Here is a 55580-nt window from a genome sequence, read left to right as displayed (position 1 = left end):
TCCGCGGCGAGCCAGACCGCATCGCGGCCGCTGTTCACGTCGCAGCAATTCTATCTCGGCGGAGCAGCCTTCGGCCGCGGCTATGGTGCGGCCGAGATCAGCGGCGACAACGGTCTTGCCGGTTCGCTCGAGCTGCGCTTCGACCAGAAGCTCAATTTCCGCTACTGGAGCGGCTACCAGCTTTACGCCTTTGGCGACGCTGGCGCCGTCTGGAACGACGGTTACCGGCTGAGCGACGGCCTGGCGCTGACGTCGGCCGGTGCCGGCGTGCGGTTCTTCCTGCCGCATGACCTCCAGGCGGACTTTGGCGTGGCCGTGCCCTTGAGCTACCGGGCGCCGGACAATGAGCGCCGCAGCCCGCGCTTCCTGTTCACCCTGTCGAGCGCTTTCAGGCTCTGCCCCGAGCGCGGCAGAGGCGGTTGTCTCTAACCCTGCTGGCCTGGCCGGGATGGGGCCCTTTGGGGCCAGCCTCACAGACTTGCCTAAATTTAATCCCGTAACCTGCTCACGATCGCTCGATCTGGGCGTTTCCCGTAGCCATGTTCAGTCAAAAGTGATTGAGACGGAACCATGAAGAGGGTTTTAGCAGTTTTGGCCTTCCTCTGCGTCCTCGCGGCAGGCCAGTATATTATCGTCGCCAAATTCGCGATCCGCCACGAGATGCTGTCCTTGTTTGACGCCTCGCGTCAGCGGCCGATCTCGGTCGACATCGCGGTCCGGCGCGACTACGAGACCAAGGCCAATCTCGGTCTCTGGAAGCTTCCGGTCGCCATCATCAGCAACGGCAACACGGTCAAGGCCACCGAGTATTCCTTCCTCGCCAACGTGCTTGCGGCGCGCGGCTATCTCGTCGCCAGCATCCAGCAGGACCTGCCGAGCGATCCACCCCTGATGACTCATGTCGGCCAGCCCTATGTCGGCCGGCGCGAGGTCTATATGCGATGCGAGGCCAACATTCTCTTCGTGCTGAACACCTTGAAGGACCGGGAACAGAATGCCGACTACGACCACATCACCCTGGTCGGTCATTCCAACGGCGGCGATGTCTCCATGTATGTTGCCCGGCAGCATCCCGAACTCGTGTCGAAGGTCATCACGCTCGACAATCTCAGGGTGCCCTTCGTCCTGAGCGACCGCATGAAGATTCTGTCGTTTCGCTCGAAAGATCCGCATTTCCAGACCGACCCCGGCGTGCTGCCGACGCCGGAAGAGGCCAAGGCGCGCGGCATCGACATCGTCAACACCGGTGCGCAGCACACCGAGATGAGCGATCGTGGGCCCGATGCGGTCAAGGAGAAGATCCAGGCGACGCTGGACCGCTTCCTGCGCGAAAGCACCAGCAGCGCGCTCGCGCCGGCCGATACGACGAGCCCGATGATCATGAACCCGGGCGACTACTAGCCGGAAGGCTTTGCGGCAGATCAACGCAGCTCCATGCCGGCCGCGGTACAAGGGCCGTGCAGCATCGGAGAGGCGCGTGTTCCACCTTAGCCATAGCCTTGATACCAGCAGGCTTGATGCGGAGGGCTTAGGCTTGCCCCCGGCCAGGATTTCCAGGCTCTTACGTTATGTCTACCGTTCGGCCCGGAGGTTGCTCCGGTCGATCATCACGCGCGTCGACCTCTCACAATTTCCGGGATCATGCTGCGGCTGAAGATCAGGTCCGCAGGCAAACGAAACGAACAGAGGTGACCAGATGCGCGCACATGTCGGGCAAATTTCGCTTTTGCTTGCGGCGCTCTCGAGTTCGGCTGCGCTCGCCGCTGACGCCGATCACGGCGCCGATCTTGCGCGGCGCTGGTGCGCGAGTTGCCATCTCGTCACGAGCGGCCAGACCCAGGCCAGCGCCGACGTACCGTCCTTCGCATCGATTGCGCGCAGGCCTGATTTCAGCCCGGAGAGGCTCGCCTTCTTCCTCCTCGACCCGCACCCGAAGATGCCGAACTTTCCCTTAAGCCGGATCGAAGCCGCCGATCTGGCCGCCTATATCGGGTCGCTGCGCCAGTAGCGGGCCGGTCGATAGCAAGGCCCTGGAAATGCAAATCCCTGCCGGGTGAACCGACAGGGATCAGCAGAAAGGACGATGGACGGCGGATGAAGTTCATCCGGTGGGCCATCATGGACCTGCAGCAGAATTGAAATGCGCATCTCGCCGCGACGCAAGATCAATTTGTAAGCAGACGGAGCGGCGTCCGATCAGGATTTGCCTTTGCCGGGCTGCATGAAGTTCCCGGTCATCTGGCGCATGTGATCGCCGGCGTTGGTGAATTGACTGCGCAGGAACTCGGACTGGATGCGCATCGCCTCCTGCAGGTCGGTTGCGTGAACCAGCTTACGGGCATGCTCGAATGCCGCCTTCATGTTCTGCTCAGTGAAGGCGAGTGCCTGCTTGGACACGTCCGCGCCCGCTCCTGGAACCGACGACATCGATTTGGTGGCGGCATCGAAAAACATGCCGAATGCCTTCTCGGCCTGGTCGATGGTTTTCTCGGCCAGGTCACGCAGTTCAGCCGGAACTTCGAGCTTCGGTTCGATCATGGTCGCGCTCCTCCCTCTTTTTCTTGCTTGATTATCACATTTGCAGCACCGCTCGCCAGCGGCCAGGCTCCGGAAACCGCCGCTGCCACGCGGTCTGCCTCCAGCCGGGAGGTGGGACCAAGCGCAATATCGGCGCGGGCAGGCTCAGGACAGGGGGTATTCGGGGAGGGCTTCGTCGGTGACGAGGTCTTCGACCAGCTTGATGACCTCGAAGCGTTGACGGGGCGCGAGCTTGAGAAAGGCGCGCAGCAGGCGGAGACTCTCGACGGTGCCGGTTGCTGGCGCACCGAGCTTGAGGTGCAGTTCAGTCGCGAAATTGAGGTTTTTCATCTCGCACCTATGGCAGGATCGGCCCTTCGGGTCGGACATCAGACGTCCGATGGAGGACCGGGTGACGTCACCGAACGCCATGGCGACGACGAACTCTGGGACGGGGCACCCCAGCAGACTGGCGCGCTGAGTTGCAGATCTGAACAGACTCGGCCCGACCCGAGAGGTTGCAATTATTTCAAGAAACAACCCGCTGGGCAAGCCAAACCGTAAGACTTAGCGATGCTTCGTCGGCATCGTGCCACGGCAATTCCGGATAACAGGAATACGCGCCGCCGTCACCCGCCTGCGTCAAGAAGCAGCATCAATCACCACAAGCCCCAGATCGCTGTCAATTCGACCAACGTTTCGCATTGTTTCCGGCATGCTCGGAAACTGGCAAGTCGCGGACTAGCGCTTCTTCAGCGTATACACGCGATCGTTGAGTCCGATTTCAGCGGTTGTATCGTCCACGAAATGAACGTCGATCTCGCAGCCGGTCTCCAGCGTCCTGATACGGGACCCGCTGAAGCCGAGCGATGCGGCAAGCGCCTTGGGATCGACCTTCTTGTCGGCTCGCCGCATCTCGTCGAAGGCGCCCTGAAAGAGCATATCGGGACCATAGTCCGTCACCTTGTATTGCGGCTTGGCGCAAGCGAATGGATTTGGACCGGAGATCTCCCTGGGCTTGAGAACAACTGTCTTGCCCATCAGCCGCACGCGCTCGGCATCGTCAGGCTTGCGATGCGGATCCACCCATGGCGCCACCACGGCCGACGTCAATGTCCAGCTTCCGAGATAGAAAGGATCGGCCGCTGCGGCGGAACCAATAATGCCGAGCGATACGGCTATGCCAGCGATGTTGGCGAATTTCATCCGACGAGCCCCTGATCTTTCGAATTGGACTCGCCGCGCCGCATTGCGGTTCATCATTGCCCGATATTTCCGGCTCCGTGAACCCTCGTTCAAGATCGTGCGACCAAGCGGTTGCGAAACGGCCACGCGGATCACGGGCGCCATGGCTGATCGACTGTTTGATTCGGGCGCGCGTCAGCACCAAAGGACGACGGCATGCTTTCACGCTGCGATCTCATCAAGGGCGCCGCGGTTGCGCTTCTTACACTCTCGACTCAGGGCGCATGGGCGCAGGAGACCAAAATGAACCTGTTCAAGATCGTCACCATCAAGGACGAGATCATCATCGGGCTATCGCCCGACGAGCTCCAGGCGCTCGGCGGCGACGCGAGCGCGGTCGCGCACGCCCTGGCGCAGAAGGGCGACCTCACGGTCTGGCAATACAACGTGCATCGCGGACAGAACGGTGAAATGCAGCAGGCGCCGACGGCCAAGATCGGGCTGCTGGCCAACGCCTCGCTCCGCGTCGAGCCCTACACCACGCCTTATCAGATCATGCCGCATCCCTGACAAGCGACCGGAGGAGGTGCCGGCGGCGAAAGCCGCCGGCACCCTCATTCAGCGCCGCCGCGCCGATGCATCCGTGGCAAAGCCGTAGATCAGCGCCAGCCGGTCCAGGCATTCGCGAAAGCGCCGGCCGAAATAGTCGTTCCAGCGCTGGGTGCGGACGGCGCGTCGCTGTCCAATCTGGTCCATGGTCAGGCCAAGCACCAGCACGTCGTGCACCAGCGCGGTGCCGTCGGTGCCAAGCTCGCGTTCGACCCGGTTCAGCCGCAACACGGCCTGGCGCTGGCTTTCGGTGACGGGCTCTCGCGAGCGGGCGCCGTCCACATATTCGCGAGTCGGATCCATGGCCTGAGGGCCCCGCTCCGCCTTCTCCCAGTCGTTCTGATAGGCGCGGCCACCGCGGTATTGCGCCTCATCGATCTGGTGATGTGCGTGCAGCCGGCCGAGCGGATCATTGCGGATCGACCGCATGGCCGCAATTTTCTCATCCGGATCAAGCGCGAGGGGATTGTCGACCCCCACCTCCACCACTTCGGCATTGAACGGCAGATCGCGCGATCGCCGGTCGTGAAGCTCGGTCAATTTGTAGGACATATTGCGTCTGGCACGTGCCACCCGGACACTCCTTGCGAGTTGACATGAAAAGAGATACTGGTTGTGCCGGTCAGCCGGCTGAAACCAACCTCAGCACGACGGCACCGGCGGTGCGGCCCGACGCTGCTCCCGGCCCTGCGGTCAGGTGCGCATGCGGCGCGCAATAGCTCGAGCCGGACTGGCGCGGGTGACCGCAGAAGGCGACCTTCTCCCCATCCTTTTCACCGCCATATGGATAGCGGCAGTCCCAATGTTCGAGCTCGAGCAGCGTGAGCAGCCGCGGCTGTACGCCGACACAGCGCAATTTGACCGGCTTGGCGGGTTGCAGCGCCGATGGCGGCGGCAGGTTCAGGCCGGGTATGGCGACACGAGGCTTCGCGAGCAGTCGGGGCTCGCCCGGCAAGGACGGCACGATTGACGGACTGGCGACTCGTCCGGATATGGCCAGCCCCAGCCGCTTGGCGCGTCCGACCACCGCATTGCGCGTGTAAGCCGTTCCAAACCTTGCGTTTATCTGCCTTCCGATCTCCGCATACGACATCCCCTTGAAAAAATACTCGCAAAGCGCGTCCGATTGCTCCGATGACCACTGGCCCGGTTCCATGCTGCTGTCCTGTGATGCGCTCCGATCGCACACGATCCGGAGACGGCACACATTCCGTTATTCCGAAGACTAAGTCAAGCAAGAATTCTGATATTCATAATTGCATCAATTCCGAATTTCGGATTATAAGAGGCAGGGAGCCATGGGCAATCGAGGGAATCACCATGTTGGACGTTGCGATGATCGAGCGGGGCCTTGAAAAGACAGGCAAAAGCAAAGGGGGGCTGGCCGCGGCGATGGGCGTCCGCCCGGGCGCGGTGTCCGAAATTCTCGGCGGCGAGCGCCTGGTGAAGGCCTCGGAAATCATTCCGATCATGGAATATCTCGAGCTGAATCTCGCGCCGATCATGGGGCGCGTCGGCGCCGGCGCCGTGATCGAGCCAGACTTCGAGCAGGTTCCGCCGGAGGGGCTCGGCGACATCGCGCTCCCCTTCCCGATCATGGAAGAAACCGTCGCTTTCGAGATCGTCGGCGATTCGATGCTGCCCAAATATGAAAGCGGCGATGTGATCGTGGTCTACAAGGATCAGCGCCATCCGCTGTCCAGCTTCTACGGCGAAGAGGCCGTAGTCCGGCTCAAGACCGGCGAACGCTATCTGAAGACCATCGAGCGTGGCAAATCCCCTTCCGTCGTCAACCTCACCAGCTTCAACGCCAAGCCGATCGTCGGCGTCAAGCTCGACTGGGTCGGAGAAATCTGCCTGTCGATGCCTAAAGGCCAGCTCGAGCGCCTGCGCGCCAAGTCGGCCCGCCCCCGCAAAAAGGGCCGGTAGGACCAGATTTCCGATTTTCGGAAACCAAGCTTGACATAATTCTGTTTTTCATAAATACTCTGCCGCGCGCCCGACCACCGGGGCGCGGCAGGATCGTTTGATGCAATATTTCGTCGTGATGATCGATTACGGACGACGTGGCCGCGAGGCGGTTGTCGATCCTGAAATCACCCGGCGCGAGGTCATCTCCCGCATCAGCTCCGGCGAATACCAGAACATCTCGTTTATTCATGAAATTGCGGAAGATTCGGTCGAGGACGTGACCAAAGCCATTCTGGCTGAGGCCGCGCTCCCCGAAATCCCACCTGAAGACGTTGACCTCCAGGCGCTTCGCAACGATCACGCCCGCGAGATGCGCAAGCACGAGAAGGCGTGATGCAGGCCCAAGCGGCCTGCATCACGGCCTGGCCCGAGGTCACACCGTGAGGACGGTCGATCCCGTGGTCTTGCGCGCGGCGAGATCGGCGTGCGCCTTCGCGGCGTCCTTCAAAGCGTAGGTCTGGTGCACCTCGATCTTGACCGCGCCGGACTTCACGACGTCGAACAGCTCGTTCGCCATGGCAACCAGGGCCTCGCGCTTGGCCGCGTAGGTGAACAGCGTCGGGCGGGTGACGTAGAGCGAGCCCTTCTGCGCGAGCAGGCCGAGATTGAGCGGCTCGACCGCGCCGGAGGACGCGCCGAACAGGGCGGCGACGCCAAGCGGCGCGAGACAGTCCAGCGACTTCAGGAACGTGTCCTTGCCGACGGAATCATAGACCACCGGAACCTTCTTGCCGCCGGTGATCTCGTCCACGCGCTTCACGAAATCCTCGCGCGTGTAGATGATGACATGGTCGCAGCCATGCGCCTTGGCGAGTTTTGCCTTCTCGTCGCTGCTGACGGTGCCGATCACGGTTGCGCCGAGATGCTTCGCCCACTGGCTCAGGATCAGGCCAACACCGCCGGCCGCGGCATGGAGCAGAATGGTGTCGCCAGCCTTCACGCGATAAGTCTGCCGGATCAGATATTGCGTGGTCAGTCCCTTCAGCATCATCGCAGCTGCGGTCTTGTCGTCGACACCGTCGGGCAGCTTCAGCAGCCGGTCGGCGGGGATCAGCCGCGCTTCGGAATAGGCGCCGAGCGGCGACGCGCCATAAGCGACTCGGTCGCCGGCCTTCAGATCGGTCACGCCAGGCCCGACCTCCTCGACAATGCCCGCGGCCTCGCTGCCGAGCCCGCTCGGCAATTGTACCGGATACACGCCTGATCGGTTGTAGATGTCGACGAAGTTGAGACCGACGGCAGTATGGCGGATTCGCGCCTCACCTGGGCCCGGCTTGCCGACATTGATCTCCTCCCAAACCAGGACTTCCGGACCGCCGGTCTTGTGAAAACGAATGGCATAGGTCATGGGCGTTGCTCCCTTGTCGTTGCGTTGATGGTCCGAGAAAAAGCGGATCAGCGATCGTCCAGGCACCGGAAATAGGCATTTGGTCCGCCCGTTACAGTACAGAGACGTAACAAGAATGTCACAGCGACCGACAAACGCCCGCCGTTCCACCTCCGTTCGAAAGAGTTGATGACGGCCTCTCGACGAGCGGCGGTAACTTTCACGCGGGGTTTGGTGGTCGCTTGCGAAGGAGAGCCGAGATGCCAGCTTATGTACAGCATCATCAGGATATCGAAATCGCGCCCGTGATTTGCCCGACATGCATGGGGTTCCTGCCGATGTATGTGCGCGAGGTCGAGCCGCACTGGAGCCTTGCCAAGATCGATTTCGTCTATGAGTGCGCCGATTGCGGTGCCGAGGTCAGGCAGACTATCCGCAAGCCGGAACTGCTGCGGCACTGATCGCATCATCAGCTACCTCTCAAGTATTTGCGCTGAACGGAAAAAGCAGGTCGGCGCGGATCAGGCCGTCCCAAACGAGGCTTGTTCTTTGCCGGGAACGCAGGCAGAACAAGCCTCAATCAAGACCTTTGGGAGCGCCCTTTCGTGGCTGAACAGAAGGCCTCGACCTCGATCGAGGCAGTGGAGAGCGGCCTCGCCGCGCAGGGCTATATCGCGAGCCGGCAGATCGCGACCGCAGTTTATCTGTCGCAACAGATCGAAAAGCCGATCCTGGTCGAGGGACCCGCGGGCGTCGGCAAGACCGAACTGGCCAAGGCGATTGCCGCCTGGAGCGGCAAGAAGATGATCCGCCTGCAATGCTATGAAGGCCTCGACGAGGCCAAGGCGCTCTACGAGTGGAAATACGCCAAGCAGCTGCTCTACACCCAGATCCTCAAGGACAAGCTCGGCGAAGTGCTCGGCGGCGCACAGACGTTGCATGCCGCGCTCGCCCAGCTTCATGATTTCGGCGACGTGTTCTTCTCCAAGGAGTTCGTCGAGCCGCGTCCGCTGCTCCAGGCGCTGGAGCACCCCGGCGGCTGCGTGCTGCTGATCGACGAGATCGACAAGTCCGACGCCGAATTCGAATCGCTGCTGCTGGAAATCCTCTCGGATTTCCAGGTCACCATCCCCGAACTCGGCACCGTCTCGGCGATCACGCCGCCGACGGTGATCCTCACCTCCAACAGCGAGCGCGACCTCGGCGACGCACTGAAGCGGCGCTGCCTGCATCTGCATATCGGCTTCCCGGAACAGCGGCTTGAAGAGCGCATCGTCGAGAGCCGCGTGCCCAATATCTCGCAGACGCTGCGCCGGCAGATGGTCGGCTTCATCCACGAAATCCGCTCGCTGGATCTGAAGAAGCTGCCCTCTGTCAGTGAGACCATCGACTGGGCGCGCGTGCTGGTGCTGCTTCAGGCTTCCGAGCTCGACACCGAGATCGTCAAGGACACCCTTAACGTGCTCCTGAAATACGAGGCCGATATCGAGGCTGCTCACCCGCAGATCACGACCTTTATTGCCAAGGCGACCCGGTCCAACGTCTTCGGTTGACGCCCGATGCGCGAGAACCTTCATCGTTTCTTTCGGGCGGCGCGGGGCGCCGGCGTCCACGTTTCGCCTGCCGAAAGCATCGATGCGATGCGTGCAGTGGCGCAGGTTGGCATCGACGACCGCGCCATCCTGCGTGACGCGCTGCTCCTGACGCTCGCCAAGTCGCAAGACGAGAAGCTCGCACTTGGCGACTGCTTTGACCTGTTCTTCAGCCAGCCGGAGCCGCGGCAAGACCAACCTGACGCCGACAGCGACGACGAGGCCTCGCAGGACACGGATCAGTCGCCCTCGCCAGCTTCGGAGGGCGAAGCGGGCGGAGGTCAGCCTCGGCAAGAATTGGGTCCGCTCGCGCAGATGCTGCTGTCGCAGGACCGCAACGCGATCCAGGCCGCCATGGCCAACGCCGCCGGCGCGGCTTCGCTCTCCGACATCCGCTACTCGACCCAGCGCGGCATCTTCTCCAGCCGCATCCTCGACGCCATGGGCCTTCAGCGCCTGCGCGACGATCTCGACGGACTGACCGCGACCAATCCGGCGCTGGCCGAGCGCCTGCGCGCTGCGCTCGATGCCTTGCGTGAAGCGGTGCGCGATACGGTCTCGCAGGGGCTTGCGCTCTATGCACGCGAGGAGGCCGAAAACCTCCGCAACGAAATCCTGCGCAACGCGCCGCTGGCCCGCATCGAGCGGCGTCAGGTGGCGGAAATGCGGGCGCTTATCCGCCAGATCGCGCGGCGGCTGCGCGAGCGCTATTCGAAGCCACGCAAGCGCCAGCGCCGCGGTCATCTCGACGTCCGACGCACGCTGCGTCGCAACGCCGCCTGGGGCGGCGTGCCCTTCCTCACCGCTTGGAAGCGCAAGCATCGTGACCGACCGAAGATCGTTGCGCTGTGCGACGTCTCAGGCTCGGTCGCGCAGGTCTCCGACTTCTTCCTGCTCCTGATCCACTCGCTGCATGAAGTGGTGGACGACGTCCGCTCCTTCGCATTCTCGTCACATCTGATCGAGGTCAGCGAGACCCTGGAGAAGAAGTCGCCGGAAGAGGCGATGGCCGAGATCATGTCCAAGGTCGGCTTCGGCTCATCCGACTATGGCTCTTCTCTGGTCGATTTCGAAAAAGACTTCATGAGCACGCTGACACCGCAGACCACGGTGATCGTGCTCGGCGATGCCCGGAGCAACAATCTCGATCCGCGCGCCGACATTTTGCGCCGGATCTCCGAACGCTCGAAGCGGCTGGTCTGGCTCAATCCCGAAGGACGGCTTGCCTGGGGCTTCGGCGATTCCGAGATGCCGCGTTACGCCACATTTTGCAGCGTGGTGCGGCCATGCGCCACCGCGCAGCAGCTCGAGCGCGCAGTCTCCGATATCGTTGCGACGTATCAGTAGGCCTGGTTGCAGCCGTTAGTTTCGCGCAAGCTCCGTGTGAGCGACGTTGCACTCGCGAAAGTGATAGGCGATTTCGTCGAGCGCGCGCTCTTCCCATTCCTGCGCTTGCGCCAGCCAGAACACGCGGCGCTCGAAATCGAGCGCAGCGCGCTCGCGACACAGGGATTCCTGACTGCGGATTTCTACCAGCCTGTTCATGCACTCACACTCCTGCCGTGTGAAGCTATTCCCCGCGAATCAGCGTAGCAGAATTCCGAACATGGCGCCTCACCCTTTCTGTGCACATCGCGTCGCAGAATGGGACAGCAACGCTTCCCGTGCACTGCGGCCATCGCGGCGCAACATCAAATCCGAATCATCAATTAGTGATCGGCGATTCAGGACGATATTCGCCTTGGCTTGATCTTAACTATTGTGGCGCAATGGACTGCGGCAATTCGTGAACAGTAGTTCTAAACAACTCACCGAATTCCCGACTCATTGTCGTCGCATGGTCTTCATGCAGCGCCGCTAACAGGGGCGCGCGAACACGACTATCGCTTGAGGCAGCATGAGCAACGACGTCGACTTTGATCTTTCAGCCGACCAGTGGGAAGCGCTGCGCGCGCTTCGCAACCCGGCGTCGAGCGGTCGCCTCTCGAAAGCTTACCTCATCGAGAGTCTCGTCAAGCTCGGCCTCGTGGTTGTGAACGACGGTACGCCTGCGATGACGCCGATTGGACGCAAGGTGTTGGTGCGCGGATCATGCCGGTTGCTGGACCTGGTTGCGTAGCGCGCGCATTAAAAAATCTGGGCCGTCACGACCGCGTAAGCGATGAACACAACGCCAAGCCCCCACACCATCGCTGGAATCTGTGACCGCCGTCCGACCGTCACTTCCAGCGCGATGTAGCTCAGAGTGCCAAGGGCCATGCCGTTGATGAGGTTGTTGGTCAGAACGGTGACCAACAGCGTCAGAACGATCGGAACCGCATTGCCAAGATCGGTCATGTCGATGCGGGCGAGCCCCTGCATCATCAACACGCCGACGAGCACCAGAGCAGGTGCGGTCGCTTGCGACGGGATGATCACAAAGATCGGCCAGAAGAACAGCGCGAGGAAGAAGAATCCCGCAACGGTCAGCGACGTCAAGCCGGTGCGTCCGCCGGCCTGCACGCCGGTGATCGATTCGATGTAGGCCGTCACCACCGACGTGCCGAACAGCGGGCCGACGATCGACGCCGTCGCATCGGTCGCAAACGCAGCGGTGGCATTCGGGATCGAGCCGTCGGGCTTGCGCAAATTGGCAGCGCCCGTCACGCCGATCAGCGTGCCCAACGTGGAGAAGAATTCGGCACACAGGAAATAGAACAAAAGTGGCAGCGCCACGACGAAATGACTGAAGAGATAGCCGACGTCGAGCGCCATGAAGGTGCTGGTCGGCCAGCGCGGCCAAGACAGGATGGCCGATGGCATCGACGTGACCATCTTGCCGTTGGCGCCGGGAACGAAGAAGCCGATCACGGTCAGCAACACGATCGACAGGATCAGCGCCGCAGGCACCCGGCGCACCACCAGCACTGGCGTGAGCATGAGCCCGAACAGCGTCAGCAGCACGGGCGGGCTGCGCAACGATCCCATGGCGATGTAAGTCGATGGATTTTGCACCACGAATCCAGCTCCCCGCAGCGCGATGAAGACGATGAGGGTGCCGACCGCGGACTGAATACCGATCTTCAGCGCTTCCGGCACGTCCTTTGCGACTTTCTCGCGCAGCTTCGACAGGCTTAGGATCAGGAACAGCACGCCGGTGAAGGCGACCATGGCCAGCGCCCCTTGCCACGGCATGCCCATCTGCTTGACGATGACATAAGTGAAGATGACGTTCGAACCCATTGCGGGCGCGACCGCGAGCGGCAGATTGGCCCACAGCCCCATCATCACCGAGCCGAAGATCGCGGCCAGCGCCGTAGCGCTGACGAGATCGGCGCGATCCATTCCTGCATTGGACATGATCGCCGGGTTCACCGCGATGATATAGGCCATCGCCGCGAACGTGGTCGCTCCGGCCATCATCTCGCGGCCGACGCTCGTGCCACGCTCTGTGAGGCGAAAGGCCCGATCGAGCAGCCCGGGAGCTGCGTGCGGGGTCCGTTCTTCGGAGGCGGCTTGTGGCTTGGTCATCTCGTTCATCGCAGTCGTCCCCCTACCAGACCACCGGGTGCGCTTCGCCGGTTTGCACGTTGATGAAACCAAGCGGCGCCTGCTCGCACGGCGCCACCAGCACCCAGCTCCAGGGCGCGCAGGTCAGCGTTGCAAACATGAGCCGTTCGGGGAATCCCGGATACCAGCGCGGCCGGAACGTCGGCTCGTACATCCAGTCGACATTGCGGCCTTCTGCGTAAAGCGCCTGCATCTCGGCATCGAGCGCCTGCGCAGAACGGCAGCTCATGAGCCCGCCGACTTCGAAGCGTACGGTGGCAACGAGCTCGCCTTCACGCACCAGCGCCCAGCCGCCCTGAAGCTCGATCAGCGCATTCACCGCCTTCGCCATCGCCGCGTCGGACGAGCCGACCACCCAGATATTGTGCTTATCATGCGCCACCGAGCAGGCGAGCGCCGTCTCCGGCGTGCGCGGTCCACAGCCGCGCCAAAACATCTTTGCGACACGCCCGTCGCCGGAAAAGCGATCGACGATGGCAAATTTGGTGATGGCCTCGCTCTCGTCGCGCTGAACGGCACCATCACGCACCGGCAGTTCGAGCGTGTAGAATTCGGGATGCCAATGGAAGGGGCGGATCACCGCTGCTTTCATCGTGGCCCGACCGGGCTCCGCCCGCAGCTCGAAATCCCCAGGCTTGATCGTGCGCTTGATATTGACAGTCTTGGTCGCCCATTCCGGCCATTCGATCTTCGGCACCTCGCCAAGATAGCGCTTGCCCTCGGAGACCTGCGCACCATCGGCCCACACTTCGGCGATCGTGAGCTTGGTGACGTCCGAGAGCAACACGACATCGCCGAAGCGCCCGGGAGCCAGACTCCCGACGAACGGCGTGATGCGCATGTGCCGCGCCGGATTGATGGTGAGACACTGGATCGCAACCTCTGGCGCCAGACCGGCTTCGATCGCGACCCGGGCATTGTGGTCGCTGGCGCCGAGCTCGAGCGTGTGGCTGGCGCTGCGGTCGTCCGTGGTGAACGCGATCTGCGACCAGTCCTGCAAACCCTTCGCAAGCAGCCATTTGACGATCTCGTCCATGGCGTAGACACGCAGCTCGACAAAGAGACCGCGTGTGAGCTTGTCCCAGGTCTCCTCCGGTGTCTGCACCTCGTGGTCAGAGGCGAGCCCGGCCGCGGCAAAGGCGTTGATGGAGGGCAGATCCCGCAGGCCCGAGGCGTGGCCTTCGACGACGCCACGTGCCGCGAACGTCGCCTCGATCATGCCCCAGAGCCGCTTGTAGGAGGGATTGTCGGGATTCCATACCGCGGGCCAGTCCATGACTTCGTCGAGCCCCGTCACCATCAGGCTCTCGGCCATGAAGCGCGCCTGCTCGTCGCGGCCATACCAACCGCCACCCCATTCGTAAGCCGTCGGCGGCACCGCCGAGCCCGGCTGCGGGAAAATTTTGAGTGGCGAGCCGCGTCGGCGTGCCTCGAACCAAAATTCGAGATTGCGCGCACCATTGACGTTGGAGAACTCGTGGCTTGCCTCGCAGGTCCAGGTATTGCCATGCGGCAGCACCAGCGCCGCCTCCCATTCGGGCGTCAGGTGCGAGCTCTCGATATGCTTGTGCACTTCGCCGAAGCCGGGCACGGCCGCAAGATCCGGCCGATGCACGCGCTCGCGGACCTCGCCGGGGTAGCTTCCGGCCGGCCCCACCCACGCGATACGCCGGCCCTTGAAGATGATCTCCTGATCCTCGCTCCAGGTGCGGCTATGGACGTCGAGCAATTTGCCGACCCGCAAGGCGCGATCAGCGGGTCGGCGCCCGAGCGCCGTCAGCACCAGGTCCTGACGAATGCGAACCTCGTCGGGCGCATTGATCAGGAGATCGTCTGACATCACGTTCATGGCCTGCCTCACTCTATGCCGGTACTTTCGCAGCCGCGATCCGCTTCCGCGGCGGTTTACCCGCCTTGTTGTCGCTCTTGCCGGCGCGCGCTGCAGCGGCATCGCGCTGACGAACATCTTTCAAAAGGGTCGTGAGCGCCCACTCGATGGCATCGGCGATCTCGCTGCTCGTCATGCCGAAATCCTCGCGCATCGCGTTCCAGGCCAGCACGTTGTTGAGGTAGGACGCGAGCGCCTCCGCCTGGCGGACCTCCCTGGCGGGAAGGTGCCTCGCCAGCGGCGCCACCGCCTTGCGATGCTGGTCGATCAGATGCCGCCTGAAGCCGGCGCGCACCCGGCGGCCCGCTCTGGTCATTGCGATGGCACGCGCCAGATGCGGATGACGGTCGAACCGCTTGCACAGCTTGCGGAAGATCTCGGGGAGTTCGTCCGGCGAGGTGAAGGGAATGTAGCTGAAGACGTTGTTCTCGATCCATTCGCCGGCCGCTGCGAACAATTCCGCGCGGGTCTTGAAGTGCCGATAGATGGTTCGCTCCGCCACCTTCGCACGCTTGGCCACCGCGGCCATGGAAACGTCGTCGGCCTCTTCATCCTCCAGCGTCGCGACGAAGGCGGCAACGATGCGCTGCCGCGTCATCTCGGCATATTCGCCGCGCAGGCTTGCACCATCTCGCTCTGCTGTATGTCGCTCTGCTGTACTCATGTCATAAGTCTGACATCAGCCGATTTGGAGGGTCAAGCCGAGACTTGAGGCACGCGGCGCTTCAACAATGGGCGTTGGCGCGCTCCGGCGGCCGGGGCGCACGACGCTCGCCTGCCGCCCGAAAAATGGACTTTTGCGCATCGCCAAAATCGGATTTGCTCTTCCGAGAACTGCGCGCAACGGCGCCGCGCAGGCGGCAAGGGAGCTGGTCATGAACGGGCTTGGTGGACTGAACAAATCGCCCAACGGCGTGGTCATTGGGCTCGTGCAATTGCAACTGCCGAATGTCGTGACCCGTGCCGATCTCGCGAGGCAAACCGAGCGCATCGTCTGGATGGTCGGCAAGGCCCGTCGCAACCTCTCCACCATGGATCTGGTGGTATTCCCCGAATACTCGCTGCACGGCCTCTCGATGGACACCAATCCCGAGATCATGTGCCGGCTCGACGGGCCGGAGGTCGCCGCGTTCAAGCAGGCCTGCATCGACAACCGGATCTGGGGCTGCTTCTCCATCATGGAGTTCAACCCGCACGGCAATCCCTATAACTCCGGCCTGATCATCGACGACCACGGCGAGATCAAGCTCTATTATCGCAAGCTTCATCCCTGGATTCCGGTCGAACCGTGGGAGCCCGGCGATATCGGCATTCCCGTGATCGAGGGGCCGAACGGCGCCAAGATCGCGCTGATCATCTGCCACGACGGCATGTTCCCGGAGATGGCGCGCGAATGCGCCTACAAGGGTGCGGAGATCATGATCCGCACGGCCGGCTACACCGCGCCGATCCGCGATGCCTGGCGCTTCACCAACCAGGCCAATTCGTTCCAGAACCTGATGGTCACTGCGAATGTCTGCATGTGCGGCTCGGACGGCTCGTTCGATTCCATGGGCGAAGGCATGATCGTCAATTTCGACGGCAGCGTGCTGGCCCACGGCACCACCGGCCGCGCCGACGAGATCATCACCGCCGAGGTGCGCCCCGATCTCGTGCGCGAGGCCCGCATCAACTGGGGCGTCGAGAACAACATTTACCAGCTCTGGCACCGCGGCTATGTCGCAGTGAAGGGTGGCGCGATGGACTGCCCCTACACCTTCATGCAGGACATGGTCGCCGGCACATACCGGCTACCTTGGGAGGATCAGGTCAAGGTCACCGACGGCACGTCCTGCGGCTTCCCGGCACCGACGCGGATGTTCGGCAGGACGGCGAAAGCGGCTGAATAGGCCGCTTTAGCCCGAAACTGCGACATTCTGGCACGGTTGTTGCTCCTCCCTGATGTTCTGGACGTCGTCAAAACGGGGGAGTCATCATGTCGACCATTGCCGCGGCCCCGGCCGCCGAGCGCAAGCCGCTCTATTCTTCGTTGTTCGTCCAGGTCCTGGGCGCGTTGATCCTGGGTATCATTCTCGGAGTGGCCACGCCGGATTTTGCCATCAGCCTCAAGATCCTCAGCGACGCCTTCCTGAAGCTGATCTCGATGATCGTGGCGCCGATCGTGTTCTGCGTCGTCGTGCACGGCATTGCCGGCGCCGGCGATCTGAAGAAAGTCGGCCGGGTCGGCGTCAAGGCGTTGCTCTATTTCGAGGTGATGACGACCGTGGCGCTCGTGGTCGGCCTGCTGCTCGCCTACATCTTCGGTCCCGGCCACGGCATGAACATCGATCCCTCGACACTCGACGCCAAGGCGCTCAACACCTACGCTGACAACGCCCACAAGCTGGCCGGCGGCGGCATCGGCGCCTTCCTGATGAACGTGATCCCGACCACCTCATTCGACGCGCTCTCGCGCAACGACGTGCTTCAGGTGCTGTTCTTCGCGGTGCTGTTCGGCGTCGGTCTCGCACTGGTCGGCGGCGAGAAGGGCGCACTCGTCACCTCGATGATCGACGCGGCCTCCACCGTCCTGTTCCGCGTCATGGGGCTGATCGTTCGGGTTGCGCCACTTGGCGTGCTCGGCGCCGTCGCCTATACGGTCGGCAAATATGGCGTCGGCTCGCTGAAGCAGCTCGTCTCGCTGGTGATGCTGTTCTACGTCTCCGTCGGAATCTTCGTGCTCGGCGTGCTCGGCAGCGTGATGGCACTCGCCGGAATCAACATCCTCAAATTCCTGTCCTACCTGCGCGAAGAGCTGATGATCGTGCTTGCGACCGCCTCGTCCGATGCGGTGCTGCCGCAGATCATGAAGAAGCTGGAGCGCATGGGCGTGAAGGATTCGGTGGTCGGCCTCGTCATCCCGACCGGCTACTCCTTCAATCTCGACGCCTTCTCGATCTACCTTACGCTGGCTGTCGTCTTCATCGCACAGGCCACCAACACGCCGCTGTCCTTCGGCGATCTCCTGCTGGTGCTGGGCGTCTCCCTGATCACGTCGAAGGGCGCGCATGGCGTGCCGGGCTCGGCGATCGTGATCCTGGCGGCGACGCTGAATGCGGTGCCGAGCATTCCAGCGATCGGCCTCGTGCTCGTGTTGTCGGTCGACTGGTTCATCGGCATGGCCCGCGCAGTCGGCAACCTCATCGGCAATTGCGTCGCGACCGTGGTCGTCGCCGCCTGGGAGGGCGACCTCGACCGCGCCAAGGCGGCCAAAGTTCTCGAGGGCGGCGAGTTGGTGGACGTGACGGCGGGGTAGCCCGCGGATCAGTCGTTCCACTGAAGGAGTGGCGTTCCATACGCCCTCCTCCACACCGAGAGGAAGCGCGGGAACCACGAGTGCGCCACCGCGCCTTTGTAGGCCCAGGTGCGATACTTCAACCCTTGCTCCGAAATCAGCTCCTGATAGCCGCCGTGGACCTCTGTCGCGGTGCGGATGTCTTTCAATATCCCTTGCGCGCAGGCGCGGTAGGAATTGCTCGCCGAGGCTTCGTCAAAGTCCAGCATGCGATCCGCGAACTCGACATTGAATGTCGGCCACGATGAGCGCCCCTGATAGGCCGGCGCCGCAATCTTGTGGATCATCTTGTTGCGCGGATTATCCGCCGACACCAGAAAGTGGAACGTGCTGGGGATGCGGAAGCGGGGCTCGGCGATGATCAGATCCGTTGTGGCCGCGAACAGCGCGCGCTCATTTGCATCGTTCATGTCCCAGAAGCCGCGATGCACACTGACGAAATCCAGCGCGACCAGCGACACCGGCGTGCCCGCCGGGCCATCCAGCGAATGCCTGACGTAGCCGTCCTTGCCGAACAGGCGGAGCAGGCCCTTCTTGTATTCCGCAAGGTCACGCCCGAGCAGCCGCTTCAGAGCAACCTCGTCGACGACGCCAAGCTGCACACCCCACATAAACGTCGTGTAAACGCAGGCATTGGTGACGAAACGCCGGCGCTCGGCGCGGGTGTCGGTTGCCGCAGAGCGAGGCCCGCTGGCGTCGCAGAGCAAATATCCGACGCCATCAACGTCGAACGTCTCGAGCTCGCTTGCGAGCTTCAGAATCGCGCGCTTCAGATCGGCGCCATATTCGGCCAGCAACAGGCGTCCGGCATGCGCACATTGCGACATTGCAACATGAGACGACGCCCGCTCCTCGGCCGAGAGCATCTGTTGGAGCCCCGCCAGTATTCCGAGCAGCGTGTCGGAGGGACGCGAGAAATAATTCACGCCGAGATATCGGCCGCGCCCCGCCGGAACGATGGTCGTCGTGACGACATCGGCGCGAACTGCCTCCAGCAACAGGCGAACGCTCTTTTCGAGCAGGCGCGCCCGGCGCACCGCGTCCTGCGCATCCATGATGGTCTCGGGATCGAGCACGTCAGGATAGAACCATGCAAAGTCGCGCGGGTAATAGGCCGAGGCGTGCGGAGCGCCCGTGACGAGGAACGCCTCGGTCACCGAAAAGGCGCTGTCCATCGAGTGCCGGTAGAGGTCTTCGATGGCCGACAGCGAGTGACGCGGCTTTCTCAGAAACCGGTCACCGAGAAAATTCACCGCCTGAAGGGCGTTGGCGACAAAGGTCGCAGCCGCGCCCTGGTAAAATCGGTTCTCTGGATGCGCTGGAAAGGAAATATAGCTATTCATAGTGCTTAAGTCGGCCAAAGTCTCTGATGGTTCGGTGCTGGCTTATTCTAAATGCGGCTGATTCGCCTCTCTACCCGGGAACTTGCGGGGCTCGCGGCATCGTTAACTCGGCGTGACTACCCCTGACGCGGCCGGAAGTTCTCGATCACCCGCAGCAAGACCCGCGCGCCGGCATCGGCGTCCGCCAGCTCGACATGCTCGTCCGGATGATGGCTGATGCCGCCGCGGCAGCGGACGAAGATCATCCCGACATCTGCGACGTCGATCATCGCCATGCCATCATGCCCTGCCCCACTCGGCAGTTCGAAGGTGGGAAACCCTTCGGCGGCGATCGCCTGCGCGATCTGACTCTTCAGCCAGGGTGCGCAAGGCGCGGTGCGGTTCTCGTGGGTGACGTCGAGCTGGAGCGCCAATTGCCGGCGCTTGGCGATCGCCTCGATCCGGCGGACGACGTCGGCGACCGCGCGCTTGCGATGCATGTCAGTCGGCGCGCGCATGTCGATGGTGAAGGATACTTCGCCCGGAATGACGTTGGTCGCACCGGGCCTCGCCTGGATGTAGCCGACGGTGCCGACCAGGCCGCCCTCGTCGGTACGACAGAACTGCTCGATGGCGCCGATGCATTCGGCCGCGCCAGTCAGCGCGTCGCGGCGTAGCGCCATCGGCACCGTGCCGGCGTGACCGGCCATGCCGGTGAGCCGTGCGGCCAGCCGCGTCGCGCCCGCGATCGCCGTGACGACGCCGACAGGGAGATTCCGGTCTTCCAGCACCGGCCCCTGCTCGATGTGCAATTCGAGATAGGCCAGCAACTCGCGCCGGGCCCTTGCGGCCGCGCCGATATGATCGGGCTCGAGGCCGAATTTGACGAGCGCATCGCGCATCGAGATGCCGTCGCGGTCGCGTGTGTTCAAGACGCTCTCGTCGAACGTCCCGGCCACGGCGCGGCTGCCGAGCAGGGTGGAGGCGAAGCGTACGCCTTCTTCGTCGGCAAAGCCAACGACCTCGATCGCAAACGGAAGGCGCTTGCCGCGGCGATTGAGATCGGCGACGCAAGCGATCGCCGTAATCACGCCCAGCGGCCCGTCCCATTTGCCGGCATCCCGCACCGTGTCGTAGTGCGAGCCGAGCATCAGGCACGGCGCTCCTGGCCGCTCGCCTTCGTAGCGGCCGCAGACATTGCCAATCGCATCGAGATGCGCGCTCATGCCGGCCTCCCGCATCCAGCCGAGGATGAGGTCCGAGGCGACGCGCAGCTCCTTCGTGAGATAGATGCGGGTGAGCTTGCCGTCTTCTTCCGAGATTGCCGCGAGCTCGTTGATCCGGCGTACGATCTCTTCGCCGAGCCATGCATTCTGAACGGCGGTACCAGCACCCATCTCGGTCAAGCTTTCCATCCTCAAGACCGCGCGGGCGGTCGCAACGTCAATCGATACAAGTTCGGTGCCAGCGAATTCAGCGCAGCACCCGTTCCGGGTCAGCGCGTGGTTAGCATGAATGTGAGTCGTCAGCCGAACGCCCGCGGCAATCCATACCCACGAGAGATCAGGTTAAGACTGCTTAACTACATTGCATACAATCTAGAGATACCGCCTATAATTTAATCTGCTGATTTCCTGATCAAGATTCGACAATTATAAATAGTCAATATTTTTCAAAGAACTACATGCAAGTGCACATCCCTTAGCCTCTGGCACGAAGCTTGCGACATCTTATCCGGGCTCCGCCAGACCGGCGCAGCCGCGAGATTGAGGCGGTCCGGCCGCCAAGGGGAGCAAGCAATGGATTTTGGCAGGATTTCACGACGTCACTTGTTGCAGGGCGGTGCAGCCCTCACCCTCGGCGCGGCGGCCGGCGCCCGCCCGGCCTTCGCGGCCGACACCACCATCGGCTTTATCTATGTCGGCTCGCGCGACGACTATGGTTACAACCAGGCCCACGCGCAGGGTGCCGCGGCGCTGAAGAAGATCCCCGGCCTCAAGGTGGTTGAAGAAGAGAAGGTGCCGGAGACCGACGCGGTCGAGAAGACGATCGAGTCCATGATCAACCTCGACGGCGCCACCCTGCTCTTCCCGACCTCGTTCGGCTACTACAATCCGCACATGATCAAGATGGCCAACAAGTACCCGAAGCTGCGCTTCGAGCACTGCGGCGGCCTCTGGACCGACAAGGATCCGAAGAACGCCGGCAGCTATTTCGGCTATATCGACGAGGCCCAGTACATCTCGGGCATCGTCGCCGGCCTGACGTCGAAGAGCGGCAAGCTCGGCTTCGTGGCAGCCAAGCCGATTCCCCAGGTGCTGCGCAACATCAACGCCTTTGCGCTCGGCGCCAGGTCCGTCAATCCGAAGGCGACCACGCAAGTGATCTTCACCGGCGACTGGTCGATGCCGGTCAAGGAGGCCGAAGCCACCAACAGCCTGATCGACCAGGGCGTGGACGTTCTCACCTGTCACGTCGACGGCCCCAAGACCATGGTCGAGAATGCCGCGCGGCGTGGTGCCTTCGTCTGCGGCTATCACACCAACCAGTCGGCGCTGGCGCCCAAGGCCTATCTCACCGGCGCAGAGTGGAACTGGGAAGCGCTCTATCCGAAGTTCGTGAAGATGATCGCTGCCGGCGAAGGCATCCCGAATTTCTACCGCGGCGGCCTGAAGGAAGAGATCGTCAAGACCTCGCCCTATGGCGAGGCCGTCTCGGCCGAGGCACGCAAGGCCGCGGACGAGGCCAAGGCCAAATTCCTGTCGGCGGACGGGTTTGCCATCTTCAAGGGCGGCCTGGTCGACAACAAGGGCAAGACGGTGATCCCGGCCGGTACCGACCGCGGTCAGAAGGACCCCGAGCTCGAGAAGATGGACTATCTCGTCGAGGGCGTGCTCGGAGCGACTTCGTGACATCGGAAGCAGCGGATTCCGCCGAGGCGGTCGGGGCCGTTGCCCCGGCCGCCGACCCGGGCTTTCTGCAACGCTACGGCGGCACGATCGAGTATGTCCTGATCCCGGGCGCGGCGCTCGCCGGCGCGCTCGTGGTCTTCGGCATCTTCGTCATGCTGTTCGGCAAGAACCCGCTGGACCTTTATTTCTACATGTACCAGGGCGCCTTCGGCACCTGGTTCTCATGGCAGAACACGCTGACCCGTGCCGCCCCCCTCATCCTCACGGCACTCTGCACTGCGCTGCCCGCACAGCTCGGCATGGTGATCATCGGCGGCGAAGGCGCGTTGCTGATCGGCGCGTTATCGGCGACCAGCGCCGCGCTGTTGCTTCAGGGCATGCCGCCGCTCGTCGTGCAGGTCGCCATGGTCGTCGCCGGCGTGATCGGCGGCGGCTTGTGGATCATGCTCGCCGGCGGCTTGCGGCAATATCGCGGCGTCAACGAGACGATCTCGAGCCTGCTGCTCGTCTACATCGCGCTCGCAATCCTCAATCACCTCGTCGAAGGCATGATGCGGGACCCTGCCAGCCTCAACAAGCCGTCGACCCGCGAGATCGGCGCTGCCAACATGATCGGCTCGATCCCCGGCACCGACGTGCATTGGGGCCTCGTGTTCGGCCTGATCGCCGCGATCGCCGCCTACATCCTGATCTATCACACCGTGTTCGGTTTCGCCGCGCGCGTTGCCGGCGGCAACATTCGAGCTGCAAAGATCGTCGGCCTTGGCGTCAGCAAGCTGATCCTGACCATCTGCTTCCTCGCGGGAGGCGCCGCAGGCCTTGCCGGCATGGTCGAGGTCGCCGCCGTGCAGGGCCGTACCAACGCCAATCTCGCGGCTGGCTACGGCTTCACCGGCATCCTTGTCGCCTTCCTGGCGCGGCAGAACCCGCTTGCGATCATCCCTGTCGCGATCCTGCTCGGCGGCATCAGCGCCAGCGGTGGCCTGCTGCAGCGTCGGCTGGGACTGCCTGATGCGTCCGTGCTCGTGCTGCAAGGCATCATCTTCGTCTTCGTGCTTGCCAGCGATGCGCTTTACGGCCGCATCGGGTTTCTGAAGGGAAAATCCTGAGATGGCAGACGGATCGATCGGACTCTGGACCGTCCCGCTCGCCGTCCTCGGCGGCGCCATTCGTGTCTCCACGCCATTCCTGTTCGTGAGCTTGGGGGAATGCATCACCGAGCGCTCGGGCCGCATCAATCTCGGCCTCGAGGGCACGCTGGTGATGGGCGCAATGAGCGCCTACGGCATCTCCTACCTGACTGGATCACCCTGGCTTGGCGTGCTCGCCGCCGGCATTACCGGCGCGCTTCTCGGTGCGCTGCATGCCGGCATCTGCTCGCTGCCGCGCGTCAACGACGTGGCGGTCGGCATCGCGTTGATGCTGTTCGGCACCGGCCTCGCCTTCTATCTCGGCAAGCCGCTGATCGAGCCCACCGCGCCGCGGCTGCCCGCGATCGATTTCGGCTGGTGGAGCGATATCCCGCAGCTGCGGGCCGCACTGCGCGTCAACGTCCTTTTCCTGATCGGCGTCGTGCTCGCGCCAATCCTCTATTGGGCCTTCCGCACCACACGCTGGGGCCTGCTGATCCGCACCGCCGGCGAAAGCTCCGACGCCGCCCGCGCGATGGGCCATTCCGTACTGCTGATCCGCTTGCGCGCCACCATGGTCGGCGGCTTCCTCGCTGGCATCGGCGGCTCGTTTCTGTCGCTGTTCTATCCCGGCAGCTGGAACGAAGGCCTGTCCTCGGGTCAGGGCATCACCGCGGTCGCGCTCGTCATCTTCGCGCGCTGGGATCCCCTGCTCTGCCTGTGGGCCTCGCTCGCCTTCGGTGGCGCCGCGGCCTTGGGACCGGCGCTGCAATCGGTCGGCGTCACCTCCGGCTATCATCTATTCAACGCTGCGCCCTACATCCTGACGCTGGCGATCATGATCGTCACCTGCTCGCCGAAACGCACGCTGACCGGAGCCCCGGCCGAATTGTCGATCACCCGCTAGAGAGCACAGCCATGCCCGAGCGCTATCTCAAGTCCGAGCCTTATGCCTGGCCCTACAACGGCGATCTGCGTCCTCAAAACACCGCGCTCATCATCATCGACATGCAGACCGACTTCTGCGGCGTCGGCGGCTATGTCGACAAGATGGGCTACGACCTCTCGCTGACGCGGGCGCCGATCGAACCGATCAAGAAGCTGCTCAGCGTCATGCGCGCGCAGGGCTTTCACATCATCCATACCCGCGAGGGCCATCGCCCGGACCTCTCGGATCTGCCTGCCAACAAGCGCTGGCGCTCGCGCCAGATCGGCGCCGGCATCGGCGACCCCGGCCCCTGCGGCCGCATCCTGGTACGCGGCGAGCCTGGCTGGGACATCATCGAGGAGCTTAGGCCCCTGCCGGGCGAGCCTGTTATCGACAAGCCCGGCAAGGGCTCGTTCTGCGCCACTGATCTCGAATTGATCCTGCGCGTGCGCGGCATCGAGAACATCGTGCTGACCGGCATCACCACCGACGTCTGCGTCCACACCACCATGCGCGAGGCCAACGATCGCGGCTTCGAATGCGTCCTGCTGCACGATTGCTGTGGCGCGACCGACAAGAGCAACCACGAGCACGCGCTCAAGATGATCAAGATGCAGGGCGGCGTGTTCGGCGCGGTCTCGACCTCGGACGCCTTCATCGGAGCGATTTCGTGATCATCGGCGAGCCGCCTCCGCTTGTCGGCGCCTTCGGTGTCGACGCCATCGCCATGACCATGCGCTTCGGCGATTTCCTGGCGTTGGACAATGTCGAGCTGAAGGTGCGGCCGGGCTCTTTCCACGCGCTGCTCGGCGAGAACGGCGCCGGCAAGTCGACGCTCGTCAAATGCATCATGGGCTATTACCACGCGACCGAAGGCGACATTCTCGTCGGCGGGCGCGAGCAGGCCATCGCCAATCCGAAGGATGCCCACGCGCTCGGCCTCGGCATGGTCTACCAGCACTTTACGTTGGTGCCGGCCATGACGGTGGCCGAAAATCTGGTGCTGGCGCGCGACGACGTGCCGGCGGTGGTGAACTGGCCGAAGGAGATGAGGGAGCTCGAGGCCTTCCTGGCCCGAATGCCGTTCAAGGTGCCGCTCTCCGCAAAGGTCTCCGACATCTCGGCCGGCGAGCGGCAGAAATGCGAGATCCTGAAACAGCTCTATCTGAAGCGCCGTTTCCTGATTCTGGACGAGCCGACCTCGGTCCTGACACCGGCCGAAGCGGACGAGGTGCTCGGCATGCTCCGCGACATGGTCGTCAAGGGCGAACTGACCATCCTGATGATCACGCACAAGTTCCGCGAGGTCATGGCTTTCGCCGACGAGGTCACCATCCTGCGCCGTGGCAAGCTCGCCGGTGCGGGCAAGGTTTCCGAGCTGACGCCGGATGCGATGGCCCGGACCATGATTGGCGCCGAGGAGTTGACCGTGCAGCCGCCGCGCACCGGCGAAGCCGGCGAGGCGCGGCTGGAATTGGCGAAGGTCCGCGCGCTCGACGATGCCGGCGCCATCGCCGTGCATGACGTCTCCCTTACCGTGCGGGCAGGCGAGATCGTCGGCATCGCCGGCGTCTCCGGCAACGGCCAGCGCCAGCTCGTGGAGGTCCTGGCCGGCCAGCGCGAGGCGGAGGGCGGCGAAATCCGCGTCGCCGGTGATCCCTATCACGCCAGCCGCGAGGAGATGCGGCGCCACAGGATGTCGCTCCTGCCCGAGGAGCCGCTGAAGAACGCCTGTGTCGGCGGCATGAGCGTCGCCGACAACATCGCCTTCCGCGAGTTCGACCGCGCGCCGTTCGCAAGTGGCGGGTGGTGGCTCAACCGCAGCGCCTTCCGTGACGACGCGACGAAGAAGATCGGCCAGTACAAGATCAAGACCCGCACGCCCGACACGCCGATTTCGGCCCTGTCAGGCGGCAATGTCCAGCGCGCCGTGCTCGCCCGCGAGCTTGCCGGCGACGTCGAGGTGCTGATCGCCGCCAATCCCTGTTTCGGCCTCGACTTCGCGGCGGTGGCGCAGATCCATGCCGAGATCATGGCCGCGCGCAACCGCGGGGCGGCCGTGCTTCTGGTCAGCGAAGACCTCGACGAATTGCTCGAACTGTCCGACCGGCTGGTGGTGATGTTCCACGGCGAATTCGTGTATGAAGCGCGGACCAGCGAGGCCGACCTCACCGAGGTCGGCCGGCACATGGCGGGGCACTAGAGGCGGAGTATCGATGGACGGCGTCACCGAGCGCGACGAGCATTTTTTGCGCCTGTCCTTCGCGGTTGCCCGCCGTTCTCTCACCCATGGCAACCATCCGTTCGGCTGCATCGTCGTCGCTGCCGACGGCCGGGTGCTGATCGAGGCCGAGAACGGGTACATGCCCGACCATGACGGCACCGCGCATGCCGAGCGCCTCGCGGCGACGCAGGCGTGCCGCACGATCGGCCGCGACGTGCTGGCCTCAGCAACGCTCTACTCCTCCGCCGAGCCCTGCGCGATGTGTTCAGGCGCGATCTACTGGGCCGGCATCGGCCGCGTCGTCTACGGCCTCAGCGAGCACCGCCTGCGCGACATCACCGGCAACCACCCGGAGAACCCGACGCTCGACCTGCCCTGCCGCGAGGTCTTTGCGAGCGGCCAGCGGCCGACCGAGGTCGTGGGACCGCTGCTGGAAGACGAGGCCGCAGCGCTGCACGACGGCGTGTGGACGAAATAGATTCTCCAGGAGCCGCCCTTCCCTCCTTGCCGGCTCGCGCTCCGGCAAAAAACGAAAAAAACAACCCCATGCACAGTAGAACCGCGGGCGCTCGCCGGCGCGAGGTCAATTCGGTCAGGTCGTTGCAGCATCGTGCAAATCGGCGACTGACGCGCAAGGATCGCCGCATGTGCGGCGCGGGCGCGCTTTCGAAACCAGCTGTGCGGCCAGGCGACTCGCGATTCAGATTGGCGCTGTTTCGTATTTTTCGAATTTCGCTTGATGCGTCGGGCAAAACAGTGGTAGTATGCCATCATTGTAGATTTGAAAACGCCGCTAGCCAGTCGCCGGTGGCATTGCGCACAATCCCTACTCGATAGAGCCGACCTTGCAGACGGGCACCGCGATATGCACCTGAGCGCAGTCACTGGATTTATCGTGTCTCACTTCTTCAGGGGTGCAGTCCAGCACTGTCACCGTAATTCGATCGGCGCCTGGTGATCCAGGATGACGTCTCTATCCTTGTAGCTCACCGAATTCACGATACGAGCTGCAGGGGTCACACGCTGACCGCCGATTGGGTGGTGATCGGTTAATCTGGAATGACGACACGAGCGAGACGAGCCATGCTCCAGCACGCCAACAAGCTCGCATGGACTCAATTAAGAGCACTTGACCGTAATTCGCACTCTCATCGGCCTGTTCGGCCTGCACTTTCAATTTCGGATTTCGAAGACTTTAGTGCACCTATACAACACGCTTCGCTTAATTGCGCCTCGGCCGCTGTTTCGTCAAAATCTTTCCTATCTGGTAACGGATCTGCACATCCCCGACATGCGCGGCCTCTGTGTATATTTCCTCGACATCGGACAATTGTACTACCAGAACGTTATCGCCGATCCATTCCAGCTTAGGATCAGAAGTCCCTCGTCCATAGGAAAGGAAAGTCGTCTTTTGGTTGCTTTGTTCAGAACGAATAGCCAGAAAAACAGTGCTTGAGAACGCAATCCCGCCGCAGACCGTTTGAGTCATCTCGATGCTAAACTTACCAGTTGATCCAGTTTGCGATATTGGCTCATCTTGAGAAGCACACTGATATGCATCGGGAGGAAGTCGAGAATAAATATACAGAGCTCCGACCACGACCACCGCCAATATGATGAAGAGAAATCTCCCTAAGATTCGACGCATGTCCTGCCTGCTCAGGGCGTAATCGGTGGCCGCGGAAGCTGACCCGTGATAGCAGCCCTGTACCGTTAAGCCACCACTTGGTTAGCTGGGGTGTCATTCCCTGTGCCGAGTTTAGCCAAGCATACGAGCCGCCAATCGAAAGGGTATCTACCCACGAAAAGCCAGCGCCGTTCATCAGCACTCCAACTCTGTAATTCGCAGCCCGTAGGGCGGATTAGCGTCAGCGTAATCCGCCATGATAAACTAACAACATCGCCGGCTCCTGCGCTATCGTACCCAACATGCCCATTGATCGTCGCGCCTTCGTTCCCGGCGGCTGCTGGGTGCTCTACAGTGGCGACCTGGCCGCCGGCAAAGAAGGAAGCGGTGGCCTGCCATCACGCAGGCGATGCTCGTGGAGTGGATGGCGGATTACGCTGACGCTAATCCGCCCTACGCGCTCGCTGTTAATCCAAGACCATCCTGCGGCGCCTGTACTGAATCCCTGATGAGGCAATTTGGTTGGGGTAAGTCGGGACCGATCATAAACTACTGACTTGAAGAGCACGCCAAATGGAATGGAAGTACTCTGAATATCAGTCATGTCTTGAACTGAAGCTTGCGCAACTGCCGAGCGCGCCGCATAGAAGTGCCTTTATTTTGTCGTGCTGCGAGCGACAGTTGCCCAACTATGCGGCTTTTCAACGCCGGACTGGGATTGGCGATTCGGAAGAACTTGCTGTAGCTCTGGAACAGCTTTGGGACAATCTGAGCAGTGATATTCTTTCGAAGAAGGAATTAACGCATCTTCGCGAGAAAGCCTTCGATCTGGCCCCTCGAGATGATCTTCCGACGGCGTGGACAGCCCTGCCGACTGTTGGCGCAGCCATTTATGCTTGCAGCGGTATAATGGACGCCGCCAATTTCGCACTTAAGAAAGGCAACCAAAGCGCAATACGTTGTGGCTTGAACGCTTACGAAACTGTCAAGGAGCATGCATACTGGGAGAGTGTACTGCGCGATCAAACCATTGAAGGCTATGAGCACTGGCTTAGTAGAAGAAACACTGCTGAATTCACGGAACGAACGAAGGAATTGGCCAACTCGGCAGCTGATGATCCCAGAACGCAAAGAGAAATCAATAAGCAGTTTGAAATACTGCGACAGCTTCAAGATATCCCTCAGGATGACCTGCTGGCCCTGACCAAGATTCGAGAGGTCTCGACATTCGGAGGGATGAGCAACTTAGGGTACGCAAGATAAGAGAATTAATTACAGTGACAGTGCACTAAATACCATCATTCATCCTCCACGGACGGCTTGGGTCCGCGCTTGGCCGGCTTGAGGATGCGCCCCGTCTGGCGCTCGACACGGGCGAGGAAACGATCGTCTCCGAGCGGGCGGCCGATGCTCTCCGCCGAACGCAATGCCGCGAACAGATCGGCTTCAGGCTCGGTTGCCAGCAGGTCGGCGAACCGGGGAAACCGGTCGCTGATCGGCGCGAGCGCGGTCAGGCCGTCGTCCTTGCCGCGCAAATGGGCGCGCGTGCTCGACCAGCGCCAATCCTGCGCACGCCGCACCAGCCGCGCCCGCACCGGGTTGAGCGACACGTAGCGCAGCGCCGCGGCGAGATATCGTTCGTCCATGGCAACGGCGCCGAACCGGCCTTGCCAGAAATGCCCGGTGCGCTTGCGTCGCGCCTGAATGGTCCCGGCATAGCTGCGATGCACGCGCGCCAGCGCACGGCGCAGCCCGTCGGGGTCGGATGGCACCAGGATGAGGTGCACGTGGTTGGGCATCAGACACCAGGCCCATACCTCGACCCCTGCGTCCCTGCAATTCGCCGCGAGCAGATCGCGGTACAGTGCATAGTCGCCGTCCCCGAAAAACGTTCGCGCGCGACCGTTGCCACGCTGGGTCACGTGGTGGGGATGGCCGGGGATCACGACACGAGCAAGACGAGCCATGCCGCATCATGGCAGTGAAACCGGGCGGCGTCAATTTAGTGCACTGTCACCGTAATTCGCGCCAGCGCACGGCGCAGCCCGTCGGGGTCGGATGGCACCAGGATGAGGTGCACGTGGTTGGGCATCAGACACCAGGCCCACACCTCGACCCCGGCGTCCCTGCAATTCGCCGCGAGCAGATCGCGGTACAGCGCATAGTCGCCGTCCTCGAAGAACGTTCGGGCGCGACCGTTGCCACGCTGCGTCACGTGGTGGGGGTGGCCGGGGATCACGACACGGGCAAGACGAGCCATGCCGCATCATGGCAGTGAAACCGCCACTTAAGGGGTGCAATTCTTGCACCGTCACCGCAATACTAGCCGCTCCGCCCAGCTTCCATCGCTTTGATTTTACGATGAATTGCCTGATAATCATTATGGTGATTTGAAGCTACAAGGCCCTGCCAATCCCCTTTCGTGATGGCCATCACTGCAATGTTCTTAAGATAGGCCTGACCAACTCCGAGGTAGTGAGAGCGCTCCTTAGCCGCAGAAACAGTCGAAACCAGCGTCGATACCCCAGCGTGGGGATCAGAGGCAAATACGAGCACACTGTTTCGTGGCCGAGGGGATGTCTCGACGATTTGATCGACCAACCCACTCCAATTCCCTTCAAGCAAGGCAAAGCCGAAAGCCCGAAGGATTGGAAATCTAGACTCCGCAACGACCGAGAATCGTACTCCTTCGCCGGAAAGATAAAATGCGAAACCGCTCTCAGGACCGTCATAAAAGGTAGTTGCAACAACCAGATTAAAGTTCACGCCTCTCTGAACCCCACCTCTCACTCTTAGATCGGCCAAGTATTTACTTGAATATCTCATTCCATTTTCTTGCGACTTCAGGGGTAACCGGGTTGGGGATCCGGGGGTGTCAATTTAGTGCACTGTCACCGTAATTTCGTAATTTTGTCACCGTAATTTCCGGAAACGGAGATGGCGTCGCGAGGGTCTTCGCGACGCCATCGTCTTTCACCTGCAGAGCTTCAGGTGCCTAGAACTTCATGGTGATACCAGAGTAGAGCGAAGACTCGGTGCACGACCCGGTGCTCACGCGTGCAGCGCCAACCGCAGTGGTACAGGCGGTGGCATTGTTGTGGTCGAGGCCAAACTTGTTCTGCCAATAGCGATAGGCGACCCAGACGTCGATCATGTGAGAGTACTTGTCACCCCATGCTGCTTTCGATGCATCGAAAGTCAGGCGAATTGGCTCCGAATTCAACTCAACCTTGGTGGGATAGACGCCGTTTGCAACGCTCACGGGGAGCGGCTCGGTGTCGGATCCCTTCGTGCCAATCCAGCCGGCGCGACCGCTGATCGCGAAGTATTGCATATTTTGAGGCAGGAATCCGAGATCCATGTAGTAGTTGACCTCGACTGTCCACGTCGGCTTGTAAGACGTATTGCCGTCCGCGAGGCAGGCCGTAGCCGGAACGGACCAACCAGCTCCGCACTGTGCAAACGAAGTATGGTTTGCAAACTCCCAATAGACCATGGGCGAAACGTTGATGTAGCCCTTGTATGGAAGGTCAAATGCAAACTCTAGTCCGCCGACGACGGAACGCTTGGCCGCGGAATTATAACGGTCCTCCGTGTTGGCATCCATGCCAACCTCAAACGAGATATTGTGCAGCGGCCCGGCTGTAAAAGCCTTGGTGTTGAAGAGTTGGTTCCAACCGAAAGTCGATCGGAATAGCCCGTAGATTTCGGTCGCGCCGGCGCAGCTCGCGGGCGTAAATGCGAAGCCGGCAGCGGGAGAAACTATCCCACCCGTTTGCGTACATGGCGCCGCCGGATCGTTGTGATCAGACTTGTACATCGAAATCGTGAAGAAGTTAGTGCCGTAGGCCCAGGCGTCGAAGTGGGTGAAGGAGTAGACCTGCTTCGTCGTCTTGGAGTTGATGACACCATTTGTGTTGGTGAACGCGCCGGGCTGGGCTGCATTGAAGATGTAGGAGAACGTCACCCGGTCGTCGATCACCAGGAAGAACGGAAGGTCAGGCGCCTTCTTGGCGGCCTTGACCGGCAGATCCGCAGCGTGAGCCCAGCCACCGATGGCCAGCGTGGCAAGTGACAGCGCCGTTGCTGCAACCGCCCTGAAACGAAACGACATCCTGAATACCCCCAAGTTTGGACACGTAAAAATGAACGTCCCTGAGGGCGACACTTGCGCCGAACTCCCGGAGTGAGAAGCCTCAACTTTTTTCAAGGCATGCCGCATGTTTCAGCAGCACGCGACGATTCACCGCGAAAATTTGGGGGTTTTCGCGCGCCGTTGCCGCGCAGGATCGGCGACGCAATGCCGAACATTCCCGGTTGAATTCGTTTGCGTTTTATCTCGACCGCGCAGCTCGGGTACCGGCGCCGGCAACGGCTGCCGCGGCAGTCCCGTATTGCATACGCGTGCTGGCGCGATTTTGCGCAACATCACATCAGGCCTGCACAGGGGGTTCCGATTTGGTTTGAACCGTCACAAATTTGCAACAGATGTCATCTGCTGGGCTGCGCTGCGGAGGCTCTCAGGCTTTTCCCGCGGCGCAATCATCGCCCGGCGAGGACCGCGACTCGCGACGCCGCCCCCTGCCGAAGCGTTAAGCAAGGGATGACGCTTTTTCACACCTTACGCGGCGGTTCAAACTAGCCCACTATTGAGGCACTTCCTCCCATGCAAGCGCACCAACGCATGTTAGATCCGACGCCTGACGGCCTGCATTCCGGCGAGTCCCCGTTGCTTCAAACGGTCGGGCTCACCAAGCGCTATGGTGATTTCCTCGCCAACGATTCCATCGACATCGAGATCTGGCCGAAGGAGATTCATGCCCTCCTCGGCGAGAACGGCGCCGGCAAGTCGACATTGGTGAAGGCGATCTATGGACTGATCCAGCCCTCTGCCGGCGAAATCCGCTGGCAGGGCGAACGGATCGCGCTGTCCGGCCCTTCCGAGGCGCGCAGCCGCGGCATCGGCATGGTGTTCCAGCACTTCTCGCTGTTCGACAATCTCACCGTCGCCGAGAACGTCGCGCTCGGCCTCGACGGCAAGGAGTCCTTCAAGGACATGTCGGCACGGCTGGAGCAGGTGTCGAAGACCTATGGACTGCCGCTCGATCCCAAACGCGAGGTCTGGCAACTGTCCGTCGGCGAGCGCCAGCGCATCGAGATCGTCCGGGCATTGATGCAGGATCCCAAATTCCTGATCCTGGACGAGCCGACCGCGGTGCTGACGCCGCAGGAGGCCGACCAGCTCTTCGTCGTCCTGGAGCGGCTCAAGGCCGAAGGCCGCGCCATCCTCTACATCAGCCACAAGCTCGAGGAGGTGAAGCGGCTGTGCGACACCGCCACGATCCTGCGCGGCGGAAAGAAGATCCAGACCTGCAATCCCCGGCGCGAGACCGCTGCCTCGCTCGCGCGCATGATGGTTGGCGGCGAGATCAGGGAAGTGAAGGCGGCCGCCGGTCGGCAGACCACGATCCCGCGGCTCGTCGTCAACGATCTTTCGCTCGCGCCGGACGAGCCGCATGGGGTGCGGCTCGAGCACATCTCGTTCGAGCTGAAGGGCGGCGAAATTCTCGGCATTGCCGGCGTCGCCGGCAACGGCCAGGACGAACTGTTTGCCGCGCTGTCCGGCGAGCGGCTGGCGAAGGATCCGGGCACGGTGGTGATCGAAGGCATCGCCGCAGGCCACCTCTCGATCACCAAGCGGCGCAAGCTTGGCGCCGCCTTCGTGCCGGAAGAGCGGCTTGGCCATGGGACCGCGCCGCGCATGAAGCTGTCGGAGAACGCGCTGCTGACCGGGCACGCCGCCAGCGGCATGGTCAATCGCGGCTTCATCGACACCGCGGCCACGCTTGATACCGTGGACAAGGCGACCGAGACTTTCGACGTCCGCAAGGCCAAGCGCGATCCGGAAGCGGCCTCCCTCTCCGGCGGTAACTTGCAAAAATTCATCGTCGGCCGCGAGATCCTGCGCAACCCGGCCGTGCTGGTGGTGAGCCAGCCGACCTGGGGCGTCGATGCTGGAGCGGCCGCCGTGATCCGCCAGGCGCTGCTGGACCTTGCGACCGCAGGCGCCGCCGTGCTGGTGACCAGCCAGGACCTCGACGAGCTCGCCGAAATCGCCGACCGCATCGCCGTGATGTTCCACGGCCGTTTGTCGGAGCCGCTCGCCACGCGCGATGCGACGCGCGAAAAGCTCGGCCTCCTCATGGGCGGCAGCAGCCTCGAGCCGAAGGAGGCCGCGCATGCAGCTGGTGCTTGAGAAGCGCGCCGAGCGCTCCAACACGATTGCGCTGGTCTCGCCGCTCATCGCGATCGGCTTGACCATCGTGACCATGACGATCCTGTTCGCGATCATCGGCAAGAATCCGCTGCTTGCCCTGCATGCCTATTTCATCGCTCCCCTGACTGACGGCTATTCGCTGCAGGAGATCGCGGTCAAGGCGACGCCGCTGGTCATGATCGCGATCGGGCTGTCGCTCTGCTATCTCGCCAACGCCTGGAACATCGGCGCCGAGGGGCAATTCCTGATCGGCGCGGTTGCCGGGAGCTGGATCGCGGTGAAGACGCAGGGCACGGACGCTGGCGTCTGGGTGCTGCCCGCGATGCTCGTGCTTGCGGCTGCCGCAGGCGCGCTCTATGCGCTGATCCCGGCGATCTGCAAGGTGAAGTTCGGCGCCAGCGAGATCCTGACCAGCCTGATGCTGGTCTATGTCGCCGACCTTCTGCTGGATTATCTCGTGCGCGGCCCCTGGCGCGATCCGAACGGCTTCAACTTCCCGACCACGGCGGAGTTCGATCCTGTCGCGACGGTGCCGCTGCTGATCGAAGGCGGACGGCTGCATCTCGGCTCCATCATTGCGCTGCTGGTGGTCGCGTCTGCCGCGATCCTGCTCGGCCGGACCATCAAGGGATTCGAAATTCGCGTGGTCGGTGCCGCGCCACGCGCTGCCCGGTTCGGCGGCTTCAACGCCAATCAGCTGATCATCCTGACTTTCGCGGTATCGGGCGCACTCGCCGGTCTCGCCGGAATCATCGAGGTCGCCGGCCCCGTCGGACATCTCCAGCCCGGCATCTCGCCCGGCTATGGTTTCACCGCGATCATCGTCGCGTTCCTCGGCCGGTTGAACCCCATTGGAATATTAATTGCAGGCCTTTTTCTCGCGCTGACCTTTATCGGCGGCGAACAGGCGCAGATCGCCATGAAGATCCCGTTGGACGTCACCAAGGTCTTCCAGGGCATCCTGCTGTTCTACGTGCTTGCCTGCGATTCCCTCATTCTCTACCGCTTCAAGCTGGTCTTCCCGAACCGACAGGTGGCCCGTGGAGCTGGTTGAAGCCATCATCCTGTCGGTGCTCGCCGCCTCGACACCGCTCCTGATCGCGGCAACCGGCGAGCTCGTCACCGAGCGTTCCGGCGTGCTCAATCTCGGCGTCGAGGGCATGATGATCGTCGGCGCGGCCTGCGGCTTCGGCGGCGCGTGGTTGACCGGATCGATTCTGATCGGCGCGCTGTTCGGCATTGTTGCGGGAACACTGATGTCGCTGGTCTTCGCGCTGATGGCGCTCGGCCTTGCCGTCAACCAGGTTGCGACGGGTCTGGCGCTGACCATCCTCGGGATCGGGCTATCAGGCCTGATCGGCGCCGGCTTCGTCGGCGAGCGGATCACACCGGCCGCACACCTGCACATTCCCGGCCTCACCGATGTTCCGCTGATCGGCCGTGTCCTGTTCGGCGAGGACGCCTTCGTCTACTTCTCCATCGCGCTCATCATCGGCGTGTGGTGGTTCCTGTACCGCACGCGCGCGGGACTGATCCTGCGCGCCTGCGGCGATAATCATATCTCCGCACACGCGCTCGGCTATCCCGTGCTGCGCATTCGCACCCTCGCCGTGATGTTCGGCGGTGCCTGCGCGGGTCTTGCCGGCGCCTATCTGCCGCTCGCCTACACGCCGTTCTTCATTCCCGGCATGACCGCGGGCCGGGGCTGGATCGCGCTGGCTCTGGTCGTGTTCGCATCCTGGCGGCCGGGCCGCCTCGTGGTCGGCGCTTACCTGTTCGGCGCGGTGACGATCCTGCAACTGCACGCGCAAGGCTGGGGCGTCGGCATTCCCTCGCAATTCATGTCGGCGCTGCCGTACCTGGCGACCGTCATCGTGCTGGTCCTGCTGTCCCGCGCGCGCACCGGCGGCTCGACCGCGCCGGCCGCGCTCGGCACCGTGTTCGTGCCTGACCGCTGAATGTTTCATTTTCGCAGCGTGCGCGATGGGGCGCGCACGTTGCGGATCGTGGCTTTCCCCTGATGTTTGGAGATTGATGATGAGGAAATCACTTCTTGCGCTCGCTGCCGGCCTTCTGCTGGCCGGAAGCGTCAGCGCGGCCTCCGCCGCCGACAAGCTGAAAGTCGGCTTCATTTACCTCGGGCCGATCGGCGATCTCGGCTGGACCTATCAGCACGAGCTCGCCCGCCAGGCGCTGGTGAAGGAGTTCGGCGACAAGATCGAGACCACCTATCTCGAAAACGTCCCTGAGGGTCCCGATGCCGAGCGCGCCATCGAGCAGCTCGTCCGCGCCGGCAACAAGCTGATCTTCACGACGTCGTTCGGCTACATGGACCCGACGCTGAAGGTCGCCAAGAAATATCCGAACGTGCATTTCGAGCACGCCACCGGCTACAAGCGCGACAAGAACATGTCGACCTATTCGTCGAAGTGGTATCAGGGCCGCTACATCCAGGGCCTGATCGCGGCCAAGATGTCGAAATCAGGCGTGCTTGGCTATATCGGCTCGTTCCCGATTCCCGAGGTCGTCTCCGGCATCAACGCGACGATGCTCGCGGCGCAGACCATCAACCCGAACATCAAGGTCAAGATCATCTGGGCCAACACCTGGTTCGATCCGGGCAAGGAAGCCGACGCCGCCAAGGCGCTGATCGACCAGGGCGCCGACGTGATCATGCAGCACACCGATTCGCCCGCGGCCATGCAGATCGCCAGCGAGCGCGGCAAGCTCGCCTTCGGCCAGGACTCCGAGATGATCAAGTTCGGCCCCAAGGCCCAGCTGACCTCGATCCTCGACACCTGGGCGCCCTACTACATCGCCCGCGTCAAGGCCGAGCTCGACGGCACCTGGAAGTCGGAGGACACCTGGGGCGGTCTGGACAGCCACATGTTCGCGATGGCGCCGTATACCAACATGCCTGACGACGTGAAGAAGATCGCCGAAGATGCCCAGGCTGCCATCACCGCCGGCACGCTCCAGCCGTTCAAATGCCCGGTGATTGGGCAGGACGGCAAGGAGGTCGAGTGCAAGGGCGGCACCAGTCTCGATGCCGGACAGATCCTTGGCATGAATTTCTACGTGAAGGGCATCGACGACAAGCTGCCGGGCAAGTAGCACGCTTCTTGCTTTGATCAAATCACCTGCTCCTCCCGGAGGAGGTTCGGAGGGGGTGGCCAGAAGCACCCGGCACTTGTGGTCGCCCCCTCCTTCTATTTTCAGCGCGCCTGCATCGCCCGCGCCGCGGCGCTGTGCCGGCGGATGAGGTCCGGGACGTCCAGTCCCGGGATCGCGCCGTCGACCACGGCCCAATTCCCCGCCACCATCACCCTGTCGGCCCGATGCGCCCCGCACAGCACCAGCGCGGCCAGGGGATCGCCATGGCCGGAGAAGCGCAGCTCGTCGAGCTTGAACAGCGCGAGGTCGGCGGCCTTGCCGACCGCGATTTCGCCGAGCTCCGGCCGGCCGACGCAGGCCGCCGAGCCCCTGGTGGCCCAGCGCAGCGCGTCCTTGTGGCTGACCTTGGTGACGCCGTAACGCGCCCGTTGCAGCAGGAACGCCGCGCGCACCTCCTGCATCAGGTTGGACCCATCGTTCGAAGCCGAACCGTCGACACCAAGCCCGATGCCGACGCCGGCCTCCTCCATCTCGCACACCGGGCAACAGCCGGAGGCCAGCAGCTGGTTGCTGCAGGCGCAATGGCTGATGGTGGTCTTGGCCTTGCCGAGCCGCTTCATCTCGTCGGCATTGAAGAAGATGCCGTGGGCGAGCCAGGTTCGCGCATTGAGCCAGCCGCATTGCTCGAGATAATCGAGCGGCCGGCAGCCATACATCTGCTGGCAGAATTTGTTCTCGTCCTCGGTCTCGGCGAGATGGGTGTGCAGGCGCACGTCGAGCTTGCCCGCGAGATCGGCGGTGGCGCGCATCAGCGACGTCGTCACCGAGAACGGCGAGCACGGCGCGAGCGCAATCTGCACCATCGCATCAGGCCCGCGCTGGTGATGCCTTGCAACCACGCGCGCGCTGTCGGCGAGAATGGTGTCCTCGTCCTGCACGACGCTGTCGGGCGGCAGGCCGCCGTCGCGCTGCGACAGATTCATCGAGCCGCGCGTCAGCAGCACGCGCACGCCGAGCCGCCTTGCGACACCAACCTCGATATCGACGGACTCTTCCAGCCCCGCCGGGAAGACATAGTGATGATCCGTCGTCGTGGTGCAACCCGACAGCAGCAGCTCGGACATCGCGACGGTCACGCCGAGCTGGAGCCGCTCCGGCGTCAGCCTCGCCCAGACGGGATAGAGCGCCTGCAGCCACGGAAACAGTTCACGATCCATCGCGGCGGGCAACGCCCGCGTCAGCGTTTGATAGAAGTGGTGATGGGTGTTGATGAGGCCCGGCAGCACGACGTGCTCGCTTGCATCGAACGTCGCAACATCCGCGGCTGTGGGCGTGCCGCCGGACGGCACGAGCTCGATGATGCGGCCGTCCTTGACGACGATCCCGCGCCCGGCCCCGTCGGCGAGAATGGCCAGGGGATCCCTGATCCAGATCGGCTTTGCGTCGTTCATGCGCCTGCTTCTCCTGACACCGGCTCACGGGAGACCTGCAAGGCAAGGGCCAGCCCGCGCGCGCGATTACCACGACTTGTTGTTGCCACTTCTTGTTGCCACTTGGCGCTGGTCTTGCAAGACTTTCCCTCGACGCAAACAGTCGGACGCAGGCGTTATCGCAGCCATGGACTTGAATACCATCACAGCGGTCAGCCACCCGCAAATGCGCTCCGAACTGCCCGTTTGGACGCCAGGTGATGCTTGGCTCGCAGGCGGCACCTGGCTGTTCTCGGAGCCGCAAGTCCACCTCACGCGGCTGATCGACCTTGCCGGTCTGAAATGGCCGGCGCTGACCATCACCGAGAGCCACCTCAGCATCGCCGCCACCTGCACCATCTCGCAACTCGATGCGTTCACCTGCCCGACAGACTGGCTCGCTGCACCGCTGATCAGCCAATGCTGCCGCGCCTTCCTCGCCTCCTTCAAGATCTGGAAGACGGCGACGGTGGGTGGCAATCTCTGCATGTCGCTGCCGGCAGGACCGATGATTTCGCTCACCGCGGCGCTCGACGGGGTCTGCACCATCTGGAAATCGGGTGGCGACGAGCAGACGATTCCTGTTGTCGATTTCGTCACCGGCAACCAAAGCAATCGTCTGGCGCCCGGCGATCTGCTCCGGCAGATCGATATTCCGATCGCGGCCATGAAGCGCCGCACGGCATTTCGCCAGATCTCGCTGGCACCGGTCGGCCGCTCGGGAACATTGGTGATCGGCAGCCTCGATGCGAATGGGACGCTGGCGCTGACGGTGACCGCATCCACGATACGCCCGGTCCGAATTTCGTTCCCGGCACCACCCGACGCAACCTCGCTTCGCGACGCCATCGCGCGACAAATTACCGACGAGTTGTACCACACCGACATTCATGGCAAGCCGCTCTGGCGCAAGCACATGACGCTGCGGCTCGCCGAGGAGATCCGCGCCGAGCTCCTGGGGGCGACGCCGTCATGAGCTTCGAGGTCAATGGCACCAGCTTTTCGCAAGCGCCGCGCGCGGGCCAGTGCCTGCGGACGTTTCTGCGCGAGCTCGGCCATTTCGGAGTCAAAAAAGGCTGTGACGCCGGCGATTGCGGAGCCTGCACCGTGCTCATCGATGGCGAGCCCGTGCATAGCTGCCTGGTCCCCGCGTTTCGCGCCGAAGGGCGCGCCGTGACCACGATCGAAGGCCTCGGCGGCGAGCACGGCGCACACCCGATGCAGCAGGCGTTCCTCGATGCGCAAGGGTTCCAGTGCGGCTTCTGCACGGCCGGCATGATCATGACCTGCGCCTCGCTGAACCAGGCCCAGCGCACCGATCTCGGAACGGCGCTGAAGGGCAGCATCTGCCGCTGCACCGGCTATCGCGCGATCGAGGACGCGATCCACGGCAAGAGCAATATCGACCAGGACGTCGAACCCGGTGGCGCATTCGGCCGCAGCCTGCCTGCGCCCGCGGGACCCGATGTCGTGCGCGGCAAGGCGCGGTACACCTTCGACACGGAGATCGAGGGCCTGCTGCACATCAAGCTGCTGCGCTCGCCGCATGCGCATGCCCGGATCGTCGCGATCGACAGATCGGCGGCGATGGCGGTCGCAGGCGTGCACGCGATCCTGACGCACGAGGACGCGCCGTCGGTCCTGTTCTCGACGGCGCGGCATGAGAAGGACTGGATGGACCCCGAGGACACCCGCATCCTCGACGACGTCGTCCGTTTCATCGGTCAGAAGGTTGCGGCCGTGATCGCCGAAAGCGAGGGGGCTGCCGAAGAGGCCTGCCGCCGGCTGAAGGTCGCGTACGAGGTCCTGCCTGCGCTGATCGACCCCGAGCAGGCGATGATGCCGGGCGCGCCGCTGGTTCATCCCGATCGCACCGGTGCGAACCGCGTCGCCGATGCGCAGCGCAATCTCGTCGCGGAGATTCATGGCGAGTTCGGCGATGTCGCCTCCGCGCTCGCCACATCCGCCGTCACTTACGAGGCCACCTTCCACAGTCACCGCGTGCAGCATGCGGCGCTGGAGACCCATGGCGGCCTCGCCTGGCTCGACGACGCAGGCGTGCTCAACGTCCGCACCTCGACGCAGGTGCCGTTCCTGACCCGGCGCGCGCTCTCGGACATCTTCCAGCTGCCCATGGACAAGGTCCGCGTGGTCTGCGAGCGGGTCGGCGGCGGCTTTGGCGGCAAGCAGGAGATGTTCGTCGAGGATATCCTGGCGCTTGCCGCTCTGAAGACGGGACGTCCCGTCAAGCTCGAGCTCACCCGCGAGGAGCAGTTCATCGCGACCTCGACGCGGCATCCGATGCGGGTCCACATCAAGGCCGGCGCCGACGCCGACGGCAAGCTCACCGCGCTCCAGCTCGACCTGCTCTCCAACACGGGCGCTTACGGCAATCACGGCGGCTCCGTGATGTTCCACGCGGTGAACGAGTCGATCGCCGTCTACAACTGCCCGAACAAGCGGGTCGACGGCCGTGTCGTCTACACCAACACGGTGCCCGCAGGCGCGTTTCGCGGCTATGGCCTGCCGCAGGCGCTGATCGCGGTGGAAGCCGCGATCGACGAGCTGGCAAGGCAGCTCGGCATCAGCCCCTATGACATGCGCCGCCGCAACATCGTCAGAGCAGGCGATCCCATGCTGTCGCCACCGGAGTCGGAATATCACGACGTGCTCTACGGCTCCTACGGGCTCGATCAATGCATCGACCTCGTCGAGCGGGCCATGCAGGCCGATGCCCCGCAACCCGAGCTGTCGGCGGACTGGCTGACCGGCGATGGCATCGCGCTGACCATGATCGACACCGTGCCGCCCGCCGGGCACATCGCCGACGCCATGATCGCGCTCAACGACGATGGCGGCTTCGATCTCACCGTCGGCACCGCCGAGTTCGGCAACGGCACCAGCACCGTACACCGCCAGATCGCCGCGACGATCCTTGCGACCACCGCCGACAGGATCCGCCTGCGCCAGTCCGACACCGCCCATGGTGGCCACGATACCGGCGCTTACGGCAGCACCGGCACTTTCGTGGCCGGCAAGGCGACGCAGGCCGCCGCGATGCAGCTCGCGACCGAATTGAAGGCGGCGGCGGCCGCTGCGTGGCTTTGCGATGCAGGGACCTGCACGCTCGACGGCGAGTCCGTCGTCAGCGGCGTGAGGCGGATGTCGTTTGCCGAGCTCGCCAGGCTCGCGCGCGAGGCGCGCCGACCGCTCGCGGCGCACGGCAATTCCCAGGGCACGCCGCGCTCTGTCGGCTTCAACGTCCAGGGCTTTCGGGTCGCCGTGAACAAGGGCACAGGCGAGATCAGGATTCTCAGGAGCGTGCAGGCGGCGGATGCCGGCGTCGTCGCCAATCCCATGCAGTGCCGCGGCCAGGTCGAGGGCGGCGTCGCGCAGGCCCTTGGCGCTGCGCTCTACGAGGAGATGGTGATCGACGCGGACGGTCGAGTCACCAATCCCAAATTCCGTGATTACCACTTGCCGTCCTTCGCCGACGTGCCGCGCACGGAGGTATTCTTCGCCGAGACGTCCGATGCGATCGGGCCACTGGGTGCGAAGTCGATGAGCGAGAGCCCGTACAATCCGGTTGCCGCCGCGCTCGGCAACGCGATCGCGGACGCCACCGGCATCCGCTTTACCGCGCCGCCGTTCAAGCCGGACCGGCTGTTCCCGGCGCTCCGCGACAAGTTTGGTTGAGCACATTTGGGGGAGCCATCGATGAGCAGCGAAGTCCATCCCGTCGACGAGGTCCTGCCGGTCCCGCGCCTGCTGGCACTGGGACTCCAGCACGTGCTGGTGATGTATGCCGGTGCGGTCGCGGTGCCCCTGATCATCGGGCGCGCGCTGAAGCTGCCGCCGGAGGACGTCGCCTTCCTGATCAGCGCCGACCTGTTCGCCTGCGGACTTGCGACGCTGGTGCAATGCCTCGGCTTTCCAGGCGTCGGCATCCGCCTGCCCGTGATGATGGGCGTGACCTTCGCCTCGGTCGGCCCGATGCTGTCGATGGCGACTGCGCCCGATATCGGCCTGCTCGGCATCTACGGCTCGGTGATCGCAGCCGGCATTTTCGGCATCATCGCAGCTCCCTTCATCAGCCGGCTGCTGCCGCTGTTTCCGCCCGTCGTCACCGGCAGCATCATTCTCGTCATCGGCATCTCCTTGATGCGGGTTGGCATCAACTGGGCCGGCGGCGGCCTGCCGACGCTGACCAAAATGGTCGACGGCGTTGCCGGCAGCTTCCCCAACCCGGCCTATGGGCAACTACAGGGTCTCGGCATTTCGCTGTTCGTGCTGCTATTCATTCTCGGCCTGATCAAATGGGGCACCGGGTTCCTCGCCAACGTCTCGGTGCTGCTCGGCATCGTCGCCGGCGCGATCCTGGCAACCGTTCTGGGCGTGATGCATTTCGACAAGGTCGCCGCCGCCTCCTGGGGCGCGGTCGTGATCCCGTTCCGCTTCGGCGTGCCGCAATTCCATCTGGTGCCGGTCCTGACCATGTGCATCGTCATGATCGTGGTGATGATCGAGTCGCTCGGCATGTTCCTCGCGCTCGGGGACATCACCGGCAAGTCGATCGACCGCGAAGCCTTGAGCCGTGGTCTGCGTGCCGACGGCGTCGGCACGCTGCTCGGCGGCGTCTTCAACACATTTCCGTACACCTCGTTCTCGCAGAATGTCGGCCTCGTCTCCGTCACCGGCGTACGCTCGCGCTGGGTGACGGTGACGGGCGGCGGCATCATGCTCGTGCTGGGACTTCTGCCGAAGCTTGCCGCGCTGGTCGAGGCGGTGCCGCTGGTCGTGCTCGGCGGCGCAGGTCTCGTGATGTTCGGCATGGTCGCGGCGACGGGCGCGCGTATCCTCACCTCGGTCGACTTCCGCACCAATCGCTACAATCTGTTCATCGTCGCTATCTCGATCGGCTTCGGCATGATCCCGCTCGCCGCTCCCGGCTTCTTCCGCAACCTGCCGCACGATCTCCAGCCGCTGCTGGAATCAGGCATTTTGCTTTGCGCCGTCGTCTCGGTGCTGCTCAATGCCTTCTTCAACGGCCTGAGCGGCGGCGCGGCGGCCGAAGCCGACGCGGCGTCAGCCGCAGCGTCGGCGCAGCATGTCTAGCTGCCGCGATAGGTCGAATAGCTCCACGGCGTGACGAGCAGTGGCACATGGTAGTGCGCCTCCGGCTCGCTGACCGCAAAACGCAGCGGGATCTCATCGAGGAACGGCGGGTCTGAGAGCGTCACGTTGCGCTCGGCGTAGTATTTGGCGACGCTGAAGCGGAGTTCGTAACGGCCGATCGGCAGCGGCCGCCCACCGATCAGCGGCTGATCGGTGCGGCCATCCGCATTGGTGACGGTGCGCGCGATGACGCGGCTTTCTCCGAGCGCGGCAAGTTCAATCAGCTCAACCGGAATTCCGGGCGCTGGTTTGCCGGCGTGATTATCGAGCACATGGGTCGACAGCCGACCGTGCACTTTCAGCTTGTCGTCGGCGATGACGAGCTGATCGAGCCGCAGTGCCGAGATGCGGCCGATTTCTTCGATCGCGCGGCGCGTCTCGGTCTTGCCGATGTTGAGCAAGCGCGTCTCGAAGTCGCGCAGCACGGAATCCCTGGTGTGACGGCGCACGCAGACGATGTAGGGAATACCGAACTTTTCGCGATAGGCGTTGTTGGCCCGCTCGAAGGCCGCGTATTCGGCTTCCGACAAACGGTCGAGGCCGGCGCTGTTCTGCTCGTCGGTCGATTCCGTCGTCAGGCCCGCCGCGCGCTGGGTCTTGTTGGCGAGATCCGGATGCGCCCGGATCAGCGCGAGTTGCACATCGGGTTCGGCGGCCTGGATCGCCGCCATCAGCGCGGCATGCAGCTGATTGATGCCGGCAAACGGCCGCTGCGCCGCGATTGTTTCGGCGATCCACGGCGAATATTCCACGACATTGGCGAGCGCGGCGACGAAGTCAGCCTTGCTTGCGACGTTGAGATCGGCGAGCGAGATTTGCGACATTGCGGCCTTATCCGATCTCGAACGCATCGGCGTCAAGATGGCCGTGCTTGTCGTGCCAGTGCTGCGCGATCTGCAATCGCGTCGGGACCCAGACGCGCTCATGCTTGCCGATGTAATCGAGGAAGCGGATCAGGCCCGCGGCGCGGCCGGGCCGTCCGGCGAGACGACAGTGCAGCCCCACCGACATCATCTTCGGCGCGGTCTCGCCTTCGGCGTAGAGCACGTCGAAGGCATCCTTCAGATAGGTGAAGAACTGCGCGCCCTCGGCAAAGCCTTGCGGGTTGATGAACCGCATGTCGTTGGCGTCTAGCGTATAAGGAATGACGAGCTGCTTGCCGTTCGCACCCTTGACCCAATAGGGCAGATCGTCGGCATAGGAGTCGCAGAGATAGAGAAAACCGCCCTCCTCCATCAACAGCCTGATGGTGTTGATCGAGGAACGCCCGGTGTACCAGCCGAGCGGCCGCGAACCGGTCGCCTCGGTGTGGACGCGAATGGCCTCGGCGATCTCGGCGCGCTCCTGCGCTTCCGTCATGTCCTTGTGCTCGATCCATTTCAGGCTGTGGCTGGCGATGTCCCAGCCCGCCTCCTTCATGGCAGCCACGATTTCCGGATTGCGCTTCAGCGCGGTAGCGACGCCGAACACGGTGGTCGGCCACTTCCGCTCATTGAACATCCGCCACAGCCGCCAGAAGCCGGCGCGCGAGCCATATTCGAACATGGATTCGATATTGGCGTGGCGCTGGCCCGGCCAGGGCTGCGCGCCGAGCACGTCCGACAGGAAGGCTTCCGAGGCGGGGTCGCCGTGCAGGATGTTGTTCTCGCCGCCTTCTTCGAAATTGACGACGAACTGCACTGCGACCCGCGCATTGCCGGGCCATTCTGGATGCGGCGGGTTGCGACCGTAACCGCGGAGATCGCGCGGGTAGCTGCTGTCAGTCACTCAGACTTCCTCGAAGCGGATCGGCAGCGCGCCCTTCCAGAGCACGCTCTTGCCCAGCGTCGCCAGGTTCTCCAGGCCCGAGGTCACGGTGATGAAGTGATTGCCGGCGAGCTGGCCCATCTTGCTGGCAAAGTGCACGCCGCCATAGGCCATCAGGATCTCGGTCTCGCTGATGCCGCCGGGATAGAGGATGATCTGGCCGGGCGCGGGATAGCTGGTGTGGTTCTCGTAGCCGACGCCGAAGTCGAGATCGCCGAGCGGCATCCAGACGCCTTCGCCGCTCCAGCGCACATGGATGATGTGGCTCTCGAACGGCAGCGCCTTGCGGAACGCCGCGACCGTCTTGGGTGCAGCCGCCTCTTCGAAGCGGGCATCGAAGGTGAAATCGCCGGCGCGGATAACGAGTTTGCTCATCTCATCTCTCTGGATCGGGGGCCAAGGGATCGGCGGCCCCACGGGGAACTTGCACGCAAAGAGCATTCCAGCGGGCTTCGCGCAAGGGCGCAAGGCGCGTTACCTGCGATCGTAGGACCAGCCAAAAATGCCGCTCCGCCGCACCTCCGGCTCGGGCTCCGCAGCGGCGGCCGCAGCCGATGGCGGCGCCTCCTTCAGCTCGGCCTGCGGCGGTGGCGGCGCCGGCAGATTCTCGCATTTCATGGAATAGACCAGCTTGCCGTCCGCGGTGCGCCCAATGGGAGCGCAAGGATCGGGATGCGCCGCCGCAGTTTTTGGAGCGGGTTTGACCTGCGCCACAGCCGGTGAGGCGATCAGAAGCAGGACCAGCAGATATTTCGACATCGTTGTCGCGCCTGAAATCTTCGTGGCCCCCATTCAACCGGATTGCGCCGGTCAAGTCCATCCGGGCCCGCCCGGCGATTGCCGAATATTTAGCCGGGACCAAAAACTTTGCTCGCCTCATCGTGAAGCCGGCGACGGTGATATCAGGCCGGACGCATCGCCATCTCAGCCGCGACGACGCACAGAAGAGACACTCTCACCGCCGGAGCGTCGTCACGGGAGAAACACCAATGCGAAAGACTTTCACCATTCTCGGCGTCACGCTGATCACCGCCATCACCATCCAGGCCGCGGCGGCGAACGACCGTCATCACACCCGCAAGGCACACCCTGCCCCCATCACCCAGCCGGTGCGCGACTCCCATGCGGCGATGTGGCCGTCGCAGTCGACCGAGCCGGACTATTGGCGTTACGCCAACGGCGCATTGTCGGCACCGGCGGGACGGTGATGCCGTCGTTGCAATGACGAGAATGCTCATTCCGTCATCCTGAGGCGCGAGGCTTGCGATGCGAAAGCATCGCAAGGGGAGCCTCGAAGGATGGACGGCCGGGATACAGCCGGGCCGTCGCCCTTCGAGGCTTGCTCAAAGGCGCCATTGCGCCGCTGAGCCGCACCTCTCAGGGTGACGGTGACGGAACGGAGCCCGCTGCATCAACATCGTGATTGCGAGCGCAGTGAAGCAATCCAGCGTCTTTCCGCGGCGACAGGCTGGATTGCTTCGCGGCGCTCGCAATGACGGAGTGTGAGGCGGCCTTCTCGCTCGTTCAGTTTGCGGCTTGAATTGCAGACACAGGGATTGACAGTCCGTGCAGGTGTCTTCCCCGTCGGACAGCCGTCAGTACGGATTGTAATAGTAGCGCGGTCCGCCATAGTAGCCGTAGCCATAGCCGGGCCCAGGACCATAATAACGCGGGCCGCCGCCGTAGTAATAATTGTCGTAGTACTCCTGGCGCCGGCTTTCGGCGATCGCGGTTCCGATCAGGCCTGCGGCCATACCCATGAAGGCAAGGCCCGCAGCGCTCGGCCCGCGCCGATAATAGCGATGACGCCGCGCGGCGCTGAAGTCGGTCGCGCTCGATGAGACCTGCCCAGCCACGGCAGCCGGCGCCTTGGCCGACGGCGGAGACGCGGCAGCCGCAGGCGACATGGATGCCGCAACCAGGGCAAGGCTGGCGAATGCGGCCAGCGCTGCGCTGCGGCCAAACTTCGAATTCACGGGCTTGTCACTCATCGTAACGTCCTCTGTTCTCGCCCAAAATGGAGATATGAAAACAACACACAACGCGCAAAGCACGGGAATGGTTTCGCGATCGCGGCCACGCTTTGAACGATTGTAAACCAAACGGCCTGATCCAGCTTGCTCCATCCAACCTGAGCGGATAATGAACGAACGCGCCGATTTTCCGGCCGCCGTAAGCGTTTACGTGAACCAACGCATCAACCGACGCCGTCGGGATCGATGCCATTTCAGGGTTCAACGTGACTGACGCGTCCTTTTTCTCGAGAGAAACCAGATGATTGCGGTTCGCAAACTGCCGGCGCGCTATGCGCCGATCGTGATGCCATTCGTGCTGTCCATCCTCATGACGGCCGTGGTGTCGGTCATTTCGACGCTTCGAAGCCTCGGCGCAACACCGGCCTTCATCGCGACTTGGCCGGGGGCCTGGGCGCTGTCCTGGCTCGTCGCCTTTCCAACGCTGCTGCTGGTGCTGCCACTGGTCCGCCGGATCGTGGCCTGCCTCGTCGCTTCCCCTCCTCAACCAGGCCGATAACCGGCGAGGGACGGCGGCGCACCGTGCCCGCCGTCCCTCGCTCGACTGTTCTCGGTTCTGCTCCGCGCCTCTAGGCCCGATAGCTCCAGTATCTCCGCAGCGCGTCGCCCGCGGCCTGAAGATCGAAACGCTGGTCCGGAGCGAGCTGCTGCGCGATCAGATTGAACATGTCGTTCAGGATCGAGCGTTTCTCGCCAAAATAAGAATGGCGCAGGCCAACCAGGCTGGTGTCGACCAGCGAGGCATCGATCGTATCGACGCCGTCGACGATCGTCAGAGCATCCCCGGCCTCGCCCGCGCGGGGATAGCCATGCACGAATTTCGAGGCCAGCAGCGCGACGTCGCGCGAGGACGCATAGAGGGTCACGCGCGCGGCGCATCCCTTGAACTTCGCTGCGAGCTGGACGAAGCGGTCCCGGTCGATGTCGGGCGCGGCAAAGATGATCTGACCGAGCTTTGCGCTCCCCGCCGGCAGTTGCCAGGACGCGACGCGTTCGAGCGTGTTGATCACCGCGCGGTTGCCCATGCTGTGGGCGACGATGTGGACCTTGCCGGCGCCGATCTCGCCGAGCGCGAGCTGGAGAAATGCCTCGAAGTGATCGCACGACCAGTCGATCGTGCTCTCATCCACCGTGTACTGTTTGGTATCTCCAGCCGATGCCCAGCTGTACAACAGCGTTCGGCCCGCGAATTTCAGGTCCACCGAGAGCTGACCGGCCCGGCGCGCCGCATCTTCGAACGTCACGTTGAAGCCGTGCACGAAGATCAAGACGTCATGAACGTCGGCGGCGGCAAGCGAATCCTTCAGGTTCGCGACGAACGCGTCCCGGCCCAAAGCTCCAACAGTTTTGAGGATCACGTGCTTTTCGGGATTGGCTGAGAATTCGAGGTGCCACCAGTTCGGCCCTGTCAGCTCGCCGACCTCTCGGCCGCGCGTCGGCACGCTGACCTCCGCCATGCCGAAGGAAAGCGTCCCGCGCGCGCCGCCGAAATAATGCGACGGCGTGTCGTCGCCGCGAGCGCGGTCGGTACCGTAGAAAACGGGGATGGTGACGACACCGGTGGACTGATCCGTCGTTGGCCGGGCAATGTCCGGAACAACAACCGGCGCAACGTGGCCGCGACGGGTCACTGTCTCCGTGACGGCCGTGGGTGTCGCCATGTCTTCCATCAGGCGCTCAACGAGGTGCGTGGCGGGAGGCTCCGCGAGCAGCCGGATGACAAGCAGGTCGAGCGCTGAGCGAAGCTTGTCCGGATCGTCGCCGCGGCCGGCCCGTGCCGCCAACTCCATCAACTCGTCACGGTAAGGCGGCCATTTGTCCTCGAGCAGACCGCTTAATCGGGGCCCGAGTTCGAGCAAGGCAAGCAACAGGCGAAGCGTATCCGACATCGCACGGCCCTCGTCGCTGAATGCGCCCGGGCACGCGCCCGGCCGTCCGCCCTTAGCGTAGAGGTTGTGAACGATCTGGCAAGTCCGCCGCGCGTGCCAGCGTCAACTTGCCCCGGGGCCTGTACTTTATGACAACGCCCCCAGCACGCCGCGCGTGGCCTTGTCGATTTCCTCGACATAGCGGCGGCGTGCGGTGCTTTCGGTCAGGAAGCCGACCACCTTGCGGCTGTCGGTGGAATCGACCACCGCCAGCATTTCGGCCTCGGCCTCGTCGAACACCGCCATCGCGCTCTTCACGTTCATTTCCGGGATCAGCACGATCTCGGTCAGGCGCGCCAGCTCGATGATCTGGATGTCGTCGGCGATGGTGTCGAGGTCGCTGGAGAACAGATCGTGCAGCAGGACGAGGCCGACATATTCGTCAACATTGTTGACGATGACGATTCCGGGGCGCGATCCCAGCGGAAATTCGCTCCGGGTCGCTGCGATCGTCGTGGTCGACGGCACCTTGCCGACGTCGGAGCGCATCAGCCGCTCCACGGTGAGATTGCGCAGCCAGCCGACGTCGTTGGCGCTGCGGATGGTCTCGCCGCGCAGATGCAGGCGCCAGGTCGAGAAGGAATGGCCGAACATGAAGCGGACGCAGATCGAGGTGACGATACAGCCGGCCAGCACCACGGCGGTGACGTCGACATTGCGGGTCATCTCGAGCACGAGGAACGACATGGTGAGAGGACCGCCGACGATGGCGACGCCCAGCGTCGCCATGCCGGTCAGCATCGCCACCAGCGGATCGATCACGAAGTTCGGGCTGATCAGCAGCAGCACCGCGGAGAAGAACTTTCCGATCAGGCTGCCGACGAACAGCGAGGCGAAGAACAGACCGCCACGGAAGCCGGAGGCGAGCGAGATCAGGCAAGCCGTCACCTTCAGCCCGATGATGATCGCGATCAGGCCGAGCGCCATGTCGTGGAAGAGGTCGAGCACCATGGCGCCGTGGCCGGCCGCGAGCACCTGCGGCGTCACGATGGCGAAGCCGCCGACGATGAGGCCGCCGACCACCGGGCGCAGCCACACCGGCAGCCATTTGAACAGCCGCTCGAACATCGAGGACGAGCGCATCACCGCGATGCCGACGCCGCTGGTGACGAGCGCGAGCCCGATCAACGCCAGATATTGCTCGACGCCGACGGCACTGACCTTGGGAATTTCGAGCGAGTAAGGCGCGCCGCCGAGCCATTGCGCGGTCAGCGCACCGGCGAGCGAGGCCGCCAGGATCGGCGCCGCGCTGCCGACCGAGTAGACGCCGACGATCAGCTCGCAGGCATAGAACGCGCCGGTGATCGGCGCGCCGAAGGCTGCCGCGATAGCGGCGGCGGCGCCGCAGCCGACGATCAGGCGGAGGTCGTTACGGCGGAGGTTGAAGAATTTGCCGAACAGCGAGGCGATGCCCGAACCGATCTGGGTGTAGCCGGCTTCCAGACCCACCGAGGCGCCGCAGCCGTTCGAGATCAGCGTCTGGCTCGACACCACCACGCTGTCGCGCATCGACAGATTGCCGCCGCGCAGCGCATTGGCCTCTATCGGGTCGACCGCGCTCGAGATCTTCAGCCGCCGCCGCCACCATTCCATGACGCCGAGCACGAGGCCGCCCGCCGCCGGCGCGATCATCGCCGCCCAGGGATTGATGTAGGTGTTGGCGGAGAGGCGGACGTCGATCGGAATGCCGTAGATCACGACATGGGCGATCTGCGCGATCTCGGCCATCAACGTGACGATCGCGCCGGCCAGCGTGCCGATCAGGAGCGACAGAGGGATCAGGTAGAATTCGTTGCTGCGCAACAGCGCGCGCAGCCGAACCATGGTGCGGTTCGTTCCCTTGCGATCGACGATATGCCTGATCCGCACAAACACCTGAGGCCCGCCCTACCCTTCAGCCATGCCGTAGCCGGCCATGCGTTGGCGGACCCGTTCGATTTCGTCGCTGGACAGCAGCGGCGGTTTGCCGATCTGGAGGCAGCCGTGATATTGCCGCGCCAGCGTCTCGACCTCGACGGCAAGCCACATCGCCTTGTCCAGCGTCTTGCCGACCGCGATCATACCGTGATGGTCGAGCAGGCAAGCGAGCCGGCCCTCCAGCGCGCGCAACGCGTGCCCGGACAGCTCCGCTGTCCCGAAAGTGGCGTAGGGCGCGCAGCGAATGTTGTCGCCGCCGGCAGCCGCGATCATGTAGTGCACCGGCGGGATCTCCATGCCCATGATCGCCAGGATGGTACAGTAGGTTGGATGGGCGTGGACGACGGCGTTGACGTCGCCGCGCGCCTTCAGGATATCCAGATGGAAGCGCCACTCGCTGGACGGCTTCTGGCCCCGAGCATGCGAGCCGTCCATCGCCATGAAGACGATCTGGTCCGGTGTCATGGCGTCATAGGGCGTGCTGGTCGGGGTGACCAGGAGCCCGTCCCCATGCCGCACGCTGATATTGCCGGAAGTGCCCTGATTGATGCCGAGCGCGTTCATGCGGCGGCAGGCGTCGATGATGGCCTGTCTCTTTGCGAGTTCGTCCGCTGTCATCGACATCCCGATTGCGTCTCGACCTTCTTGACGATGGGCGTGTGTTAGACCCGAAGTACGTCAAAGCAATATGGCAGTGCAAGCGAAAGCGGACCTGACCGGGCACCGTTGTCGGGGCGGGCCAGGCGCGCCACGAATTAGATCGTAAAATCAACAGATTAACAGATTGATGCCATGCATCCCGGGCCGGCCCCCGAGCGCCCCGCGACAGCAAGGCGCTTTTCGGTCCGCCCGAGCATCCGCACCCACCGATCGCGCCACTGCCAGCGGCGGCGTCATCACGCCGACAGCGCGACGTCGAGCGCGCAGACCAGGCTGATGCGATGCGCGGCCGCCGGGCTTGAGGGTGCCGGCGTGGAACATTTGCCTTCGCCGAGTCTTGGTCGCGCGAGGATTGAGAACGGGATTGCCTTCCCGTAGCCCTCAAGAGGAGGATCCATGGCTAAGCAAGCAAAGAAACGTGCGAACGCGAAAAAGACCGCATCGCGCCGCCCGCGTCAGGCGCCCAAGATGTTGAGCGACCTGTTTCTGGAGACGTTGAAAGACATCTATTACGCCGAGAACAAGATCATCAAGACACTGCCGAAGATGGCCAAGGCTGCGCATTCCAAAGATCTCGCGGCGGCCTTCAACAAGCATCTGCGGGAGACGCAGGGCCAGGTGAAACGGCTCGAGCAGATCTTCAAGATGCTCGGCAAGCCCGCGCGCGGCAAGCCGTGCGAGGCGATCAACGGCATTACCGACGAGGGCGCCGAGATCATGAAGGACTTCAAGAACGCCCCTGCCCTCGACGCCGGCCTGCTCGCCGCGGCGCAGGCCGTCGAGCATTACGAGATCTCCCGATACGGCACGCTGCGCACCTGGGCCGAGGAGCTCGGCATGGCGGAGGCGGCACGCCTGCTCCAGGCGACGCTGGACGAGGAAGAGGCCACCGACCACACGCTGACCGAGCTCGCCACTTCGGTCATCAACCTCGAAGCGGAGGCCGAGTACCGCGAAGCCGCCTGATCTACGTCCCGCCCAATTGTTGCCTCCGGCGCCGCGGAACATCTCCGCGGCGCCGACGCGTCTGATGGCAAGGCCCTCCTGCGCTTTGAGAGGCAGGCATGCTTCACACGCGCGATGCTGGAATTTGCGGGAACTATCACCATATCCCGTCTTCCAACCGCAGCGCCTTCCCCGAGTTTTGCCATGCAACCCAAAAATCCCTTTGACTGGATGCTGTCCGAGGCCCTCGACCAGCTGACCCGCGGCGAACGGCTGCGCCAGCAGTTCGGCCGTCAGGAAGCCTGCTGGGAGCCGCCGATCGACGTGCTCGAGACCGAGCATGAGCTTCTGATCCTGGTCGCGCTTCCCGGCGTCAATCCGGACAATGTCGAAACGGTGATCCATGACGGCGTGCTGGTCATCTCCGGCCAGCGCACCCTGCCGCCGGAGCTTCGCAACGCCCGCATCCACCGGCTCGAGCTGCCGCAGGGCCGCTTTGAACGACGCATCGCGCTTCCCATCGGCCGCTACGCCATCAGCCGCTTCGTGATGGACGGCTGCGTCGCACTGCGCCTCGCCAAATCCTGAGGTCGATCATGACCACCGAACAGACGAATACTGAACAAACCAATCCTGACATGAAGATCCCAGAAGACGCACTGATCATCATCCCCGTGCGCGAGATGGTGCTGTTCCCCGGCGCCATCGCGCCGATTGCGATCGGCCGGGCAAGGTCCATCGCCGCCGCCCAGCAGGCGCTGCGCGAGCAGCGGCCGGTCGGCATCGTCCTGCAGCGCAGCCCCCAGATCGAGGAGCCGGGGCCGGACGATCTCTACAAGGTCGCGACCATCGCCAACATCGTGCGCTACATCACCGCCCCCGACGGCACCCATCACGTCGTCTGCCAGGGCGTGCAGCGCGCGCGCATCCTCGACTTCCTGCCGGGCACGCCATTCCCTGTTGCGCGCTTCCAGCAGATTCCAGAGCCGACCGCGAGCTCACCCGAGATCGAGGCGCGCGCGCTGAACCTGCAGCGCCAGGCCATCGAAGCGATCGAACTGCTGCCGCAGGCCCCGCCCGAGCTGGTCGCGATGTTCCAGAGCACCACCGCGCCCGGCGCGCTGGCCGATCTGGCGACCTCATTCATGGACATCAAGCCGCAGGACAAGCAGGAGGTCCTGGAGACCATCGACCTCGCCCTGCGCGTCGAGAAGGTGTCGAAGCATCTGGCCGAGCGGCTGGAGGTGCTGCGCATCTCCAACGAGATCGGCCAGAAGACCAAGGCTTCTTTCGACGAGCGGCAGCGCGAGGCGATACTGCGCGAGCAGATGGCGACCATTCAGCGCCAGCTGGGCGAAGGCGACGGCAAGGCCGCCGAAGTCGCCGAGCTGACGGCTGCGATCGCCAAGGCCAACATGCCGCCGGAAGCGGACGCGCATGCGAAGAAGGAGCTGCGCCGCTACGAGCGCATGCCCGAGGCAGCCGGTGAAGCCGGCATGGTCCGCACCTATCTGGACTGGCTGATCGAATTGCCGTGGGCACTCCCCGCGGAGAAGCCGATCGACATCAAGGAAGCGCGTCGCATCCTGGATGCGGATCATTTTGGCCTGGAGAAGATCAAGGGCCGGATCATCGAATATCTGGCGGTGCGCAAGCTGGCGCCGCATGGCAAGGCGCCGATCCTGTGCTTCGTCGGCCCGCCCGGCGTCGGCAAGACCTCGCTCGGACAGTCCATCGCTCGCGCGATGGATCGCCCCTTCGTGCGCGTCAGCCTGGGCGGCGTGCATGACGAGGCCGAGATCCGCGGTCATCGGCGCACCTATATCGGCGCGCTGCCCGGCAACATCATCCAGGGCATCAAGAAGGCAGGCGCACGCAACTGCGTCATGATGCTGGACGAGATCGACAAGATGGGCCGTGGCGTGCAAGGCGATCCCTCGGCCGCCATGCTGGAGGTGCTCGACCCCGAGCAGAACGGGACGTTCCGGGACAATTACCTGGGCGTGCCCTTCGACCTGTCGCGCGTGGTGTTCATTGCGACCGCCAACATGCTGGACCAGATTCCGGGTCCGCTGCTGGACCGCATGGAGCTGATCAGCCTGGCCGGTTACACCGAAGAGGAGAAGCTGGAGATTGCGCGG

The 55580-nt window shown here is 63.4% G+C and carries 56 protein-coding genes (2 of these 56 running past the window's edge); 31 read left to right on the top strand and 25 right to left on the bottom strand.

The window, feature by feature from the left end:
• The 3 genes from JQ621_RS14165 to JQ621_RS14155 form a co-directional block, all read left to right on the top strand.
• On the top strand, positions 1 to 429 hold the end of the coding sequence (locus JQ621_RS14165; protein WP_212235313.1) for a ShlB/FhaC/HecB family hemolysin secretion/activation protein. It extends 1368 nt beyond the left edge of the window; only the last 429 of its 1797 coding nucleotides appear in the window; its start codon lies off the left edge, out of view; the stop codon is at positions 427 to 429.
• A 141-nt stretch (positions 430 to 570) separates the two neighbouring features.
• Positions 571 to 1401 (top strand): alpha/beta fold hydrolase, encoded by an 831-nt coding sequence (locus tag JQ621_RS14160; RefSeq protein WP_212235312.1) that lies wholly within the window; start codon positions 571 to 573, stop codon positions 1399 to 1401.
• A gap of 295 nt (positions 1402 to 1696) precedes the next feature.
• Positions 1697 to 2008: a c-type cytochrome gene (locus JQ621_RS14155; protein WP_212235311.1), complete on the top strand. Its 312-nt coding sequence runs from the start codon at positions 1697 to 1699 to the stop codon at positions 2006 to 2008.
• Between the two features lie 188 nt (positions 2009 to 2196).
• On the opposite strand, the gene JQ621_RS14150 is transcribed toward JQ621_RS14155, so the two are convergent.
• The 3 genes from JQ621_RS14150 to JQ621_RS14140 all read right to left on the bottom strand — a co-directional run bounded on the left by JQ621_RS14150 (position 2197) and on the right by JQ621_RS14140 (position 3723).
• The gene (locus tag JQ621_RS14150) at positions 2197 to 2538 is read right to left on the bottom strand and encodes a phasin (protein ID WP_057749686.1); all 342 of its coding nucleotides are present in this window, start codon (positions 2536 to 2538) and stop codon (positions 2197 to 2199) included.
• 144 nt (positions 2539 to 2682) lie between these two features.
• Positions 2683 to 2868: a hypothetical protein gene (locus tag JQ621_RS14145; RefSeq protein ID WP_212235412.1), complete on the bottom strand. Its 186-nt coding sequence runs from the start codon at positions 2866 to 2868 to the stop codon at positions 2683 to 2685.
• 390 nt (positions 2869 to 3258) lie between these two features.
• Positions 3259 to 3723 (bottom strand): hypothetical protein, encoded by a 465-nt coding sequence (locus tag JQ621_RS14140; protein WP_212235310.1) that lies wholly within the window; start codon positions 3721 to 3723, stop codon positions 3259 to 3261.
• Positions 3724 to 3918: 195 nt separating this feature from the next.
• Between JQ621_RS14140 and JQ621_RS14135 the strand changes: the two genes are divergently transcribed.
• Entirely contained in the window at positions 3919 to 4272 is a 354-nt protein-coding gene (locus JQ621_RS14135) for a hypothetical protein (protein ID WP_212235309.1), read from the top strand.
• 48 nt (positions 4273 to 4320) lie between these two features.
• Here JQ621_RS14135 and JQ621_RS14130 read toward each other — a convergent pair whose 3' ends face one another.
• Together JQ621_RS14130 and JQ621_RS14125 are read right to left on the bottom strand one after the other, a co-directional pair.
• The gene (locus JQ621_RS14130) at positions 4321 to 4884 is read right to left on the bottom strand and encodes a hypothetical protein (RefSeq protein WP_212235308.1); all 564 of its coding nucleotides are present in this window, start codon (positions 4882 to 4884) and stop codon (positions 4321 to 4323) included.
• A gap of 49 nt (positions 4885 to 4933) precedes the next feature.
• The gene (locus tag JQ621_RS14125) at positions 4934 to 5467 is read right to left on the bottom strand and encodes a GcrA family cell cycle regulator (protein WP_212235307.1); all 534 of its coding nucleotides are present in this window, start codon (positions 5465 to 5467) and stop codon (positions 4934 to 4936) included.
• A 164-nt stretch (positions 5468 to 5631) separates the two neighbouring features.
• On the opposite strand from JQ621_RS14125, the gene JQ621_RS14120 reads away from it, so the two are divergent.
• Both JQ621_RS14120 and JQ621_RS14115 read left to right on the top strand, forming a co-directional pair.
• Complete coding sequence (locus JQ621_RS14120; RefSeq protein WP_212235411.1) at positions 5632 to 6240, top strand: S24 family peptidase; 609 nt, start codon at positions 5632 to 5634, stop codon at positions 6238 to 6240.
• A 100-nt stretch (positions 6241 to 6340) separates the two neighbouring features.
• A complete protein-coding gene (locus tag JQ621_RS14115; protein ID WP_212235306.1) occupies positions 6341 to 6616 on the top strand; it encodes a hypothetical protein in 276 nt (91 codons plus the stop codon).
• Between the two features lie 39 nt (positions 6617 to 6655).
• Here JQ621_RS14115 and JQ621_RS14110 read toward each other — a convergent pair whose 3' ends face one another.
• Positions 6656 to 7630 (bottom strand): quinone oxidoreductase family protein, encoded by a 975-nt coding sequence (locus JQ621_RS14110; RefSeq protein WP_212235305.1) that lies wholly within the window; start codon positions 7628 to 7630, stop codon positions 6656 to 6658.
• 239 nt (positions 7631 to 7869) lie between these two features.
• Between JQ621_RS14110 and JQ621_RS14105 the strand changes: the two genes are divergently transcribed.
• The 3 genes from JQ621_RS14105 to JQ621_RS14095 all read left to right on the top strand — a co-directional run bounded on the left by JQ621_RS14105 (position 7870) and on the right by JQ621_RS14095 (position 10548).
• A complete protein-coding gene (locus tag JQ621_RS14105) occupies positions 7870 to 8070 on the top strand; it encodes a hypothetical protein (RefSeq protein ID WP_057749711.1) in 201 nt (66 codons plus the stop codon).
• 144 nt (positions 8071 to 8214) lie between these two features.
• A complete protein-coding gene (locus JQ621_RS14100; protein WP_212235304.1) occupies positions 8215 to 9162 on the top strand; it encodes an AAA family ATPase in 948 nt (315 codons plus the stop codon).
• 6 nt (positions 9163 to 9168) lie between these two features.
• Entirely contained in the window at positions 9169 to 10548 is a 1380-nt protein-coding gene (locus JQ621_RS14095; protein ID WP_212235303.1) for a vWA domain-containing protein, read from the top strand.
• A gap of 15 nt (positions 10549 to 10563) precedes the next feature.
• Here JQ621_RS14095 and JQ621_RS14090 read toward each other — a convergent pair whose 3' ends face one another.
• On the bottom strand, positions 10564 to 10746 hold the full coding sequence (locus JQ621_RS14090; protein WP_212235302.1) for a hypothetical protein: 183 nt from the start codon (positions 10744 to 10746) through the stop codon (positions 10564 to 10566).
• Between the two features lie 352 nt (positions 10747 to 11098).
• Between JQ621_RS14090 and JQ621_RS14085 the strand changes: the two genes are divergently transcribed.
• Positions 11099 to 11320 (top strand): hypothetical protein, encoded by a 222-nt coding sequence (locus JQ621_RS14085; protein ID WP_212235301.1) that lies wholly within the window; start codon positions 11099 to 11101, stop codon positions 11318 to 11320.
• An 8-nt stretch (positions 11321 to 11328) separates the two neighbouring features.
• On the opposite strand, the gene JQ621_RS14080 is transcribed toward JQ621_RS14085, so the two are convergent.
• The 3 genes from JQ621_RS14080 to JQ621_RS14070 are packed head-to-tail and all read right to left on the bottom strand — an operon-like array spanning position 11329 to position 15302.
• Positions 11329 to 12720, bottom strand: a complete 1392-nt coding sequence (locus JQ621_RS14080) for an NCS2 family permease (RefSeq protein WP_212235300.1) — start codon at positions 12718 to 12720, stop codon at positions 11329 to 11331.
• A 13-nt stretch (positions 12721 to 12733) separates the two neighbouring features.
• Positions 12734 to 14599 (bottom strand): adenine deaminase, encoded by a 1866-nt coding sequence (locus JQ621_RS14075; RefSeq protein WP_212235299.1) that lies wholly within the window; start codon positions 14597 to 14599, stop codon positions 12734 to 12736.
• A gap of 13 nt (positions 14600 to 14612) precedes the next feature.
• Positions 14613 to 15302, bottom strand: coding sequence for a TetR/AcrR family transcriptional regulator (locus tag JQ621_RS14070; protein ID WP_212235298.1), 690 nt, complete (start codon positions 15300 to 15302; stop codon positions 14613 to 14615).
• A gap of 211 nt (positions 15303 to 15513) precedes the next feature.
• Here JQ621_RS14070 and JQ621_RS14065 point away from each other — a divergent pair, with 211 nt between their 5' ends.
• Positions 15514 to 16527: a formamidase gene (locus JQ621_RS14065; protein ID WP_212235297.1), complete on the top strand. Its 1014-nt coding sequence runs from the start codon at positions 15514 to 15516 to the stop codon at positions 16525 to 16527.
• 86 nt (positions 16528 to 16613) lie between these two features.
• Positions 16614 to 17933: a dicarboxylate/amino acid:cation symporter gene (locus JQ621_RS14060; protein ID WP_212235296.1), complete on the top strand. Its 1320-nt coding sequence runs from the start codon at positions 16614 to 16616 to the stop codon at positions 17931 to 17933.
• An 8-nt stretch (positions 17934 to 17941) separates the two neighbouring features.
• Here the strand turns inward: JQ621_RS14060 and JQ621_RS14055 are convergent, their stop codons facing one another.
• Together JQ621_RS14055 and JQ621_RS14050 are read right to left on the bottom strand one after the other, a co-directional pair.
• On the bottom strand, positions 17942 to 19315 hold the full coding sequence (locus JQ621_RS14055; protein ID WP_212235295.1) for a hypothetical protein: 1374 nt from the start codon (positions 19313 to 19315) through the stop codon (positions 17942 to 17944).
• A gap of 116 nt (positions 19316 to 19431) precedes the next feature.
• Complete coding sequence (locus JQ621_RS14050; RefSeq protein ID WP_212235410.1) at positions 19432 to 20691, bottom strand: allantoate amidohydrolase; 1260 nt, start codon at positions 20689 to 20691, stop codon at positions 19432 to 19434.
• A 402-nt stretch (positions 20692 to 21093) separates the two neighbouring features.
• Here JQ621_RS14050 and JQ621_RS14045 point away from each other — a divergent pair, with 402 nt between their 5' ends.
• The 7 genes from JQ621_RS14045 to JQ621_RS14015 all read left to right on the top strand — a co-directional run bounded on the left by JQ621_RS14045 (position 21094) and on the right by JQ621_RS14015 (position 29378).
• A complete protein-coding gene (locus JQ621_RS14045; protein WP_212235294.1) occupies positions 21094 to 22206 on the top strand; it encodes a BMP family ABC transporter substrate-binding protein in 1113 nt (370 codons plus the stop codon).
• Positions 22203 to 23315, top strand: coding sequence for an ABC transporter permease (locus tag JQ621_RS14040; protein WP_212235293.1), 1113 nt, complete (start codon positions 22203 to 22205; stop codon positions 23313 to 23315). Before JQ621_RS14045 ends, JQ621_RS14040 begins: the two co-directional genes overlap by 4 nt.
• Position 23316: 1 nt before the next feature.
• On the top strand, positions 23317 to 24243 hold the full coding sequence (locus JQ621_RS14035) for an ABC transporter permease (protein WP_212235292.1): 927 nt from the start codon (positions 23317 to 23319) through the stop codon (positions 24241 to 24243).
• 11 nt (positions 24244 to 24254) lie between these two features.
• Complete coding sequence (gene biuH, locus JQ621_RS14030) at positions 24255 to 24938, top strand: biuret amidohydrolase (protein WP_212235291.1); 684 nt, start codon at positions 24255 to 24257, stop codon at positions 24936 to 24938.
• Positions 24935 to 26467 carry an ABC transporter ATP-binding protein gene (locus JQ621_RS14025; protein WP_212235290.1) on the top strand — a complete coding sequence of 511 codons (1533 nt, stop codon included), beginning with the start codon at positions 24935 to 24937 and terminating at the stop codon, positions 26465 to 26467. Before biuH ends, JQ621_RS14025 begins: the two co-directional genes overlap by 4 nt.
• Positions 26468 to 26480: 13 nt before the next feature.
• Positions 26481 to 26966 carry a nucleoside deaminase gene (locus JQ621_RS14020; protein WP_212235289.1) on the top strand — a complete coding sequence of 162 codons (486 nt, stop codon included), beginning with the start codon at positions 26481 to 26483 and terminating at the stop codon, positions 26964 to 26966.
• A gap of 1722 nt (positions 26967 to 28688) precedes the next feature.
• On the top strand, positions 28689 to 29378 hold the full coding sequence (locus JQ621_RS14015; protein WP_212235288.1) for a DUF416 family protein: 690 nt from the start codon (positions 28689 to 28691) through the stop codon (positions 29376 to 29378).
• A gap of 35 nt (positions 29379 to 29413) precedes the next feature.
• On the opposite strand, the gene JQ621_RS14010 is transcribed toward JQ621_RS14015, so the two are convergent.
• From JQ621_RS14010 to JQ621_RS13995, 4 genes are all read right to left on the bottom strand, one after another.
• Positions 29414 to 30082 (bottom strand): transposase, encoded by a 669-nt coding sequence (locus JQ621_RS14010; protein ID WP_212235287.1) that lies wholly within the window; start codon positions 30080 to 30082, stop codon positions 29414 to 29416.
• Positions 30083 to 30117: 35 nt separating this feature from the next.
• The gene (locus tag JQ621_RS14005) at positions 30118 to 30375 is read right to left on the bottom strand and encodes a transposase (protein WP_249125262.1); all 258 of its coding nucleotides are present in this window, start codon (positions 30373 to 30375) and stop codon (positions 30118 to 30120) included.
• Positions 30376 to 30437: 62 nt separating this feature from the next.
• Positions 30438 to 30881: a hypothetical protein gene (locus JQ621_RS14000; protein ID WP_212235286.1), complete on the bottom strand. Its 444-nt coding sequence runs from the start codon at positions 30879 to 30881 to the stop codon at positions 30438 to 30440.
• A 229-nt stretch (positions 30882 to 31110) separates the two neighbouring features.
• On the bottom strand, positions 31111 to 32229 hold the full coding sequence (locus JQ621_RS13995; RefSeq protein WP_212235285.1) for a hypothetical protein: 1119 nt from the start codon (positions 32227 to 32229) through the stop codon (positions 31111 to 31113).
• A 570-nt stretch (positions 32230 to 32799) separates the two neighbouring features.
• Here JQ621_RS13995 and JQ621_RS13990 point away from each other — a divergent pair.
• The 4 genes from JQ621_RS13990 to JQ621_RS13975 all read left to right on the top strand — a co-directional run bounded on the left by JQ621_RS13990 (position 32800) and on the right by JQ621_RS13975 (position 37506).
• Positions 32800 to 34371, top strand: a complete 1572-nt coding sequence (locus JQ621_RS13990) for an ABC transporter ATP-binding protein (RefSeq protein WP_212235284.1) — start codon at positions 32800 to 32802, stop codon at positions 34369 to 34371.
• Entirely contained in the window at positions 34355 to 35446 is a 1092-nt protein-coding gene (locus JQ621_RS13985) for an ABC transporter permease (RefSeq protein ID WP_212235283.1), read from the top strand. Before JQ621_RS13990 ends, JQ621_RS13985 begins: the two co-directional genes overlap by 17 nt.
• The gene (locus JQ621_RS13980) at positions 35433 to 36350 is read left to right on the top strand and encodes an ABC transporter permease (RefSeq protein ID WP_212235282.1); all 918 of its coding nucleotides are present in this window, start codon (positions 35433 to 35435) and stop codon (positions 36348 to 36350) included. The genes JQ621_RS13985 and JQ621_RS13980 overlap by 14 nt, the downstream gene beginning before the upstream one ends.
• A 79-nt stretch (positions 36351 to 36429) precedes the next feature.
• Entirely contained in the window at positions 36430 to 37506 is a 1077-nt protein-coding gene (locus tag JQ621_RS13975; protein ID WP_212235281.1) for a BMP family ABC transporter substrate-binding protein, read from the top strand.
• 101 nt (positions 37507 to 37607) lie between these two features.
• Here the strand turns inward: JQ621_RS13975 and JQ621_RS13970 are convergent, their stop codons facing one another.
• Positions 37608 to 38957 (bottom strand): 8-oxoguanine deaminase, encoded by a 1350-nt coding sequence (locus tag JQ621_RS13970; protein WP_212235280.1) that lies wholly within the window; start codon positions 38955 to 38957, stop codon positions 37608 to 37610.
• Between the two features lie 166 nt (positions 38958 to 39123).
• On the opposite strand from JQ621_RS13970, the gene JQ621_RS13965 reads away from it, so the two are divergent.
• Genes JQ621_RS13965 through JQ621_RS13955 form a run of 3 tightly spaced genes read left to right on the top strand, consistent with a single transcriptional unit; the run spans position 39124 to position 44090 of the window.
• A complete protein-coding gene (locus JQ621_RS13965) occupies positions 39124 to 39951 on the top strand; it encodes an FAD binding domain-containing protein (RefSeq protein WP_212235409.1) in 828 nt (275 codons plus the stop codon).
• Positions 39948 to 42671: a molybdopterin-dependent oxidoreductase gene (locus JQ621_RS13960; RefSeq protein ID WP_212235279.1), complete on the top strand. Its 2724-nt coding sequence runs from the start codon at positions 39948 to 39950 to the stop codon at positions 42669 to 42671. Before JQ621_RS13965 ends, JQ621_RS13960 begins: the two co-directional genes overlap by 4 nt.
• A gap of 21 nt (positions 42672 to 42692) precedes the next feature.
• Entirely contained in the window at positions 42693 to 44090 is a 1398-nt protein-coding gene (locus tag JQ621_RS13955; protein ID WP_212235278.1) for a nucleobase:cation symporter-2 family protein, read from the top strand.
• Here JQ621_RS13955 and uraD read toward each other — a convergent pair.
• The 4 genes from uraD to JQ621_RS13935 all read right to left on the bottom strand — a co-directional run bounded on the left by uraD (position 44087) and on the right by JQ621_RS13935 (position 46715).
• Positions 44087 to 44974: a 2-oxo-4-hydroxy-4-carboxy-5-ureidoimidazoline decarboxylase gene (gene uraD, locus JQ621_RS13950; RefSeq protein WP_212235277.1), complete on the bottom strand. Its 888-nt coding sequence runs from the start codon at positions 44972 to 44974 to the stop codon at positions 44087 to 44089. The two genes, JQ621_RS13955 and uraD, sit on opposite strands and share 4 nt — an antisense overlap.
• Positions 44975 to 44981: 7 nt before the next feature.
• Positions 44982 to 45917 carry an allantoinase PuuE gene (gene puuE / locus JQ621_RS13945; protein ID WP_212235276.1) on the bottom strand — a complete coding sequence of 312 codons (936 nt, stop codon included), beginning with the start codon at positions 45915 to 45917 and terminating at the stop codon, positions 44982 to 44984.
• The gene (locus JQ621_RS13940; protein ID WP_212235275.1) at positions 45918 to 46331 is read right to left on the bottom strand and encodes a DUF3830 family protein; all 414 of its coding nucleotides are present in this window, start codon (positions 46329 to 46331) and stop codon (positions 45918 to 45920) included.
• 99 nt (positions 46332 to 46430) lie between these two features.
• Positions 46431 to 46715: a hypothetical protein gene (locus JQ621_RS13935; protein WP_212235274.1), complete on the bottom strand. Its 285-nt coding sequence runs from the start codon at positions 46713 to 46715 to the stop codon at positions 46431 to 46433.
• Between the two features lie 230 nt (positions 46716 to 46945).
• Here JQ621_RS13935 and JQ621_RS13930 point away from each other — a divergent pair, with 230 nt between their 5' ends.
• Entirely contained in the window at positions 46946 to 47164 is a 219-nt protein-coding gene (locus JQ621_RS13930) for a hypothetical protein (protein ID WP_212235273.1), read from the top strand.
• 387 nt (positions 47165 to 47551) lie between these two features.
• On the opposite strand, the gene JQ621_RS13925 is transcribed toward JQ621_RS13930, so the two are convergent.
• Positions 47552 to 47947, bottom strand: coding sequence for a hypothetical protein (locus JQ621_RS13925; RefSeq protein WP_212235272.1), 396 nt, complete (start codon positions 47945 to 47947; stop codon positions 47552 to 47554).
• Positions 47948 to 48230: 283 nt separating this feature from the next.
• Here JQ621_RS13925 and JQ621_RS13920 point away from each other — a divergent pair, with 283 nt between their 5' ends.
• A complete protein-coding gene (locus tag JQ621_RS13920; RefSeq protein ID WP_212235271.1) occupies positions 48231 to 48488 on the top strand; it encodes a DUF2798 domain-containing protein in 258 nt (85 codons plus the stop codon).
• Between the two features lie 70 nt (positions 48489 to 48558).
• Here JQ621_RS13920 and JQ621_RS13915 read toward each other — a convergent pair whose 3' ends face one another.
• From JQ621_RS13915 to JQ621_RS13905, 3 genes are all read right to left on the bottom strand, one after another.
• Positions 48559 to 49878, bottom strand: coding sequence for an alpha/beta hydrolase (locus tag JQ621_RS13915; protein ID WP_212235270.1), 1320 nt, complete (start codon positions 49876 to 49878; stop codon positions 48559 to 48561).
• A gap of 126 nt (positions 49879 to 50004) precedes the next feature.
• Positions 50005 to 51792 (bottom strand): chloride channel protein, encoded by a 1788-nt coding sequence (locus JQ621_RS13910; RefSeq protein WP_212235269.1) that lies wholly within the window; start codon positions 51790 to 51792, stop codon positions 50005 to 50007.
• 12 nt (positions 51793 to 51804) lie between these two features.
• Positions 51805 to 52458 (bottom strand): L-fuculose-phosphate aldolase, encoded by a 654-nt coding sequence (locus tag JQ621_RS13905; protein WP_212235268.1) that lies wholly within the window; start codon positions 52456 to 52458, stop codon positions 51805 to 51807.
• Positions 52459 to 52890: 432 nt separating this feature from the next.
• On the opposite strand from JQ621_RS13905, the gene JQ621_RS13900 reads away from it, so the two are divergent.
• The 3 genes from JQ621_RS13900 to lon all read left to right on the top strand — a co-directional run.
• A complete protein-coding gene (locus JQ621_RS13900) occupies positions 52891 to 53460 on the top strand; it encodes a YciE/YciF ferroxidase family protein (RefSeq protein ID WP_212235267.1) in 570 nt (189 codons plus the stop codon).
• A 183-nt stretch (positions 53461 to 53643) separates the two neighbouring features.
• Positions 53644 to 54027 carry an Hsp20/alpha crystallin family protein gene (locus JQ621_RS13895; RefSeq protein WP_212235266.1) on the top strand — a complete coding sequence of 128 codons (384 nt, stop codon included), beginning with the start codon at positions 53644 to 53646 and terminating at the stop codon, positions 54025 to 54027.
• Between the two features lie 8 nt (positions 54028 to 54035).
• Positions 54036 to 55580 carry the 5' portion of an endopeptidase La gene (lon, locus tag JQ621_RS13890; protein ID WP_212235265.1) on the top strand. Its footprint extends 849 nt past the window's final position, so only the first 1545 of its 2394 coding nucleotides appear in the window; it begins with the start codon at positions 54036 to 54038; the stop codon falls past the right edge of the window.

Origin of the sequence: Bradyrhizobium manausense (genome assembly GCF_018129685.1) — a bacterium.
Taxonomy (GTDB): Bacteria; Pseudomonadota; Alphaproteobacteria; order Rhizobiales; family Xanthobacteraceae; genus Bradyrhizobium; species Bradyrhizobium manausense_D.
The sequence above is the reverse complement of the archived record's forward strand: the minus strand, read 5'-3'. Positions and strand labels throughout refer to the sequence as shown.

Bases quoted from the DNA above. Each gene is read 5' to 3' on its own strand.
- JQ621_RS14160 (WP_212235312.1), top strand. From the start codon at position 571: ATGAAGAGGGTTTTAGCAGTTTTGGCCTTCCTCTGCGTCCTCGCGGCA.
- JQ621_RS14155 (WP_212235311.1), top strand. From the start codon at position 1,697: ATGCGCGCACATGTCGGGCAAATTTCGCTTTTGCTTGCGGCGCTCTCG.
- JQ621_RS14150 (WP_057749686.1), bottom strand. From the start codon at position 2,538: ATGATCGAACCGAAGCTCGAAGTTCCGGCTGAACTGCGTGACCTGGCC.
- JQ621_RS14145 (WP_212235412.1), bottom strand. From the start codon at position 2,868: ATGAAAAACCTCAATTTCGCGACTGAACTGCACCTCAAGCTCGGTGCG.
- JQ621_RS14140 (WP_212235310.1), bottom strand. From the start codon at position 3,723: ATGAAATTCGCCAACATCGCTGGCATAGCCGTATCGCTCGGCATTATT.
- JQ621_RS14135 (WP_212235309.1), top strand. From the start codon at position 3,919: ATGCTTTCACGCTGCGATCTCATCAAGGGCGCCGCGGTTGCGCTTCTT.
- JQ621_RS14125 (WP_212235307.1), bottom strand. From the start codon at position 5,467: ATGGAACCGGGCCAGTGGTCATCGGAGCAATCGGACGCGCTTTGCGAG.
- JQ621_RS14120 (WP_212235411.1), top strand. From the start codon at position 5,632: ATGTTGGACGTTGCGATGATCGAGCGGGGCCTTGAAAAGACAGGCAAA.
- JQ621_RS14115 (WP_212235306.1), top strand. From the start codon at position 6,341: ATGCAATATTTCGTCGTGATGATCGATTACGGACGACGTGGCCGCGAG.
- JQ621_RS14110 (WP_212235305.1), bottom strand. From the start codon at position 7,630: ATGACCTATGCCATTCGTTTTCACAAGACCGGCGGTCCGGAAGTCCTG.
- JQ621_RS14105 (WP_057749711.1), top strand. From the start codon at position 7,870: ATGCCAGCTTATGTACAGCATCATCAGGATATCGAAATCGCGCCCGTG.
- JQ621_RS14095 (WP_212235303.1), top strand. From the start codon at position 9,169: ATGCGCGAGAACCTTCATCGTTTCTTTCGGGCGGCGCGGGGCGCCGGC.
- JQ621_RS14090 (WP_212235302.1), bottom strand. From the start codon at position 10,746: ATGAACAGGCTGGTAGAAATCCGCAGTCAGGAATCCCTGTGTCGCGAG.
- JQ621_RS14085 (WP_212235301.1), top strand. From the start codon at position 11,099: ATGAGCAACGACGTCGACTTTGATCTTTCAGCCGACCAGTGGGAAGCG.
- JQ621_RS14080 (WP_212235300.1), bottom strand. From the start codon at position 12,720: ATGAACGAGATGACCAAGCCACAAGCCGCCTCCGAAGAACGGACCCCG.
- JQ621_RS14075 (WP_212235299.1), bottom strand. From the start codon at position 14,599: ATGAACGTGATGTCAGACGATCTCCTGATCAATGCGCCCGACGAGGTT.
- JQ621_RS14070 (WP_212235298.1), bottom strand. From the start codon at position 15,302: ATGAGTACAGCAGAGCGACATACAGCAGAGCGAGATGGTGCAAGCCTG.
- JQ621_RS14065 (WP_212235297.1), top strand. From the start codon at position 15,514: ATGAACGGGCTTGGTGGACTGAACAAATCGCCCAACGGCGTGGTCATT.
- JQ621_RS14060 (WP_212235296.1), top strand. From the start codon at position 16,614: ATGTCGACCATTGCCGCGGCCCCGGCCGCCGAGCGCAAGCCGCTCTAT.
- JQ621_RS14055 (WP_212235295.1), bottom strand. From the start codon at position 19,315: ATGAATAGCTATATTTCCTTTCCAGCGCATCCAGAGAACCGATTTTAC.
- JQ621_RS14050 (WP_212235410.1), bottom strand. From the start codon at position 20,691: ATGGGTGCTGGTACCGCCGTTCAGAATGCATGGCTCGGCGAAGAGATC.
- JQ621_RS14045 (WP_212235294.1), top strand. From the start codon at position 21,094: ATGGATTTTGGCAGGATTTCACGACGTCACTTGTTGCAGGGCGGTGCA.
- JQ621_RS14035 (WP_212235292.1), top strand. From the start codon at position 23,317: ATGGCAGACGGATCGATCGGACTCTGGACCGTCCCGCTCGCCGTCCTC.
- biuH (WP_212235291.1), top strand. From the start codon at position 24,255: ATGCCCGAGCGCTATCTCAAGTCCGAGCCTTATGCCTGGCCCTACAAC.
- JQ621_RS14020 (WP_212235289.1), top strand. From the start codon at position 26,481: ATGGACGGCGTCACCGAGCGCGACGAGCATTTTTTGCGCCTGTCCTTC.
- JQ621_RS14015 (WP_212235288.1), top strand. From the start codon at position 28,689: ATGGAATGGAAGTACTCTGAATATCAGTCATGTCTTGAACTGAAGCTT.
- JQ621_RS14010 (WP_212235287.1), bottom strand. From the start codon at position 30,082: ATGGCTCGTCTTGCTCGTGTCGTGATCCCCGGCCATCCCCACCACGTG.
- JQ621_RS14005 (WP_249125262.1), bottom strand. From the start codon at position 30,375: ATGGCTCGTCTTGCCCGTGTCGTGATCCCCGGCCACCCCCACCACGTG.
- JQ621_RS13995 (WP_212235285.1), bottom strand. From the start codon at position 32,229: ATGTCGTTTCGTTTCAGGGCGGTTGCAGCAACGGCGCTGTCACTTGCC.
- JQ621_RS13990 (WP_212235284.1), top strand. From the start codon at position 32,800: ATGTTAGATCCGACGCCTGACGGCCTGCATTCCGGCGAGTCCCCGTTG.
- JQ621_RS13985 (WP_212235283.1), top strand. From the start codon at position 34,355: ATGCAGCTGGTGCTTGAGAAGCGCGCCGAGCGCTCCAACACGATTGCG.
- JQ621_RS13975 (WP_212235281.1), top strand. From the start codon at position 36,430: ATGAGGAAATCACTTCTTGCGCTCGCTGCCGGCCTTCTGCTGGCCGGA.
- JQ621_RS13970 (WP_212235280.1), bottom strand. From the start codon at position 38,957: ATGAACGACGCAAAGCCGATCTGGATCAGGGATCCCCTGGCCATTCTC.
- JQ621_RS13965 (WP_212235409.1), top strand. From the start codon at position 39,124: ATGGACTTGAATACCATCACAGCGGTCAGCCACCCGCAAATGCGCTCC.
- JQ621_RS13960 (WP_212235279.1), top strand. From the start codon at position 39,948: ATGAGCTTCGAGGTCAATGGCACCAGCTTTTCGCAAGCGCCGCGCGCG.
- JQ621_RS13955 (WP_212235278.1), top strand. From the start codon at position 42,693: ATGAGCAGCGAAGTCCATCCCGTCGACGAGGTCCTGCCGGTCCCGCGC.
- uraD (WP_212235277.1), bottom strand. From the start codon at position 44,974: ATGTCGCAAATCTCGCTCGCCGATCTCAACGTCGCAAGCAAGGCTGAC.
- JQ621_RS13940 (WP_212235275.1), bottom strand. From the start codon at position 46,331: ATGAGCAAACTCGTTATCCGCGCCGGCGATTTCACCTTCGATGCCCGC.
- JQ621_RS13935 (WP_212235274.1), bottom strand. From the start codon at position 46,715: ATGTCGAAATATCTGCTGGTCCTGCTTCTGATCGCCTCACCGGCTGTG.
- JQ621_RS13930 (WP_212235273.1), top strand. From the start codon at position 46,946: ATGCGAAAGACTTTCACCATTCTCGGCGTCACGCTGATCACCGCCATC.
- JQ621_RS13925 (WP_212235272.1), bottom strand. From the start codon at position 47,947: ATGAGTGACAAGCCCGTGAATTCGAAGTTTGGCCGCAGCGCAGCGCTG.
- JQ621_RS13920 (WP_212235271.1), top strand. From the start codon at position 48,231: ATGATTGCGGTTCGCAAACTGCCGGCGCGCTATGCGCCGATCGTGATG.
- JQ621_RS13915 (WP_212235270.1), bottom strand. From the start codon at position 49,878: ATGTCGGATACGCTTCGCCTGTTGCTTGCCTTGCTCGAACTCGGGCCC.
- JQ621_RS13905 (WP_212235268.1), bottom strand. From the start codon at position 52,458: ATGTCGATGACAGCGGACGAACTCGCAAAGAGACAGGCCATCATCGAC.
- JQ621_RS13900 (WP_212235267.1), top strand. From the start codon at position 52,891: ATGGCTAAGCAAGCAAAGAAACGTGCGAACGCGAAAAAGACCGCATCG.
- JQ621_RS13895 (WP_212235266.1), top strand. From the start codon at position 53,644: ATGCAACCCAAAAATCCCTTTGACTGGATGCTGTCCGAGGCCCTCGAC.